Genomic DNA, 57,671 nt, shown 5'->3' with positions numbered 1-57,671 from the left:
GAGAAACCGGATTTACGACAGCGTATATTGGATCGTCAAACATGTCTAATGCTGCGCTTACAAGTGGATTAGAATGGAATGTAAAAGCGGCAGAAAAGGATATGGCTGCAACAATAGAAAAGGTTGCGGCTACATTCGAGAGTTATTGGAATGATAGGGAATTTGTGACTTATGATAAATCACAAAAAGCTAGATTAATCCAAGCATTGAAAAATGAAAAATATATTGGAGAAGGTAAAGAACGAAAATTTGTATTTGATATTCGACCTTACTCATATCAGCAAGAAATTCTAGACAAGCTTGATGCTGAAAGAAAAATTTTGGGCTATACAAGAAACTTGGTAGTTGCTGCAACTGGATGTGGAAAGACAGTTATATCAGCATTTGACTATGCAAGATTTTGCCAGGAAAATTCAGGGAAAAAGAATAGACTTCTTTTTGTCGCACATAGAGAAGAAATTTTGGAGCAAAGTATAGAAACTTTTAGAGGAGTTTTAAAGGATTTAAATTTTGGCGATTTATGGGTTGGAAATCATAAACCTGAAACATTGGATCATTTGTTTGTATCAATACAGACATTAAATTCAAAAAAAATATATGATGAATTGCCTGAAGACTATTTTGATTTTATAGTTGTGGATGAATTTCATCATGCGACAGCCCCTATTTATAAGGAACCATTAGCCAAGTTTAACCCTAAAATTTTATTAGGATTAACTGCAACGCCAGAGAGAATGGACGGTGAAGATATTCTTCAATATTTTAGTGGTCGAATCGCTGCAGAAATACGTTTGCCGGAGGCAATTGATAGAAAATTGTTGTGCCCATTTCATTATTTTGGAGTATCAGATACTGTGGATTTATCTGATGTCAGATGGGTCCGTGGTGGATATGACAGACATGAATTGAGTAACATTCTTTCTATGAGTGGTGCTGTTGCGGCTAAAAGAGCAAAACATGTAATGGAGAACGTTGTGAAATACACAGTGTCGATTGATGAAATGAAAGCATTGGGATTCTGTGTATCGAAAGAACATGCAAAATTCATGGCAAAAAGCTTTAATGATAATGGAATTCCATCTTTAGAGTTAGATTCAGATTCGAGTAAAGAAGATAGAGCTACTGCTAAGAAACGCCTGGAGGAAGGAGAACTAAAGGCTATCTTTGTGGTTGATTTGTACAATGAGGGGGTTGATATTACTTCTGTAAATACTGTCTTATTTTTGCGCCCGACAGAATCTCTTACTATCTTTTTACAGCAATTGGGAAGAGGTTTGCGATTAGATGATAGCAAAGACTGTTTGACAGTTCTTGACTTTGTTGGACAGGCTAATAAAAAATATAATTACGAAGAAAAATTTAATGCATTATTATCAAATACAAAACATAGCGTAGAATATGAATTGAAGAAAGGTTTTGTATCTGTTCCAAAGGGGTGCTATATATATCTAGAAAAGAAGGCAAGAGAATATGTCCTTCAGAATATAAAAAGTTCAATTGAAACAAAGAATGGCATTGTGAGTAAAATAGCTACATTCACTGATGACACTGGAAAGAAACTTACAATGGCAAATTTTCTTAAGCATTATCGAATGGATCCAAGGGCTATATATAAGAAAGATAATTTCTCCAGACTCTGTGTAAACGCAGGTGTGGTGGAGGATTTTAATGAGTCTTTAGAAAAAGATATTACAAAGGCTTTTTCAAGATTAGCATCAATTGATTCAAGACGACTAATTAGATTTATAATTAGGTTGTTGGAAGATATTGATAATGTGGACTTCAGCAAGTTAACGGAAATTGAGAAACGAATGCTACAAATGTTTTATGTAACAATTTGGCTGGATGTAATTGATTTTGTTTCCCCAGAAAAGGCTTACATAAATATTGGAAATCTGGCTTCAAGTCCAGTAATGCTGAAAGAAATGAAAGAACTATTTAACTATCTATATGAGAATATTGGTTTTGTTGATAAAAGTATGGATTTTAGATTTGATTGCCCAATTGATTTGCATTGCACATATTCAAGAGATCAGTTGCTGGTGGCACTTGATTTTATGAAACCAGTGACTGTTAGAGAAGGTGTCAAGTGGATACCTGAAAAGAAAATTGATGTGTTATTTGTCACGTTGAATAAGTCGGATAAGGATTACTCTCCAACAACAATGTACAACGATTATTCCATTAATGAGACAATGTTCCATTGGCAGAGCCAGAGCACTACGAGTGAACATTCGCCTACTGGTCAACGATACATTCATCATAGGACAATGGGAAGCAAAGTCCTTTTATGTGTTAGGGAGGCAAAGAAGGATGCTTGGGGTAATGCTTCATCTTATAGCGTCCTGGGTTTTGTTAATTATGTAAAGCACTCAGGTAGTAACCCTATGAATATTACTTGGAAACTGGACGAAGAGATTCCAGCAAAATATATTAAGCAAACAAAAAAGCTAATTGTAAGCTAGATGGTGTTTTGAATGAAAACAATAAGAGTAGTTGCAGCGGTAATCTGCGATTCGATTGAGAACAAAACAAAGATTTTTTCAACAGCCAGAGGCTATGGGGAGTTTAAAGGCGGCTGGGAATTCCCAGGTGGGAAAATTGAAGCAGGTGAGACTCCGCAAGAAGCGGTGGTACGAGAAATCAGAGAAGAGCTGGAAGCTACTGTTAAGGTTGGAGAATTAATTGATACAATTGAGTACGATTATCCAACATTCCATCTTTCAATGGATTGTTTCTGGTGTGAGGTAGAATCAGGAGAACTTAAGTTATTAGAGGCTGAGGCTGCAAAGTGGCTTTCTAAGGATGAACTGGATTCTGTAGAGTGGTTGCCTGCGGATATTACTTTAATAGATCAGATAAGGCAGGCTATGTAAAAGACGTCGTTGCTGCAGGGCTTTGTGCTTTGCAGCACTTTTATTATAATAGATTCATGAACAGACGAAGACGCAAGGAGTCATTAAAGAATCAAATATGGATGAAGACAGGTGGTGTTTGTGCAAAGTGTGGCAAGGCAGTTGAGCCAGATAAGCGCACCATAGACCACTTCATACCAAAGTATCACGGTGGAACTGATGACATCAGGAACCTTATTCCTATGTGCAAGGCTTGTAACAGGGCCAAAGGTTCACGATTGGTGTCTATAGAGGATTGCTGTCCATATTTGAGTGAAGAATACAGGGCATTGGCTATTAAGTATTCAGGCGAAAGTAAATGATTTGTTAGAGGGGATAGATAATGCGATTTATTGGAAATGTGATATGGATAATCTGTGGTGGCTTACTAAGTGCTCTGGGGTGGTGGATTGCAGGAGCATTATGGTGCATTACAATCATAGGAATTCCATTTGGAAAGCAGTTTTTTAAGATAGCAAAGCTTTCATTGGCTCAATTTGGGCAGAGAGTAGTGAAGGTTAATTAGAGAGGACATATAGATGAATATACAAATCTTTGGCACTAAGAAGTGCAATGATACAAAGAAAGCTGAGCGATTCTTCAAGGAACGCGGCATTAAATATCAGTTCATTGATATGAAGGAAAAAGGCATGAGCAAGGGCGAATTAACAGCTGTAGCTAATGCCAATGGTGGAATAGATGCCATGATTAATCCGGATGCAAAGGATAAGGATGCGCTGGCTTTGATTAAGTATATTGCTGAGGAGGATAAGCTGGAGAAACTGCTTGAGACTCAGCAGGTAATCAAGACACCGGTTGTTAGAAATGGAAAGAAGTCCACATTAGGTTATCAGCCTGATGTGTGGAAGAATTGGGAGTAGTTATGAATAAGAAAGACCAAATAACAGTAGAAAACTTTGTAAGCACAGGAATGGAGCTTGAGACTCTGTACACCTGCTTTCCAGATTTTTCTAAGGAAGAGATTGCAGAGATTTACAATAACTACAAGGATAATCAGCCTGTAGATGTTGATGGGCATACAATGAGCATTAACTGCTCATAGGAATAAAATCGGAGGGGGAAATAAATATGCGCCAACAGTTACTGTTGCCCCGATAACAACCAAGATTCACAAAAATCTTCCTACACATGTATTGATATGCAATATAGGCGGGATAAAAAGAAAGTCTGTGACACTGAAAGAGCTGGGGGTGTTAGATGTAGATGCTTATAAAATAGATGCCATGGTGGAACTTGATATAAATGCTGCTATACCAAAGGTAGGCAGTATATTATATCGCCAGCTTCCAGGTATTGCTAACCTTATTGTCATAGTAAAGCCTAACGCTACGCTCGAGCCCCATAAGGTGGACCCTGCATTCAAAGACATCTGTCTGATTGCTGATAAAGAGACCATCTTGTGTGGTGTAGGAGCCTTTTTTAGGCAAAGGCTTGTAGGATTTTATGGTGTAAGTTTCGTAAATGCCATCTTCATTCTGTAGGCGAAACTTCAGGGGGATGACTGAACCATCAGCCTTAATCTGGCAAATTACATCGATTTTATCAAAAACTCTTTTTAATCCGTTGTACATCAAAATTACTCCTAATCTATTCGAAAATATGTTCTGTTTTTATATAATCACTATACACCCTGAAACTAAAAAATTCAATCGAACATGCGAACAAATTTTCGCTTTTTCTCGAACACGCTGGAAGTGTGGTAAAATCAAGTTGATACTTGTGGAAACTGTGGCTAAAATACAATTAGATTTTAATTACAATTAGCACTTTTGGAGGGGTTGCTATGCAGGAAAAATTGAAAAAGATAAAGATTCTCTTTGGTGATGTGGACAATACATTGTTATGCCTGAAAATGTACAATGAAGAAGGCAAGCGTGTTGTTGGTTTTGAGAGCCCTGAAGACTGGCTTAGATTCAATATCAATAATAATGCGTATATTAAGTGTCAAGCACCTAGGGGAGTAAAGAACCTAATAGATAATTTGCATTTTAATCAGGGGGTGAAGGTCTATGGCCTCACTGAATGTAGTAATTCTTTTGAGTACAATTCAAAGTATAATCGCTTGAGAGAATGTTACCCAGGTGTTTTTGAGCATCATGGAGATTTGATATCTACTGAGAGCCGTCATAAGAAGGTACTTATCATGAAAATGATTGCTGAACGTGATGGCATAAATATGGATGAAATCATGTTTATTGATGACAGTTATACGGAAATCATGGAGGCCTTTGGTGCTGGAATTCTTTCCATGCACACAACAGAGGTTATGGAGCGATTTATGTGAATATGGGGGCTATATAAGAAAGGGAAATGATGCTTAAGAACTACATGAAAGAAGGACAGAAATTATAGTGAGGAGGAATAAATTGTTATGAATTGTCCAAAATGTCAAAAAGAAATGTCTAAAGGTGAGATTGGTGTAAGCGCTGCTTCAAGAGGGATCCCTTCATTATTCTGGGCACCAACTGAAGTTATCAATAAGCATATACCCAGCTTTTTAACTATAAAGAAAGTGGTATCTGAAGGTGGCGTGCAGATAAAGCTTGGCAATGGACTTACTAAAAAGAGAAATACAGGATATGTTTGTAAATCTTGTAATTGTGTTCTTTTAGATTTGGAGTGAATGGGAAACAGAAGAAATTAAGAGTTTAGAGGCGATAAATAAAGTGCTTAAAAGATTTATATATGCTGCACTAGCAGTTCTTTCATTAATATATTCAATTACTGTTTTTCTTGTAGGCAGTGGAACCTTCTCATTTATCATATGGATATTCGTGTCTATCTTCTTCGGATTCCTATGGTTCATGGAGAAAAAGAAGCTCTGGGGAAAGGTACCTACAATTATTAGAAAGATATTTAGAGGACTTGTAGCCTTAGGGCTAGCAGTATTTATTATCTGCCAGGGATGTATTCTCACACAGTTCTTTTCAAAAGGAGACGATGGAGCGGACTACATTATAGTTCTTGGAGCTCAAATGAGAGACTGGGGGCCAAGTGTTGTTTATAAGTATAGATTGGATGCTGCAGTGGAATATCTTAACAATAATCCTGATACAATAGTTATAGTAACTGGAGGTCAGGGAGCAAATGAATTCATCAGCGAAGGTGAAGGTGGAAAAGCGTATCTTATGGAACAGGGGATTTCAGAAGATAGAGTACTTGTAGAAAAAGAATCCCTTGATACCAAGCAAAACATTACTAATGCTTTTGTGATGATAGAAGATGATGAGAACACCAAGATTGGTATCGTAACCAATAACTTCCATCTTTTTAGAGGAATTCTTCTTGCTAAGAGATATACTGATGCTGATATAACGGGCATCGCAGCATTTACAGAATATCAATTCCTACCTAACAACATGGTTCGTGAAACATTTGGAATTTTGAAGGATATATTATAATTTAGCTTATTTATTATCCTGTGACAGGTGTATGGTTTTCAGATGAGGGAATCATTATCGGCGAAGCCGATTCAATAAGGAGAATTATGGATACAAGAATAGAATGGGCTAGAAGCAGGGATGAATTAGTGCAGGCTATAAGGAGTCTGGGATTTCCTGATGAGCTTGGAGTGCAAATTGCAAAGATGCTTGGCAGTCCCAAGGCGATGCAAAGGATGATGGCTTATCTTTATAATGTAAAGCCAAATACAGCTGAGCTTATAGTGGATGAGGCACTTGCTATTTGCAGTGATATAGATAGATGGCGGGAGAAGAAAGCCAGTGAGGCTGCCAATGCGAAGTATAATGAAATGCTTTACTACGGATTAGATGCGGAGGATGAGAAGGCTAAAGGGAATAACTGTAAATATTTTGAGCTGTAAAGGCTGCCAGCAGGAGGTGCCTGAATTAGTCAAGCATATAATTTAGAAAATTTTAAAAAAATTATATGCTCAAATAGGAGAATTCTATGAGGAAAATCTTGTTCTAAGCATATAATAATGCCATTTTTTGAAAAATTATATGCTTGAACAGACAAAAAGCAATGAAAAATGGCTTCACTGAGCATATAATAATGCCATTTTTTCAAAAATTATATGCTTGACCGGCAAATAAGCTATGAAATAAAACCCTACTGAGCATATAAATTCAAGCAAAATGACAAAATTATATGCGCAATCAAGAAAAACAGCGTGGAGAATAAAGGTCATGAAAACAATAAAAGTTGTTGCAGCAGTTATCTGTGATTCAATAGAAGAGAAAAACAAGATTTTCGCAACCGCAAGAGGTTACGGAGATTATAAAGGTGGCTGGGAGTTCCCAGGTGGCAAGGTGGAGGCTGGGGAGACATCTGAGCAGGCTCTTATAAGAGAGATACAAGAGGAACTTGATACTCTTATAGAGGTTGGGCCCTACATAGATACGATAGAATATGATTATCCTACCTTCCACCTGTCGATGGATTGCTTCTATTGTGAGGTGAAGGAAGGACGCCTGGAATTAAAAGAGGCTGAAGCTGCAAAGTGGCTCACAAGAGATACATTAAATGATGTAAACTGGCTGCCAGCTGATATTACACTTATAGATAAGATTAAATCAGACATGCAGCATAGGTCAAACTAAAAAAGAGCATTAATTGTTCCTAGAATGCTAGCTTTTTTCGTGTCAATAATTGAATATAAAAATGTGGAGTGCTATAATTAATTATAAATATTCAGACAATTCTGTCAGAATACTTTATGGGGTTTTTATTAAAAATACGGGGCTTAAAAAAGGAGAAGGGTTATGCTAGCTACATTAGTACCACTATTTTACGAAGACATGTCTGTGGCTTCATACTGCTTGTATGCACAGAAGGAGAACATGTTTGAAAATCCACATTTACTTGCTGCAGGAAAGTACGATGGAGCAGGTTCAATCGTAGGTATCGAGGTATTCGAAAGTATCTCAGAGGACGATTTAGTAGCAAATTGTGACATTATTATTCCTATTAATAACATTTCATTATTTGCTAACATTGAACAGCAGTTGACTGGCTTTGATGGACGTATAGTTCTTCTTATGGACCATTCTATAAAGCCAGAGGATTCTTATAAAAAGCGTTTACATGACTTGAAGAGTAAGGGCTTTAAATTAGGAATAAAAGATCTTCCAATTGCCAGCGTTGACGCTTATAAGGAAATGCTTGACGATTTCGATTTATTCCTTGTTAATGCAGATGAAGGTGATGTTGTAGAACAGGCTCAGGCCTTCAAAAAGGTATTACCAAAGATTACATTCTGCGCTGAGAACCTTCATACAAAGGAAGAGTTCAATAAGGCGAAGGATTCTGGTCTATTCAAGATTTTCGAGGGTACATTCTTTAGAGTTCCTATTAATACTCAGGATACAGAAGTTACTCCTATTAAGATTAACTATATGAAGCTCATGACCGTAATCAATCAGTCTGATTTTGATTTGGAGGAAGTAGCTAATGTTGTAGCACAGGATCCAGCATTATCTATCGAGCTTCTTAAAATTGCCAACAAGCTTACTATTAATTCAAATATAAGATCAATTAACCAGGCAACAGCTCTTTTAGGACAGAAAGAGATCCGTCGCTGGTTAAATACTACATTATTTAATGAGCTTGCTGCTGGTAAGCCAAATGAGATTACAAGACTTTCACTTATCAGAGCTAGATTTGCAGAGAATCTTGCGCCAGCCTTTGATTATGCTATGCGTAAGGACGAGCTTTTCCTTATGGGATTGTTCTCATTGTTAAATCTTATTCTTGATATGCCTATGGAAGATGCGTTAGATCAGGTAGGTGTTAGCGCTGAGATTAAGAAAGCTCTTGTTAATGATGACGGTATTTTCTCACCACAGCTTGAGTTCCTTCTCAGCTATGAAGCTGGTGACTGGCAGGAAGTATCACGTTTGATGGTTCTTCAGGATATCGAGATGCATGTCGTATATGATGCTTATGTAGAAGCCTTGAAGTGGTATGGCGACATGTTTATAGAATAGTTAAATATAATCATAAACGGTCATATATTATTGCGTAACAAGCCTCGGGTATTTATATCCGGGGCTTTGTATTTGATATAGGACAAAAGAATTGATTATTTGTGAGCAAGTTTTACATTGACACAGCCGTGGAAAAATGTTATATAATACTAAGCAATTTTAATTTAGTGTTTGTTTATGTAATAGGAGTTTTTTACAATGTTTAAAATTAGATTAGAAAATACAGCAGATGCAGAGGAATTTGTTAAGGCAGCATCTGAGTGCGGCGGCGATGTTGATTTACACAGCGGCGTTGTTTATATCGATGGAAAGTCACTTTTAGGTGTCATAGCAATGGGCATCAAGAGAGAGATGAGTGTTCATCTTAATAATCCAGAGGATTCATCTTTTAAGAATGCTGTACAAAAGTTCGTTGTTGCATAAAATCGAATAATGTATAATAAAGCCTGTGAAATAATCACAGGCTTTTTTGATGCCTGAAATAAGGAATTATATGAAGGTTGCACGATTAGTTACTCCAGATGGAGAGAAAGCACAAATAAATATCTCTGTAAGAAACCTTGTGGAGTTTTTGCTTAGAGAGGGAGATATAGATGACCGTAAAGGTTCTGTTGATCCTTTCGAGGCGATGCAGGAAGGTAGTAGGATTCATAGAAAGATTCAAAGCTCTATGGGTCCTTTTTATCGTGCAGAGGTTCCTTTGAAATATCAGGTTGAATATGATGATTACATCATTGGGCTTGAGGGAAGAGCCGATGGTGTAGTTTTGGATATGGATGAGGATGGCACAGTCTGGTCAGCTACCGTTGATGAGATAAAGGGAATGTACATGGATGTTATGACCTTTGAAAAGCCAGTCCTTGTACATGAGGCTCAGGCCAAGTGCTATGCCTACATGATAGCCAGCGAGTACAATCTTCCTGAAATAGATGTGCAGATGACCTATGTCAGTCTGGAGACGGAGGAGATAAAGCGATTTAATCAGACCTATTCCTTTGATGAAATAGAAGAATGGTTTCTTACTATTATAAATATATTTAGGAAGTGGGCTGATTTTCAATATTATCACAAGCAGGAGCTTTTGGATTCTGTTCAAGGGCTTCAGTTCCCTTATGAATATCGTGATGGACAGAAGAAGCTTGTGTCTGATGTTTACCGCAGTATATATAGAAGAAAAATTTTATTTATGCAGGCGCCTACGGGTACAGGCAAAACTATTGCAAATGTTTTCCCTGCTGTTATGGCCTTAGGACAGAATCTTGCTGAGAGAGTTTTTTATCTCACAGCAAAGACCGCTACAGCTTTGGCGGCACGAGATGCCTATAGCCTTCTTGTACAAAAGGGGTATGAGGGAAGGACTATTATGCTTACAGCAAAGGAGAAGATGTGTCTTTGCGATGAAGCAGATTGCAATCCTGATAACTGCCCATACGCCAGAGGTCATTTTGACAGGGTAAATGATGTTATCTACGAAATCATTACCAAGGAAACAGTCATTACAAGAGACGTGGTTTTGGGCTATGCAGAGGAATATGTTGTTTGTCCTTTTGAATTGGCTCTTGATGTTAGTACCTGGTGTGAGGGAATCATCTGCGATTACAACTATGTCTTTGACCCTAATGTATATCTGAAGCGATTCTTTGCAGAAGGAAAATCTGGCGAGCACATTTTCCTTATAGATGAGGCTCACAACATGGTAGACCGTGCCAGAGAAATGTATTCAGAGACTCTTATAAAAGAAGAGATTCTTTCTATTAAAAGATATGCAAAGCCAGTCAGCAAAAAGCTGGTGAACGCTCTCGAAAAGTGCAACAGGATTATGCTTGAGTACAAAAGGATGTGCGACAGGGACATCACCGTTTTAGAGGATTTAGATATGCTGCTTAATGCCTGCGATAATTTGCAGATGATTTTGGAGCAGCTCTTCAAAAAAGAAGTAAAGTTTGGAATCTATCAGGACGAGGTTTTGGATTTCTATTTTAGACTTCGCAATTTCACGGCTCTTGCTTATCAGCAGGATGCTGATCACTACAGGATATATTGTGATTTTGATGATGATAAGAATTTCAATCTTCACTTATATTGCATCGACCCATCGGAGCAGCTTCAGCAAAGACTTAATATGGCAAGAGCCACTGTTTATTTCAGCGCAACCCTTTTGCCAATAGATTACTACAAGGATTTGCTCTGCAATATAAGTGACGTATATGCGATATATGTTGATTCAGTTTTTGACCAGCAAAATAGAATATTGCTTCTTGGAACAGATGTTACCAGCAAGTACACCAGACGTGGTGAAGATGAATATCTTAAGTTTGCCAGATACATTCACACTATCGTAAATGCGAAGCAAGGTAACTACATGGTCTTTGGACCTTCCTATAAATTCTTGGAAGACATTCATGAAAAGTATCAGTCCCTGGGTGCAGATGTAGAAATCATTATCCAGCAGCAGAACATGACTGAACAGGAGCGCGAGGACTTCTTATCAGAATTCGAAAAGAAAAGGGACAAATCAATGGTGGCCTTTTGTACCCTTGGAGGAATCTTCTCGGAGGGAGTAGATCTTGTTGGAGGCAAGCTTATTGGTTCTATTATTCTTGGAGCGGGATTACCTCAGGTTGGAAATGAGCGAAAGCTTATGTCGGATTTCTTTGATGACGAGGGAAAGAACGGATTCGAATATGCATATTTGTATCCTGGAATGAATAAAGTAATACAGGCGGCAGGCCGACTGATTCGTACAAAAGATGATGTTGGTGTAATTGCACTATTGGATGAGCGATTCCGCTTTGGAAGCTATAGAAAAACATTTCCACGAGAGTGGAATGATGCCGTGTTTACCACGGTTGATGAGGTTTCGTTAAAATTAACAAATTTCTGGAAGAAAAAAGACTAAAATATTATTAGGAGTTGTGAATTTTTTGTGTTATACTCATTTTAACTGTGAGGCTACCTGCTATTTTTACTAGTTTTTTAGCCCAATTTTCATAGCAGGAGTCTTGTCTCACAGATTTCAAGTTAATATATACGGAGGTGTAATGTGGGCAAAGTAAGAAGAGTTTACGTTGAGAAGAAACCACAATTTGCAGTATCTGCCAAGTCACTGTTTTCCGAAATAGGAAGTTACTTAGGCATCAAGGATGTTACAGGAGTTAGAGTTCTGATTCGTTATGACGTTCAGGATGTATCTGACGACGTTTTCAAGAAAGCAGTTAAGACGGTGTTTTCTGAGCCTCCTGTTGATGATGTTTACGAAGAGACATTTGATTATAATGGTCGTGTCTTCTCTGTTGAGTTTTTGCCAGGTCAGTTCGACCAGCGTGCCGATTCTGCTGAGCAGTGTCTTAAGCTCTTAAATGAAAATGAAGAGCCTACTATCCACACAGCGACTACCTATGTTATTGAGGGTAGCATTACTGACGACGAATTCGATGCTATCAAAAAGCATTGTATTAATCCTGTTGATTCTAGAGAGACTTCTCTTGATAAGCCAGAGTCTCTTTCTAATAATTTCGATGAACCAGCCGACGTCAATACCTTTGACGGTTTCACTTCTATGGCTGAAAAAGATTTACGCACTTTATATGATTCCTTAAATCTTGCTATGACATTTAAGGATTTCCTTCACATTCAGAACTATTTTTCCAATGACGAACATAGAGATCCAACTGTTACGGAAATCAGGGTATTAGATACTTACTGGTCTGATCACTGTAGACATACTACTTTCTCTACAGAACTTAAAAATGTCACTATCGAGGATGGCTATTACAAGGCTCCTATTCAGGATACTTTCAATGACTACCTTGATAATTTCAAGATTCTCTACAAGGATAGAGATGATAAATTCGTATGCCTTATGGACCTTGCACTCCTTGCAATGAAGCGTCTTAAGGCTGATGGTAAGCTTGAGGATCAGGAAGAGTCTGATGAGATTAATGCTTGCTCAATTGTTGTTCCTATCAACGTAGATGGAACAGAAGAAGAGTGGCTTATCAACTTCAAGAATGAGACACACAATCATCCTACAGAAATCGAGCCATTCGGTGGTGCTGCTACATGTCTTGGTGGTGCAATCCGTGATCCACTTTCAGGCCGTACTTATGTATACCAGGCTATGCGTGTTACAGGTGCCGCTGACCCTACAGTTTCTGTAAAGGATACTATCGAAGGAAAGCTTCCACAGAAGAAGCTTGTTCGTGAGGCAGCTCACGGTTACAGCTCATATGGTAACCAGATTGGTCTTGCTACAGGTTATGTAAAAGAAATTTATCATCCAGACTATGTTGCAAAGCGTATGGAGATTGGTGCTGTTATGGGTGCTGCTCCAAGACGTGCTGTTCAGCGTCTCAATTCTGATCCAGGAGATAAGATTATCCTCCTTGGTGGACGTACAGGTCGTGATGGTATCGGTGGTGCTACTGGTTCTTCAAAGGCACACAATACAGAGTCTACAGCAGTTTGTGGTGCTGAGGTTCAGAAGGGTAATCCACCTACAGAAAGAAAGATTCAGAGACTTTTTAGAAGAGAAGAAGTTTCATATATTATTAAGAAGTGTAACGACTTTGGTGCAGGTGGTGTATCTGTTGCTATCGGAGAGCTTGCTCCAGGTCTTACTGTTGATTTGGATAAGGTTCCAAAGAAGTACGCAGGTCTTGATGGAACTGAGCTTGCTATTTCTGAGTCTCAGGAGCGTATGGCAGTTGTTGTTGCTCCAGCAGATGTAAATAAGTTCCTTCAGTATGCAGCTGAGGAAAACTTAGAGGCAATCGAGGTTGCAGTTGTTACTAAGGAGCCACGTCTTGTTCTTAACTGGAGAGGTAAGGAGATTGTTAATCTTTCTCGTGCCTTCCTTGATACAAACGGTGCTCATCAGGAGACAGATGTTTATGTAGAGCTTCCTGACAGCAAGGATAAATACATCGATAAGATTGGTATTGAAAAGGTTGCTGAGGATGTTGCTAAGGGCGACTTCAAGGCAGCATGGCTTGATTCACTTGCTGATCTTAACGAGTGCTCACAGAAGGGTCTTGTTGAAATGTTCGATGGTTCAATCGGCGCAGGCTCAACACTTATGCCTTTCGGTGGAAAGTATCAGCTTACAGAAACACAGGCAATGGTAGCTAAGGTTCCAGTAGCTGATGGAAAGACAGATGCAGTTACAATGATGGCATACGGTTTCAATCCATATGTCAGCTCATGGTCACCATATCACGGTTCACAGCTTGCAGTTTTAGAGTCAGTAGCTCGTATCGTTGCAACTGGTGGTGATTACAAGAAGATTAGATTTACATTCCAGGAGTACTTCCGCAGAATGAGCGAGGATCCAAAGAGATGGAGCCAGCCATTCGCAGCACTTCTTGGTGCATATAAGGCACAGATGGAATTCGGACTTCCTTCAATCGGTGGTAAGGATTCTATGTCAGGAACATTCAATGAAATCGATGTTCCTCCAACACTTGTTTCTTTCGCAGTAGATGTTGCAAAGGAGCAGGACATTGTCACACCAGAGCTTAAGGAAGCTGGAGATAAGCTCTTCCTTCTTAGAATTCTTCGTGACAATTACGATCAGCCAAACTACCAGCAGGCTAAGGCAATCTTCGAGGTAGTAAGACAGATGGTTGAGCTTGGAAATATCAAGGCAGCTTATGCACTTGATGCTTATGGACTTGTACCTGCTGTATCAAAGATGGCATTTGGTAACAAGCTTGGTGTTAAGCTTGCAGATGCATGTCAGTCAGTATTGCTCTTTGGCTGTGTCATCGGCGATATCGTAGTAGAAGTTTCAGAGGATGGCGCACTTGCTATTATTAACGAGCTTGAAAAGCGAGGCCTTACAGATTGTGGCTTCGAGGTAGGTGAAGTTACTGATGATGCTACATTCACATATAAGGATGTAAAGATTCCTGTAGATGAGGCAATCGCAGCATGGACAGGCACACTTGAGAAGGTATTCAAGACACGTAGTCACGAGGATACATCTCTTGTAGACACAGGTCTTTACGAGGAAAAGAACTTCTATATTTGCAAGAATAAGATTGCAAAGCCTAGAGTATTTATTCCAGTATTCCCAGGTACAAACTGTGAGTACGATTCAGCAAGAGCATTTGAAAATGCTGGTGCTATTACAAACGTAAAGGTATTCAAGAACCAGACAGCAGAGGATATCAGAGAATCAGTTGACGAGTTCTCAAGAGCAATCGCTCAGTCACAGATTGTTATGTTCCCAGGTGGTTTCTCAGCAGGTGATGAGCCAGAGGGTTCTGCTAAGTTCTTCGCTACCGCATTTAGAAATGAAAAGATGAAGGAAGCTATCCACGGACTTCTCAACAACAGAGATGGTCTTATGCTTGGTATCTGTAATGGTTTCCAGGCACTTATCAAGCTTGGTCTTGTTCCTTACGGCGAGATTCATACACAGAAAGAGGATGCTCCTACACTTACATACAACACAATCGGACGTCATATTTCAAAAATCGCATATACGAAGGTAGTCAGCAACAAGTCACCATGGCTTGCAGGTGCTCACCTCGGTGAGACATATTGTTCACCAGCTTCTCACGGTGAGGGACGCTTCGTTGCTTCAGAAGAGTGGATTAAGAAGCTTTTCGAGAACGGACAGGTTGCTACACAGTACGTTGATGAAAACGGAAATCCTACAATGGATGAGGAGTGGAACATCAATGGAAGCTACTGCGCTATCGAGGGTATTACCAGCCCTGATGGACGTGTATACGGTAAGATGTGTCATGCAGAGCGTAGAGGTGACGGCGTAGCTCTTAACATCTACGGAAACCAGGACATGAAGCTCTTTGAAGCGGGCGTAGATTACTTCAGATAAAACGTAAATCCAAGGTATGGAACCATACCTTGGATTTTTATAAAAATCAAAAAGGGTAGAAAAGGAGTAAGATGAAAGCATTTTTAATTTTGGAAGATGGTACAGTTTTTGAGGGAACAAGTATTGGTTCCACAAGAGAAGTTGTCAGCGAGATAGTATTCAATACTTCGATGACAGGTTACCTTGAGGTCCTCACAGATCCTTCTTATGCGGGGCAGGCAGTTTGCATGACTTATCCATTGATTGGAAACTATGGAATCACACCAGATATGGAAAGTAGCAGACCATGGCCAGATGGATTTATCGTAAGAGAGCTTAGCCGTATTCCTTCAAACTTCCGTTGCGAAGGTACCATTCAGGATTTCTTAGTTAAGCATGATATTCCAGGTATTGCTGGTATCGATACAAGAGCCCTTACAAAGATTCTTCGTGAAAAGGGCACAATGAACGGAATGATTACCACAAATGAGAATTACAATTTTGAGGAAATCAAGCCAAGACTGGAAGCTTATGCTACAGGTGATGTGGTAACAAAGGTTACATGTGACACAAGTTCAGTGTTAAAGGGCGCAGGAAAGAGAGTTGCACTTTTAGATTTTGGTGCAAAGAAGAATATTGCAAAGTCTCTTAATGACAGAGGCTGTGAGGTTACAATTTACCCTGCTCACACAAAGGCAGAAAAGATCCTTTCATCTAATCCAGACGGAATTATGCTTTCAAACGGCCCTGGAGATCCAAAGGATTGCGGACCTATTATAGATGAGATTAAAAAGCTTTATGACAGCGATGTTCCAATCTTTGCCATCTGCCTTGGACATCAGCTTATGGCACTTGCAACAGGTGCTGATACTCATAAGATGAAGTACGGTCACAGAGGTGGAAATCATCCAGTAAAGGATCTTGAGACTGGACGTGTGTACATTTCATCTCAGAATCACGGCTACGTGGTAGATGTGGACAAGCTTGATCCAAAGGTTGCCACACCAGCCTTCGTAAATGTTAACGACGGCACCAACGAAGGACTTAAATATACAGGAAAGAACATCTTCACTGTTCAGTTTCATCCTGAGGCATGCCCAGGACCACAGGACAGCGGATACTTGTTTGATAGATTTATTAATATGATGGGAGGAGAGCAGTAATGCCAAAGAGAAGTGACATTAAGAAAGTAATGGTGATTGGCTCTGGTCCTATCGTCATCGGACAGGCAGCGGAGTTCGACTATGCTGGAACTCAGGCTTGCCGTTCACTTAAGGAAGAGGGCATGGAGGTATGCTTGGTAAACTCAAACCCAGCTACCATCATGACAGATAAGGAAATTGCAGATCAGGTTTATATCGAGCCTCTTACTGTAGATGTTTTAAAGCAGATTATTATCAAGGAGAAGCCAGATTCACTTCTACCAACACTTGGTGGACAGGCTGGACTTAACCTTGGTATGGAGCTTGCTGAGTCAGGTTTCCTTGAGGAGCAGGGTGTTAAGCTTATTGGTACAACAGCCGAGACAATCTTCAGAGCTGAGGACAGACAGGCTTTCAAGGATACAATGGAAAAGCTTGGCGAGCCAGTGGCAGCTTCACTTGTAGTTAATACAGTAGAAGACGGTATCAAGTTTACAAACACAATTGGCTACCCAGTAGTTTTAAGACCAGCATATACACTTGGTGGTTCAGGCGGTGGTATCGCTCACAATCAGGCAGAGCTCGTTGAGATTCTTACAAACGGTCTTCGTCTTTCACGTGTACACGAGGTACTTGTAGAAAGATGTATTGCAGGCTGGAAGGAAATCGAGTACGAGGTTATGCGAGATGCAGCAGGTAACTGCATCACAGTTTGTAACATGGAAAACATCGACCCAGTTGGTGTACATACAGGTGACTCAATCGTAGTTGCTCCTTCACAGACACTTGGCGACAAGGAGTATCAGATGCTTCGTACCTCTGCACTTCGTATTATCGATGAGCTTGGTATCACAGGTGGATGTAATGTACAGTATGCTCTTCATCCAGAGAGCTTTGAGTACTGCGTAATCGAGGTTAATCCACGAGTATCCCGTTCATCAGCCCTTGCTTCAAAGGCAACAGGTTACCCAATCGCAAAGGTTGCAGCTAAGATTGCCCTTGGCTATACACTTGATGAGATTCCAAACGCCATAACAAAGAAGACCTTCGCCAGCTTTGAGCCTATGCTTGATTACTGCGTAGTTAAGATTCCACGTCTTCCATTTGATAAGTTCATTACAGCTACAAGAAAGCTTACAACTCAGATGAAGGCTACTGGTGAGGTTATGTCTATCTGCAACAACTTCGAGGGTGCCCTTATGAAGGCCATCCGCTCATTGGAGCAGCACGTAGATTCACTTATGAGCTACGATTTCTGTGATATGACTGACGAGGAGCTTGCAGAGGCACTTACAGTTGTAGACGACAGAAGAATCTACTGCATCGCAGAGGCACTTCGCCGCGGTGTTAGCTACGAGAAGATTCATGAAATCACAAAGATTGATGTTTGGTTTATAGATAAGATTAAGATTCTCGTTGAGATGGAGCAGCGTCTTGCAAGCGAGGAGCTTACAGTAGAGCTTCTTAAGGAAGCAAAGAGAATCGAGTTCCCAGATAACGTAATTGCGGAACTCAATGGAAAGGTTACAGAGGAGCAGGTTCGCAAGATGCGTTACGACAATGGCATCGTTGCTGCTTACAAGATGGTTGATACCTGTGCAGCAGAGTTTGATGCCATGACTCCTTACTACTACAGCGTATACGGAAGTGAGAACGAAGCAGTTCAGACAACAGGTCGCAAGAAGGTACTTGTTCTTGGTTCAGGTCCTATCCGTATCGGTCAGGGTGTTGAGTTCGACTACTGTTCAGTTCATGCCACATGGGCATTTGCCAAGGAAGGCTGGGAGACAGTCATTGTAAACAACAACCCAGAGACAGTTTCTACAGATTTTGATATTGCTGACAAGCTTTACTTCGAGCCTCTTACAAATGAGGATGTAGAATCAATCGTAAATCTTGAGAAGCCTGATGGAGCTATCGTACAGTTCGGTGGACAGACAGCTATCAAGCTTACAGAACACCTTATGAAAATCGGTGTGCCAATCCTCGGTACAAAAGCAGAGGATGTTGATGCAGCCGAGGATAGAGAGCTCTTCGATAAGATTCTTGAGCAGACACAGATTCCTCGTGCAGCAGGTGGAACAGTATTTACAGCTGAGGAGGCAAAGGAAGTAGCAAACCGCCTTGGTTATCCAGTTCTTGTACGTCCTTCATACGTACTTGGTGGACAGGGTATGCAGATCGCCTTCAACGATGAAGAAATCGAGAAGTTCATGGATATCATCAACCAGATTGCTCAGGATCACCCAATCCTTGTAGATAAATATTTACAGGGTAAGGAGATTGAGGTCGATGCTATCTGCGATGGTGAGAACATCCTGATTCCTGGTATCATGGAGCATATCGAGCGTACTGGTATCCACTCAGGTGATAGTATCTCAGTATATCCTGCTCACACAATCAGCCAGGATATAAAAGATAAGATTGTAGATTACACAGAGCGACTTGCAAAGGCACTTCACGTACTTGGTATGATTAACATCCAGTTCATCGCCATGGACGGAGAGGTATACGTAATCGAGGTTAACCCTCGAAGCTCTCGTACAGTTCCATACATCAGTAAGGTTACAGGTATTCCAATCGTAGACCTTGCAGCGAAGGCAATTCTTGGTCACAAGATTACTGATATGGGCTATGAGCCAGGACTTCAGCCAGAAGCAGATTACATCGCAATTAAGATGCCAGTATTCTCCTTCGAGAAGCTTCGTGGTGCAGAGATTTCCCTTGGACCTGAGATGAAGTCTACTGGTGAGTGTTTAGGTATCGCAAAGACCTTCGAGGAAGCTCTTTACAAGGCATTCCTTGGTGCGGGAGTTGTTCTTCCAAAGCACAAGCAGATGATTATCACTGTAAAGGATGCTGATAAACCAGAGGCACTTGAGGTAGCAAAGAGATTTGAAAAGCTTGGTTACACAATCTACGCTACACGTTCTACTGCAAAGTACTTACAGGAGGGTGGCGTTGAGGCTCGCTGGGTAAACAAGATTACTCAGGAATCTCCAAACGTAATGGACCTTATCCTTGGACATAAGATTGACCTTGTTATCGACACACCTACTCAGGGACACGGTGACAAGACAAGAGATGGCTTCCTCATCAGAAGAAATGCTATCGAGACAGGTATCAACTGTATCACAGCAATGGATACCGCAGTGGCTCTTGCAACTTCACTTGAAAGTGCTACAACAGAGTACACACTTGTTGATGTAGCAAAGATATAAAATGCTTTTGAAATAATGACCTTTGATGCTATATAATGATAATAGTTTAGATAAATTATAGGAGGGGATATATGGCATCAAAGGTTTATTTTATCAAGGATGTTACAGCTGAGGCTGTAGTAAAAATGTACGACAAACTTGGTGTTACGTTACCAGGTAAGGTTGCTGTAAAGGTTCACTCAGGGGAAGAGGGCAATCAGAATTATTTAAAACCAGCCTTCTGGAAGCCTATGGTGGAGCATGTAAATGGCACAATTGTAGAGTGTAATACAGCTTACGAAGGTGAAAGAAACTACACTGATAAGCACATTAAGCTGTTAAAGCGACATGGCTGGAATGACCTTTTTGATGTGGATTTAATGGATGCTGAAGGGCCAGATATCGAAATTCCTATCAAAAATGGTACTCATCTTAATGCAGATATAATGGGAAAGAATTTCCTCAATTACGACTCTATGTTAGTACTTTCTCATTTTAAGGGACATCCAATGGGTGGATATGGCGGAGCACTAAAGCAGCTTTCTATAGGCTGTGCTTCCTGTGCAGGAAAGGTCCGCATTCATTCTGCAGGCAAATATGACAAAGCCAGCGAACAGGATGTTGTATGGACAGATTTACCAGAGCAGGATGCATTTCTTGAGAGCATGGCTGAGGCAGCATCTGCAGTAGTAGACCACTTTGGTAAAAATATTGCATTTATTAATGTAATGGCAAATATGTCTGTAGATTGTGACTGCTGTGCTGTTGCAGAGGACCCTTGCCTTAAGGATATTGGAATACTTGCCAGTTTAGACCCTGTAGCGATTGATAGAGCATGTCTCGACCTGGTTTACGCCTCAAAGGATGTTGGAAGAGATCACTTCCTAGAGCGTGTAACTTCTAGAAATGGCGAGCATACTCCTGAAACAGCAGCTAAACTTGGAGTAGGTAGTCTTGAATACGAATTAATAGAACTAATCTAGTGATTCTTTATATTCTGCGCCCCATTATATGATAATATATTGAAGTAATAATATAGATTAGAATAGAGGGAGAATTAAGGAGTATCCTATGGCGGGAATATTGTATGGAATAGGTGTAGGACCAGGTGATCCTGAGATGCTTACTCTTAGAGCAGTAAGGGCAATAAAAGAGGCGGATGTTATTTGTCTTCCAAAGGCAGATAAGTATGAGTGCCGTGCTTTTCAGATAGCACTTCCTGCGGTGCCAGAACTTAAATATAAAAAGACCATAAGCTATGATTTTGAGATGACAAGGGATGAAGAGGCTCTTGCTAAAATGCATGCAGAATTTTATGAGAAGTACAGACAGCTTATTATGGATGGCTACAACCTTGCGTTTCTTACCATTGGAGACCCCACAGTTTATTCAACTTTTGGTTATATAATGAAGCTTGCAAAGAAGGATTGCATAGAAGTAGAGATTATTAATGGTATCACTTCTTTCTGTGGGTCTGCTGCAGCAGCAGGAATTCTTCTTAGCGAGAGAGATGAAAACATTCATATTATTTCTGGTCAGGGAAATCTGGAGGAAGAATTAAAGCTTTCAGGCACAAAAATAATTATGAAAAGCGGGCGTAATATTAGCGAGATTAAAGAGCGCCTTTTGCAGCTGGAACAGGCTGATAAAATATCCGTATATGCGGTAATTGACTGTGGCATGGAGACAGAGCAGATATTTAATGGCGCAATGATGATTCCGGATGATTCTAAATATATGATGACAATCATTATTAAGGATAAGGTGTAAAAATTGAAGGAATTCAATAAGGCTCTGGGTAATTTCATAAATGATGCAGCGGCAGGCGGTGCAGTTCGTCATTTGGCAGATTTGGGATATTCCATCAGCAAAATCGAAGAGGAAATCAATTATCCCATTTCCAAGGAAAAGATTGCCAATTATATGTGGGAACACTTTCTTAACATAGGAAAGATTTCATTGGAGGAGCCACAGCCTGTCCATGAAAAAGCATCCTTTGTAAAAGAGCAGGATGAATTCGGAAGAATAAGCTTTAGAAGAGTCACAGAGACAGTGGATAATTCTGATAAAGAGTATGTTCAGTGTGAATTTGGTAAAGAGCTTTACAAGAATACAGAAGACTTTAAGGCATTTCTTGAAAGGCTAGAACCAGGGGACAGAGAGTATATTACTCTTATGCCATGGCCACTTACAACTGTATATCATGAGCTTGATGAGAGAATGAAGCGGATAGTACTTGAAAAAGGACAATCATAAAAAAATAAGTAGTATAATTAAGCAGGGGCTAGGGAGGATAATCTTTAGCCCTAATTTTTTTTGAAGAGGTAGAGCAATGAAGTTTTTAGAACAGTTTTTGATAATTTTAGCGATTTCACTGATTGGTGAAATTCTTAAAAGTGTTTTGCCATTCCCTATTCCAGCAAGTATCTATGGAATGGTGCTTATGTTTATTTTATTACTTACAGGTGTAATTAAGCTTGAGCAGGTTAGAGATGCAGGTAAATTTCTGATTGAAATCATGCCTGTTATGTTTATTCCAGCAGGAGTAGGTCTCATGTCTTCATGGAGCGTTCTCCAGCCGGTACTTTTGCCAGTTTCAGTTATTACCGTAATTACGATATTTACTGTTATGGCATCAACTGGAATTGTTTCCCAGTTCATTATCAAAAAGAGTAAGGGGGAGACAAAGTAATGAGTGAATTTATGCAGACCAGTGCCTATGCAGGTGTTACCATCAGTCTTGTGGCTTACGGCTTAGGCGCAGCGTTAAAGAAAAAATTTGGATTTGGATTATTTAATCCACTTCTTATTTCAATAGTAGTTACAATCCTTTTCCTTGTAGGAGGTCATATTGATTACGAGACCTACAATGAAGGAGCAAAGTATCTTAGCTGGTTTTTAACTCCAGCCACAGTTTGTCTTGCTATTCCTCTTTATGAGGAGTGGGAGTTACTTAAGAACAATGCAAAGGCTGTCATCTTAGGGGTTACTTCAGGTGTTATCACAAGCCTTGTTACAGTATTTGTTCTTTCAAAGCTTATGGGACTTGATCACGAAAATTATGTAACCCTTCTTCCAAAGTCTATCACTACAGCCATTGGAATGGGTGTATCTGAGGAGCTTGGTGGATATGTTACTATCACAGTTGCAGTTATTGTTATTACAGGCGTTCTTGGAAATATTATGGGTGAGTTTATCTGTAAGCTTTTCAGAATTCACGAGCCTATTTTAAAGGGACTTGCATTTGGAACTGCAGCCCATGCCATTGGAACAGCAAAGGCTATGGAGATTGGTGACGTTGAAGGAGCTATGAGTTCTCTGTCAATCGCAGTAGCTGGTATACTAACTGTTCTACTTGCCTCTGTATTTGCAGGATTAATATAAATAATTCTGATTATACTGCTTTTTCTACAAAAAGAAGTAATATTGTAAGTTGACATGGAATTAGTATTAAAATAATAGTAAAATATTGTGGGAGGATTCAGAGATGACTAAACGAAATATTATGTCCGCTGAGGAAATAGTAGAGCGTGTAACAGCTATAGCCCACAAGTATAATGTTAAGAGATTAGATTTATTTGGTTCATTTGCAAGAGGAACACAGACGGAAACTAGTGATATAGATTTTATTATATATGGTTGTGAAGATATAAATGCTTTCGAAGAGGAAGTTGAAAATATTCCTACACTCCGTAAAATAGATATATTCAATTATGATGAAGTGTGTAGCGAATACTTAAGAGAGGATATGGACAAATATGGAAAGCAAATATTTTAATAGATACCAGAGTTTGTGTAAAAGCCTAGCTAATTTAAGAATGTCCAGAGGACAGGATAAAGATGCTCCATTTGTTCTACCAGCTACAGTCCAGAATTTCAATCTTACGTTTGATTTATCCTGGAAGGTAATGAAAGAGCTTGTAACACAGGAATTTGGTTTAACTGATTTTGCTTCAGGCTCACCAAGGGAGACACTTAAGTCTGCATTTTCTGTTGGACTAATAAATGATGACAGATGGATGGATATGTTAAGAGTCAGAAATACATTAGCACATGATTATGATGGCCAGGTTGCTCTTAGGTATTATGATGATATAATTGGAGATTATTATGTGCTTATAGAATCTCTGGTTATGGACATCGAAAAATACTATAAGGAATAAAATGGGAACTCTAGTAATACCTAGAGTTCCATTGTTTAATAGAAAGGATATACTTTAAGTCATATTTAATTAAAGATACAACAAGAGAAGAGAGAGAACAGATTGTAAGGGTTTTACAGTTAACTAGTTTTTGACACTTGAAGGAGAAGGACGTTATGAACAAAAATGAATTCGCAATCACACCACCAATGGGTTGGAACAGCTATGACTACTACGACACCACAGTTAATGAAGACCAGGTTAAAGCCAATGCCGACTACATGGCAAAGCATTTAAAGAAGTTTGGCTATGAATATATCGTGGTAGATATTGAGTGGTATTCAAATGATGCCGGTACCAGAAGAAGCGAGCATCAGTACATTCCATTTGGAGATGATGAGCTGGATGAGTACGGAAGATTTATTCCAAGTCCAATAAGATTTCCATCCTCAAAGAATGGTGCAGGCTTTAAGCCTTTGGCAGATTACTGTCACAGCCTTGGATTGAAGTTTGGAATTCACATTATGCGTGGTATTCCTCGTGCTGCAGCAGAGCGTCACCTTCCAGTATTTGGAACTAATGTGACAGCAGCTGATATTGCAGATCCAGGTAGTATCTGTGGATGGAATCCTGATATGTATGGCGTGAGAAACGTAATGGAAGGTCAGGCTTACTACGATTCCCTTATTCAGATGTATGCTGATTGGGGCGTGGATTTCATTAAGTGTGATGATATTTGTGATTCATGGATGTACAGGGATGAGCACTTCAGCGGCTGGCATGAGACAAGAATGCTTCATGAGGCCATTATGAAGACAGGCAGAAATATAGTTCTTAGCCTTTCACCAGGACCAGCTCATATTGATAAGGCTTTCCATTATTGTGACAACGCAAACATGTGGCGCATCACTGACGATTTCTGGGATAAGTGGGAGCTTCTTAAGAACATGTTCTGGCGTTGTGAAATGTGGCAGGATCATGTGAAGGCAGGTTGCTTTCCAGATTGTGATATGCTTCCAGTAGGTACAGTGGGAGCGGGCTTTGGAAATGAGCGTCAGTCGAATTTCAATTATGATGAGCTTATGACAATGATGACTCTATGGTCTATGTTCCGTTCACCACTTATGATCGGTGGAGAGCTTACAAAGATGACAGAGGGAGATTTATCAGTGCTTGCTAATGAAGATTTACTGGAGCTCATGAAGGATGGCTGGAAATCATCACAGGTTTATCGTGATGACAGGTATGCTATTTGGAAGACCTCCAATAAGGCTCTTGAGAAAACCGTATTTGCGATATTTAATCTTTCTGAAGAGTATAAAGAGTTTGAAGTTGATTTAGGTACTATTTTTGAGGACGGCAAAGAGACTTATCATTTTAAGGATATTTGGTCTAAATCTTATGTAGAGTCTGGACAGACTTTAAAGGTTACAATACCACCACATGGCGTAAGGGCATTTAAATAAGATGATTGATTACAACGTAAATATAAATGGACTTGATGTAAAAGCAAACTACAGCGAAGAGGCTGTAAATAATATTTTTATCCCTCTCCTTAAGAAGCTGAGTCAGTTGCAGCAGGAAAAGGGAAGAAGAATACTTGTGATGCTTGCAGCTCCTCCTGGGGCTGGTAAAAGCACACTTGTTAGTTTCTTAGAAAAACTTTCAGAGGAGACTGCTGGAGTAAAGGCTATTCAGACTATCGGAATGGATGGTTTCCACCGTAGACAAGAATACTTAACCAGTCACACCACAGTAAGAGATGGTGAAGTTATCCCTATGGTAAAGATTAAGGGAGCTCCTGAAACATTCGATTTAGAACTGTTTACGGAGCAGATTAAAAAGTGTCTTAGTGAAAAGGAATGTGGCTGGCCTGTTTATGACAGGACTCTCCACAATCCAGTGGATAACGTAATTACGATAACTAAGGATATTGTTATTTTAGAGGGGAATTATCTCCTTCTAAAGGAGGCAGGCTGGGACAAGCTAAAAGACTTTGCAGATTACACTATCTCTGTTACAGCGGATGAGAACCTGCTTAGAGACAGGCTTATTGCCAGAAAGGCCCTCAGCGGTAATTCTATAGAAGATGCTACTGCTTTTGTGGATTACAGTGATATGGTTAATGTAAAGACCTGCCTTACAAAATCAGCAAAAGCAGATTTAACACTAAAAGTATTAAGTACCTCTGACGGAAGCTGTGATTATGAGGTCGTGAAATAAAAGGATAATCTAATGGAAGTAATTAGAATTGAAGATATAAATGACGAGAGAGTAGAGCTGTTTACCAAATATAATGAGGCGCAGCTCTATCATTATTTTGAACCAAATGGTGGAGTGTTTATAGCAGAGACACCTGAGGTAATAAAGAGAGCTCTGAACAGAGGGGCAGAACCGCTAGCTTTTTTGGTGGAAGAAAAGGCTTTTGAAACTGAAGTTGTGCAACAACTTTTTGAAAATATTGACGATAGCGTGAAAATCTTTGTAGCACCTTTAAAGGTGATTAACAATATCACAGGCTTCAATCTTACAAGAGGTGTCTTGGCAGCCTGCAGAAGACCAGTCCTTCCTGAACCGGCGGAGCTTTTGTCACAGACAAAGAGAGTGGCGATACTTGAGGATGTTATGAATCCAACAAACGTGGGAGCAATTTTCCGTTCTGCTGCAGCCCTAGGCGTGGAAGCAGTATTTCTCACCCATCCAAGCGCAGATCCTTTCTACAGAAGAGCTGCTAGAGTCTCTATGGGAACAGTGTTCCAGGTGCCTTGGACGTACTTTTATAAGGATTCAGATTATATTGAGTCTTTACATCAGGCCGGATTTAAGGTAGTATCCATGGCATTAAAAGAAAATGCTATCCCACTTTCGGCCCCAGAATTGAAGGAGCAGGAGAAGCTTGCCATCATTTTTGGAACAGAAAGTACAGGAATAAAAGACGACACAATTGCGAAATCAGATTATGTTACAATAATCCCAATGTACAATGAGGTGGATTCACTTAATGTGGCAGCAGCCAGTGCCGTAACCTTCTGGGAGCTTTGCAGTAAAAAAATATAGAGGTATTTAGTATGACATATTTCACATGTTTCTTTCTTGATAAGGAAAAGGATATTATTGTAAATCTTTATAAGGATTTGGATAGGATGCTGTATATCCTTAAGACTCCTAATCATGGAACGGGAAATCTGATTAGAAATATAGCGAAGACCTGTCATTTGGAGCTTACCAAGGATGAGGATGGAATGCTTATTATTAAGGGCGAGATTCCATGCTTCATCGATGGCAATAATAAGGAGAGCTATATCTTTAGTCTTAATGACATGGAAATTGCCAGCATCAGCCCTGATGGAACAGTAGAGGTGAAGGCTACTATCCCAGCTATTGCAAAGACTCTTATGAGCCAAACAAAGGATTTTGATTTACCAGTTGGTAAGACTATTTTCAAAACCTTTATAAGAAGAGACTATAAATTCAGAGCAGATTTACATACTCACATGAACGGAAATCTTACAGGAGATGTATTGATTGCGCTTGGTATATCACATCAGATTAGATACCCACTCTATTATGTAAAGAAGCTGGATTTAAAGCTTACGGATGTACAGTGGGCAAAAGCCTTGGAGCAGCGTGAGAAGGTAGCAAGACAGTTTGTATCCTCAGGTCTTCAGGGAAAATACCTTGATAGAAGAATCGATGATAATACCTTTATTAATTTTGCAGATCTGATTCTTAATAATCTGGATAATGCAGAGGATAATATTGTAAAGATTCGTGGCTCTTTGGCTGTTATAAAAGACGGTCAGGCCGTATTTACGAATTTGGAAAAGGTATACCTTTATAGATATGTATTCTGTAAGGGTGTGGAAAGCGAAGACTTAATCAGTCTTTCAAAGGTGGAGATGATTCCTGATGAGGATGTAAAGAATACTCTTCAACAGATGCTTCGTGATAAGGAAAATCCAGTATATTACAATAATACAATTTTCCAGGATAAGCTTCTTTGGATTGCAAGAGGCTATAAGAAGCAGGGTACATATTATGCCGAGATAAGTGATACCACACTGGTTAAGAAATATGAATCTCTTGAAATGCTTCGTCAGGTTCATGAAGTCATGCCAAGCATTTATAAGGAGACTGGTGTAATGATTCGTTTCCTTGCAGCTATGAGACGAATTCCTCTTACCATCATCAAGGATGCAGTTACACCTGAGAATTATCTTGAACAGAACCTTGAGGTGCTTAAGGCTACTGCCCTTGATCCATATGTGGCTGGATGTGATTTCGTAGGTGAAGAGATAAATGATATTATCGAGTTAAAGCCTGCCTTTAAAGAGATTGTAAAGATTGCAGCAAACGATCCAAGCTTTGTCATTCGTGTTCATGCAGGTGAAAATGACAGTCAGAAGGATAACATTGCCCATTCAATTGCATGTGTAAAGGAATCTCTTGCCAAGGGACAGCCTATGCCTAAGATGAGATTAGGTCATGGTCTTTACACTTATAGTTTGAATAGCAAAAAGGGAAAAGAGGCTTTAAAGGAGCTAAAAGAGAATAACGTTGTTCTTGAATTCCAGATTACAAGTAATGTTAGATTGAATAATTTGAATTCCCTTGATAAGCATCCATTGAAGCAGTATTTAAAGCAGGGCATTCGATGTGTTCAGGGAACAGACGGTGCAGCTCTTTATGGAACAGATGCAATAGAAGAAGAGCTTTCCTTAGAGAAGATGCTTGGTCTTTCTGATGCAGAGCTTAAGCTTATGAGAGAGGCTGAGGCTACTATCATAGAAGAGGGCCAAAAGGCGTACTCAGATAAGAAGGCAGCCTTTGCCAAGCTACTTGGAGACCGACCTTTAGAGGATGTGCTTCTGGAGAAGATGCAGACTGTAAAGATTTCTGGAAAGAAAGCGAAAGGCGAGGTTCTCTTAGATGCAAATACAGAATTAAAGGAGCAGATTTCCGAGATTACATGGGACAGATTCCCTGTAGTACTTTTGGGAGGAAGCTTTAATACAGAGAGTCGTTCAACAAAGCTTAGCGCAAATGCTACAAAGCAGATTGATGAGCTGATGGAGTTATTAAATCCAGAGGAAGTATGTTTCGTTATCGGTCACAAGCTTGCAGGATATGAAAAATACCTTATTGAACATAATGACAAGGGATTTAGAATCTATTCCTTTGTACCTGCTGTTATCACAAAGCGTGAGGCAGACAGAATCAAAAAGTCTGGTGTAAAGGTAAGAGTTTCTACTGAGTCACAGGGTATGGGAATATATAAGAGTTTTAACTATGAGATTTTTGAACGCCGTCCATCTATCGTGGTAGCTTTTGATGGAAACAGTGCAGCCACAAATCTTATTCAGGAGGCAAAGAATGGTAAAGGTAAATCAGCCATCTTTGTCTGGGCAAATTCAAAGAATCTTATGCAGAAGGCAAAGTCACTTCATGGATATGTATATTCTTTTGATAGTGATAATAAGCTGGTCGATACTATTAAAGAACTTCAAAGTACCATTGAGCAGAAATAAACTATCAGAATATTCTGTGAATATATCGAAAAAAGTGTGAAAAAAATAAATCGAACCTCAATTAGTTGTAAAATACTTAATGACGTAATGTGTCCACTAATTACTATTGGGGGTTGATAAATATGGCTAAGAATGCAAAAAAGACGAAACGAGTTAAGAAGAGTATCGGTGCTTCATTAATGATTCGTTTAGTACCTATTATTTTGATAGGTACTGTAGGTATCATTCTGTTTATTTCTTTTAATGCACGAAGTATTATTACCGAAATTGCAATGATGGATTTGCAGGCAGAGGGTAATGATAATGCACAGATACTTGGTAGTGGCTTTAAGATGTTGACTGCAAAATTTGGTGAGTATTGTGACACTATGGAACAGCTTCCTATGGAAGACCATAATACATATTTAAAGTACTGTGAACCATCAGTTAACTATCAGCCTGTTCCAAACTCTGGTATTTATGTTGGATTCTCGGATAACTCATATTTCTTTGCAAATGGAACTATACAGGATGCTTCATGGAAGCCAACTGAACGCGGTTGGTATGCTTTGGGAAAAGATAATCAGACATTCGTAGCCACAGAGCCTTATATTGATTCAGGTTCAGGTGAAATGTGCGTTACATATGTTAGAGCAGTTGATTTCTATAATGGTGAATTTGGTGTTGCTGGAGTTGATGTTTTCTTAACACAGCTTCAAGATGAAGTCTCTCAGCTTACTCCTATGAAAACTGGTGGCTCAGTTATTCTTGATAAAGAATATATTGTTTCTTATTTCGAAACAGATAAGAATGGTATGAAAATAGAAGAGTCTGGAAGCCAGTTCTTAATAGATTGTAAGAATTATATAGATAGTGGTTCTACAGAGGTTATTAAGATTAATCAGCCAACAACAGGAATTGATTATTATGTAAGTGCTGCAGCAATTCCTGGTACACCATGGACACTAATTTCTTCTGTTTCAGTGGATGATGTAATGAAGGAAGCAAATAGCTTTATGAGCATTTCGTTGTTTGTAATGGTATTGCTTATACTCCTTATAGTAATCGTAATTCAACTTACAGTTAGCCGAATAATTACTAAGCCTGTAAATAGCCTTTCAGATAGTATTTTAAAGATTTCAGATGGTGATTTTACTGCAAAAATGCCAAGGGATAGAGGCGATGAAATTGGTCTTATCAGTAATGAGATGACTCGTTTCGTTCAAATAATGAACGGAGCCATTAGTTCAATTCAAGGTAAGGCTGAGCAGCTTCAGGAGGATTCGGAAACCTCTAAGAGTGCATCTGGAAAGATGAGTTCTGAGGCATCGGATCAGTCTACATCTATGGGGCAGATTCAGGAGACCATGGATGATATTACAAATGCAGTTGGCGAGCTGGCAGAAAACGCAACGAGTCTTGCTCAAGCGGTTTCTGATTTAACAGATAACGGTAATTCTACTAACACTGTAATGCTTGATTTGGTAGAGCAGGCAAAGATTGGACAGGAAGACATGTCAGCTGTTCAGCAAAACATGGGACGTATTACGGAATCCATGGGTGAGATGAATGAGGTTGTTACAACCGTTGGTGAGTCAGCTAAGCAGATTACTGATATTGTACAAATGATTGATTCTATAGCTGAGCAGACAAATCTTCTTTCACTTAATGCTTCTATTGAAGCTGCCCGTGCTGGTGAGGCTGGTAAGGGCTTTGCAGTTGTTGCTGATGAAATTGGAAAGCTTGCCCAGAATTCACAGGATGCTGCTAAGGAAATTGGAGATATTATTAAGCAGATTACAGGTCTTATCTCTGACCTTGCAGAAAAGTCACAGCGTAATACAGATTCCATTAATGAAAGTGGTGAGGCAGTAGAAAAAGCCGGAACAAGCTTCAATAAGATTTATGATGATTTGAATCAGGCAGCTGAAACTATGGCGCGAATGATTAATATGATGGGTGAGGTAAATGATATAGCTTCATCTGTTGCAGCTATTTCAGAAGAGCAGTCAGCTAGTTCAGAAGAAATTTCAGCTACAATTACTGCCTTAGCTGAAAGTGCAAATCAGATTGCTACTGAGAGCCAAGGTGTAGAAAATGTTGCTAATTCAGTTTCAGATTCAGCACTTGCAATTAATGATGAACTTGCCAAGTTTAAAATTGAGGCAGATTTAACAGAGTAACTCGATTGTAAATAGAATAAAAAAAGCCTATTAAGAGGTGATGGATTTGACATTCCATCACCTCTTTTTTATTTATAATAGGCACTATAAATAAAGTGGTTTTAATATAAAAACTACTGTGCTATACTAGTATACAAGCTAACGATATGGGAGAATGCATGATGAATTTTGAATTATTCAAAAATGGAAAAGCAGCACCTATCCTTTTGGAGGATAATGGGGTATTTGGACTGGAGAAGATGACTGGTATATTCGCAAAGGATATCAAAAGAGTTACTGGAGTTTCTCCAAGACTATTAAAGGAACTTCCAAAGGATGAGATTGTCATATATGTGGGCGTTTGTGAGAGCAAGATGGTATCAGAAAAGTTCGCCGCTCACATCGATCTTTCAAAGATTAAAGGTAAAAGAGAAGTTTATGGTATATACATCTTAGAGGATGCTATCAACCCAGGACAGAAGATTCTTGCAGTTATTGGTAGTGATAAGCGAGGAGCTATCTATGGAATGTTCAGTCTTTCAGAAAAAATGGGCGTATCACCATGGTATTACTGGGCAGATGCAAAGGTGAAAAGACAAAGCCAGGTAGTTTTTGATGAAAGTATCTGCAAGGTTTCAAAGGAACCTTCAGTAAGATATAGAGGCTTTTTTATAAATGATGAGCAGCCATGCTTTGGTAATTGGGCAAGGGAAAAATTTGGAAGTATCAGACCATGTCCTGAATTATATGAGAAGATTTTTGAACTTCTTCTTCGACTTAAGGGAAATTATCTGTGGCCTGCAATGTGGCGTTCTGATTTTACCTTAGATCATATCGAAAACGCTCAGCTTGCCAATGAGATGGGTGTAATCATGGGCGCATCTCACCATGAGCCATGCTGTCGTTCGGGACAGGAGTTCCAGACCTTAAGACGCGACAATCCTCAGTACGGAACAGACTGGAGCTTCCTCTCAAATGCGGAGGGAATTACAGAATTCTGGAAAGATGGTCTTATCAGAAATAAGGATTTTGAGAATCTTATCACAATTGGTATGCGTGGAGAAAACGATTCTTACCTTATGCCAGAGGATGCCACTCTTGAGGACAATATAAATGTTTTGAAAAAGGCAATCACCAAGCAGAAGGAGCTTATCGCTAAGTACGCTCCATCTGAGCATCCACAGCTTCTTGCAATTTACAAAGAGGTAGAGGACTATTACTTTGGTGATGAAAAGACAAAGGGACTGAAGGATTGGGAGGTTCTTGATAATGACATCATGATGCTTTGCGATGACAATTTCGCAAACGTTCGTACCCTTCCAGATGAGGAACTAAGAAAGAAGCCAGGCGGCTTTGGAATGTATTATCATTTCGATTATTTTGGTGAGCCGGTTTCTTATCTTTGGATAAATTCATCTCCACTTACAAAGGTGTGGGAGCAGATGACCATGGCTTATGACTATGGTATCCGTTCTGCATGGATTGTTAATGTTGGAGATATCAAAAATCAGGAGCTTCCACTTAGCTACTTTATCGATTTGGCTTACGATTTTGATAAGTGGGGAACAAAAGCTATCAATAAGACTGATGAGTATACCTTACAGTTTTTCAATAAGCTTGGCTTTACAGGCGAGGTAGCTGAACAGGCAGCAGAGCTTGCAACGGAGTACACAAAATGGAATGGAAGAAGAAGACCAGAGGCTCTTCATCATGATCATTATCATCCAGTTCATGAAAATGAGGCACGCCGTGTGTTGAATCGTATTTACGAAGCAACAGAAAAGGCTGATGATTTGTTTGAAAAAGTAAAGGGATCTGATTTAGAGGAGTGCTTCTTCCAGGAGGTATATTATCCTGTAAACGCAGTTGCTGAAATTAATAAGATGCAAATCTATAGCGGCTTAAATGAGCTTTATGCTAAACAGCATAAGACTAAGGCTAATGAATATGCAAAAATGATTACAGAGTGCATTGAAAGGGAAAGAAGCCTTACCGAGGAATTCCATACTAGAAACAATGGCAAATGGAATCATATGCAGTCGGTTTATCATATTGGATTTACTCATTGGAATGATGAGCAGTGTCAGCTTCCATTGAGTCATTATGTAAATCCTGTAAAGGCTTCTCGACTTATTGTTAGTGTTGCGGATCAGACAGATTATACATGGGCACATAGATGGACCCGACATGTACTTAATATGCCACTTTGTTTCGAATCACATTGTATAGGCGAATTTGAAGTTGCAAATGGTGGCCTTAGCACCCTTGAATATCATATTGATTGGGAGGGTGACTGGATAGAAATAATAGATGTTTCTACCGGTGAAACTCTTAGAAAGAATGAAGCTGGCAGTACCGAAGTTTCAAATAATTTCAAGGTTAAAATCTTAAAGGATAAGTGGGATAAGAACCCAGAGGCTATGATTCGTATTTACGTAGATAATGGAGAAGTAGTAGCAGATGAGTCTGAGAACTGTACAAGTATCCCAATGGTAGAGATTTTAGTTCAGGCTAGCACGCTTGATTTATCTAACGTCAAAGAGAAATGCTTCCTCGAAGCAAATGGAGCTATTTCTATAGAGGCTGCTCATTTTGCAGAAAGCAAAGCTTCAAAGCTTGCAAAATATAAAGAGATAAAGGATTTTGGTCGTACCTTAAGTGGTATGAAGGCTTACCCTCAGAATATCAGATTTGATAAAGAGGATGAGGCACCAGCACTTACATATAAGGTTTTTGCTGCAAGTGAAGGTGAGTATACCTGTCAGATTTATGCTGCAGCATCTAATCCTGTAGTTTACCATGGCAAGCTTTCTGTTGGTGTGTCAGCTAATGGCGCTAAGAGAACTGCTGTAAATACAATTCCAGATAAAGGGTTTGACCCATGGAAGTCTGCCAGCTGGAGAGTAGGTGTTCTTGATAATATTCATATTGGAGAGTGCAAGCTTGCTCTTAAGAAAGGCCTTAATGAAATAACACTTACAGCAATTGATCCAGCTGTAGTAATAGAAAAAATAGTTCTTTGGAACCCTGAAAACCAGGTGCGAGAGTCTTATCTTGGACCAAAAGAAAGCAAATGTTTTTCAGTGTAACAGAAACTAATGATGAGGTTCAAGTTTTTTAATCTACAATATATATTTTGTGGGGGATAATCCTATAGATTATCCCTCCTTTTTTATTATCAGCCCATGTATTATAAAGTTAAGCGCGCGCGGTTTTTACATTAAAAAAAAGGAGAATATATGGGAATGGTAAAAAGAAGACTTTACAGATTCTTGTCAGTCGTTGCTATCTCTGCAATGATGGCCACATCTGTAGTTCCACCATCTGTTCACGCGACAGAAGTTGATGGTGCTACTGAGGCTGTGGAAGATGAGGAATCAGTGACAGAAGAGGGAGCAGATTCTGAGGAAGTTGCCGAAGAAGATGCAATTGAAGAGGACTCTAAAAAAGATGATGCTACAGAGGGATCAAATGGGGTAGAAGATTCTAAAGAAGCAAAGTCTGAGGACGCAGAAGAAGACGACGAAAAAGAAAAGTCTGATGAGACATGTGAAATCACATACAGCCTAGAGGATTTCAATGCTGACTATGGTTTCAGTGGCTCATGGGGTAGCGAAGTTTCATTCAAGAAGGGTGTTTGTACACTTGAGTTCAGCAGCCAGTATGCTGAGAAGATTTTTGGTCTTCCAGAGGGTATCAAGGGTGCTGATGTTGTAAAGGCAACTGTAAAGGTTAAGAAAGGTGATGTCAGCGGCTTCACCGTAAAGCTTAGAAATCAGGGCGAGGAATTAAAAGCTTCATATAGCTCAAACACAATCGAGAATAACGATGGTGTTGAATTTGATGGCTTTGGTTTAATGCGTAACGGAGATGGCGGCGCTACATACAAGCTTAGCGGTATCACACTTACATTAAAGGGTAGTGCTGAGGATTATCCAGAGCCAACACCTGTATCAGAAGAAGAGGATGATGATACACCTACAAGAAATGGTGAAATTGAGTGGGATATTCCTGACTTAAAGGATTATGTTTCTTCAAAGACAGGTCTTGGTGATGACTCATACACTGGTGCTGCTATTATGATCTCAGAGATCACAGATCAGACATTGATGGATCTCGTTGAGAAGCACTTTAATGCAGTAACTTTTGGTAATGAGTTTAAGCCAGATTCACTTTTTGGATACAACAATAACAAGCCAGCAGATGGACAGATCATTACAGAGACATGGACAGATGCAAAGGGTGTTACTCATAAGGACATGGAAGTTCCAAAGATGGACTTCTCTCGTCCAGAGAAAATGCTTAAGGTTCTTAAGGATTGGAATGATGAGCATCCAGATGACCAGATTAAGGTAAGAGGTCATGTACTTACATGGCACTCACAGACTCCTGCATGGTTCTTCAAGGAGAACTATGATCCAAATGGCGAATTCGTTTCACCAGAGGAAATGTCAATCCGTCATGAGTGGTTCATCAAGAGCGTATTCGAGCATGTATTCTCTTCAGAATATAAGGATATGTTCTATGGATGGGATGTTGTAAACGAGGCTTGCTCAGATGGTTCTGGTACATACAGAAGCGCTAGCGAGAACTCAAACTGGGCTAGAATTTATGGTATCGGAAGCTCAGAGGATGCACCAGAGTACATCCTTAACGCCTTCAGATATGCTAACTACTATGCTCACGAGATGGGTCAGGATAGCCTCGAGCTTTACTACAATGATTACAACGAGTGCTCAGGTAACAAGCCAGATGCAATTGCTCAGTTACTTGAAAGTGTAAAGAAGCACGAGAAGGATTCAGTTCTTCCTACACGTATCACAGGTTACGGTATGCAGGGTCACCACAATATGCAGGGTCCTACAAAGCAGCAGATCGTTGACTGTGGTATCCGTTACGGTAAGATTGTTGGAACAATCCAGGTTACAGAGCTTGACTTCAAGTGCAGCTCAGACTTCGATGGTTCTGAGGCTATGCTTTCTTCTGAGTACACAAAGGAAGCTTACAGATACAAGGAAGTATTAGATGCTTATAGAGAAATCGATGCAGAGCCAGGTATTGACGTAAACGGCTTTACTATTTGGGGTGTTATCGATCCTAACTCTTGGCTCCAGACAAGCAGCAGTGTTGGTGGTGGAGCTAATGGTAGACAGAAGCAGGTTCCACTTCTCTTTGACGGACAGTACAAGGCTAAGCCAGCATTCTGGGCACTTGTAGATCCTTCAAAGCTTGAGCCAGCTATCAACAGCATCACAGTTGTTCAGGCAGCTGGTAAGGATCCATTTGCACATGGTAAGCAGATTAAGATTGAAGGAACAGACTACAGCTTCATTCCTGTATGGGATGGAAATAAGGTTTCTGTAAAGGTTAAGGCAGCTGGTGCTAAGTCAGTTAAGCTTTATGTTGACTTTGCACAGGCTATGGCTGATGGCGCTGATGTTCAGGTTGCTGAGTCAGCATTCAATGAGGATGGCGAGTGTGTACTTACACTTGAAGGTCCAAAGGAATTTGAAGCATCAGCAAAATTCGCTCTCGATGTAGTAGTAACTGATGAAGAGGGTGAGCACGCTTTCAACAACACAAGACTTACACAGGCTGAGGGCAGCAAGTACTTTGCTAAGGCTCTTTGCAAGCCATATATGTCAGTTGTTAAGGGTACACCAGAGGTTGATGGTAAGGTTGATAAGGTTTGGGATAACGCTAAGGATGTAGAGCTTACAATCACTGGCGGAACACATCCAAACGCAACTGCATCAGCTAAGGTTCTCTGGGATGAGAAGAACCTCTATGTTCTTATGAACGTAAAGGATGCTGTTCTTGATGCAACAGCTTCAGCTGTTCACGAGAAGGATTCTGTTGAGGTATTCATCGATGAGAATAACCATAAGGCAGACGCATTCGAGGATGACGACAAGCAGTACAGAATTAACTACTTAAATGAGACAAGCTTCAATGGTACAAAGTGCCTTGAGGAAAACTGTGAGCACGCTGTTACATTAACAGATGATGGTTACATGGTTGAGGCAGCTTTTGCTTGGACAGATATTACACCAGAGGTTGGTACAGCAATCGGTCTTGATCTTCAGATCAACGATGGCGAAAACGGTGGACGTATCGGTACAAGAACATGGTACGATGAGACTGGAAACGGATGGAGTGCACCTAGAGTATTTGGCGAGGTAACACTTGCTGATGCAGAGGCTGAGCCAGAGGAGCCAGAGGAGTCAGTACCTACAATCTCACTTGTTGAGGATGCAGTTTACACAGGAAAGGCTATTAAGCCAGAGGTAGTTGTAGTAGTTGGTGACAAGACATTAGTTAAGGGCATTGACTACAAGGTTTCTTACAAGAACAATAAGAACGCAGCTACAAAGGTTAGCACAGGTATGGGTGATGACTTTGATGAGTCACTTCCAACAGTAATTGTTAAGCTTAAGGGTGAGTACGAAGGTGAGCTTAAGGCTAACTTCACAATTTCAGCAGCAGATTTTGCTGGTGATGCTTTTGAGTTCGAAGCACCAAAGAACTTAAAGGAAAAGAAGAGCGCTCAGGCTCCTAACGTAACTGTTAAGTTTAATGGCAAGAAGCTTTCAAAGAGCGAGTACACAGTTACTTACAAGCTTGGTGAGGATGGCAAGGAGATGAAGAAGCTTCCTGCTAAGGCATCAAACGGTGATGGACAGTACTTCGCAGTAGTTAGAGCTGCTGGTTCTAACTTCACAGGTGAGAAGGTGGTTGCACTTGATGTAATCGCTGATGCACAGGTACACATTGCTGACGTTAACGTTAAGGACAGAGTAGTTGAGTGGAACGAGAAGACAAATAGAGTAACACTTAAGATGAGCTACAAGGTTAACGCTAATGATGAGGCTGCTTACTTTGGTGTAAAGAAGGGTACTACTGTTACATTAAAGGAAGGCAAGGATTATGAGGCTGAGATGCTTACATACATTGGTTTCTTTGACAGAGGTTTATGCAAGGTTAAAGGAAATGGTCCTTTCTTCGGATACAGAGTAGTAATCGTTCGTGCAAATTTTAAATAAGATATTTTCCTAAAAAGGGGCTCTATGGAGACATAGGGCTCTTTTGTTGTATAATGAAATAAAAATGAGGGTAATTTATTATGGGGGTAATAAATGGTAAACACAGATAAACTTTTAGTAGCACCTCAGGGAATGAAAATTATAGTGGAGAGACAGCCGGATAAATATCTGTATGTCATTTTGTCCGGAAGAGCCTATATGTATGCTGGCTACGGAACAAAAGAGGAGACTATAATAGACAAGTTTGGCGTGGGTAACTGCTTTGGTGCATATGGAATGCTCACAAAGCGTCCGGATAATTATACTGTTGTAGCCCAGACTGACATGAAGCTCATACGTTTGGAAGAAGCTGATATGGCAGACTTCATCAGCAAGGAAAATGCCAGTACTGTCCTTAGCGTAATGAAGGCCATGGCCAAGGAAATGGTGCGAGTAAAAACAGAGCTTGATACCTTAAATAAAGATATTGCCAAAAGAAAACGAGTGGACGGGGAGGAGTCTTCTGAGCCTGAATCTATCATTCTGAAAGATAACAGTGGAGTACATCGAATTTATAATCCTAAGAATCCCCACTTTGATGCCAAGGGCAAAATGAGATTTCTTGGAAGAGATAAAGAATAATTCGTAAATACGTATAAATAGAATCTACCCTTTTTATTAAAATTGGATATAATTGTCTTATAAACACTTTTTATAAGGAGGGTAATTAATGAAAAAGCGAAATGGTTTAAAGAGGGTAGTTACTTTTGTCCTCGCAGCTGCCATGGTAGTTACCATGGGATTTACTCCAACAAAGGCTTATGCTTATGAGGCTGAGTACAAGATCGTGCCACAGATTGCCAAGGATTTATCTGGCAAGACACTTATCATTCACTCAAACGATGTTCACGGTGCAATGGATAAGTACTCACAGCTTGCAGCTCTTAGAAATGAGCTTAAGGCAAGAGGCGCTGATGTAATTCTTACAGATGCAGGTGATTTCAGCCAGGGTACACCTTATGTTAGTACAACAAAGGGTATGTATGCCATCAACATGATGAATGCTATGGGATACGATGTTGTAACACTTGGAAATCACGAATTTGATTATGGTTATGCTCAGCTTAAGTACAACCTTTCAAATGCTAAGTTCAAGGTAGTTTGCGCAGACGTAGTAGATGCTAAGGGAAAGAATCTTTTTGATGCAAATACTGTTTTCACAACACCTTCTGGATTAAAGATTGGTTTCTTTGGTCTTGAGACACCAGAGACACAGACAAAGGTTAATCCTGCAACAATCAAGGGTGTTAAGTTCCTTTCAAAGAGCGATATTTACACATGCGCTCAGTCACAGGTAGAGGCTCTTAAGGCTCAGGGCGTTGACCTTGTTGTTTGCCTTAGCCACCTTGGTGTTGATGAGGAATCAGCTCCTGATGGACACAGAAGTGTTGATATGCTTGCTAACACAACAGGTATTGATTTAGTAATCGATGGTCATTCACACACACTTATGTCTCTTAAAGATGCAGATCCTAACGAGCCAGGTGATGAGCCAGTTCAGTCTACAGGTACAAAGCTTGAGACAGCTGGTATTGTTGTTATCGATAATGCTTCTAAGAAGATTGAAGATATGTATCTTGTAAAGCTTGATGATGGAATCATCCAGGATACATTTATAGCAGCAGTAGACAAGACAATCGAGGATGCAGTTGATGCTGAGTATGGTGTTGAGCTTGCTAAGTCTGAAATTGATCTTAATGGTAAGAAGGCTCCTGGTGTTCGTACAGAGGAGACAAACCTTGGTGATTTAATTGCTGACGGTCTCAAGTGGAGCGTAACAAAGGAGAAGGGTGCTCTTACTGTTCCTGATGATCATGTTGTTGCTATCACAAATGGTGGTGGTATCCGTGCTTCTATCAACGCAGGTTCTGTAACAAAGAAGGACATCAATACAGTTCTTCCATTTGGAAATACAGTAGCAGTTGTTTATGTAAAGGGTTCTGTTCTTTTAGAGGCTCTTGAGGCCAGCACTTACTGCACACCTGAGGCAGTTGGTGGATTCCCACAGGTTTCTGGAATTAAGTTCACAGTAAACACTGCAGTTCCATTTGCACAGGGTGAGGCTTATCCAGAGTCTACATACTATAAGCCAGCATCTATTAACAGAGTTACAATCGACAGCATTAACGGTAAGCCATTCAAGGCTGATGACACATATGCAGTTGTAACAAACAACTTTGTAGCTGCAGGTGGTGACACATACTATGCATTTGGTAGCGCAACAAACCAGTTTGATACAGGTATCGTAATGGATGAGGCTGTTATGGATTATGTTAACACTCAGCTTGGCGGAAAGATTACTGCTAAGGATTACGGAACAGTAAAGGGAAATATTACTCTTAAATAGTTAATTACCACAAAAGCTGTGAGTACAAAAAGTATTCACAGCTTTTTTTATTTTTGTTATTGCATTTAGCACATAAGACACTTATAATACAAAAAAAAACAAATGCAGAGTAGACTGTAAAGCGTTAAGTGCCAGGTGAACAGGGAGTTGTCATTTGGACGAAGGTTTTATCCGCGGTTTTATGGTCGCATCCCGCTGCTACATATGAGAAGTGCAATATGCACCTCCTAGTGTAGACAAAAGGAACTGCAAAGGAGGTGCATTTTTTATGAAGAAACTTATGGACACAAAGACACTTACTGTTGCAGCCATGCTTACAGCTATTGGAATCGTACTTGGATTTTTCAAGATTCCAATTAATCAGCTATTTGAGATTAGATTTGGCTCATTGCCAATCTGCATGGCAGGAATGCTTTTTGGCCCAGGTGTGGCAGGAGTCGTAGGGGCTCTTGTTGATATCGGTGGATACTTGGTTAAACCAACTGGCCCATTCTTTCCTGGCTTCACTCTTAGCGGTATTGTAGGCGGTATCATTTTTGGTTTGATGCTTCATGGCAAAAAGATTACATTCCTTAGAGTGCTTATTACACAAATCGTACATACGGTAATTGTTGGAGTAATCATGAACAGCTACTGGTTAAGTCTGCTATATTTGCAGGGCGGTTATGTTGCAGCTATAGTATCAAGACTTCCAAAGGAATTAATTATGATTCCTGTTTACACTGTTTTATTCTACAGTGTGCTTAAAGCTTTCGACAAAGTAAAAGTAGGAGCTATGGCTTAAAATGAGAGAATATTCCTATGAAGAAGCGATAGAGTTTTTTAAGAATCTTCCACATTTTGTTCCACCAGCTAATAATGGTGGAGGGATTAAAAATTTCTTGTCCCTTGATGCTGAAAATGCATTGTTGGAAAAGATAGGTAATCCTCAGATGGATTTAAAATATATCCATGTGGCAGGTACAAATGGAAAAGGTTCCACTTCAGCCTTTATCGCGACCATATTACAGGAAGCAAATTACAAGGTGGGGTGTTTTACCTCACCTTTTTTGTATGCTTACAATGAGATGTATAAGGTTAACGGTGAGGATATTTCTGATGAAGATTTCGCCAGAATATTTAATATCGTAAAACCGTATTACGATGAATTGGCAGCGGATGGAATTTATCCAAGTGAGTATGAAATCCTGACAGTAATGTCCTTCTTGTATTTTAAAGATATGGACTGTGATATCGTAGTTATGGAAGTGAGCATGGGTGGAAGAGTGGATACTACAAATGTTATTCCAGCACCACTTGTAAGTGTAATTACTCCAATTAGCTATGATCATATGTCTATTCTCGGAAATACTCTTGCCGAGATTGCCACAGAAAAGGCTGGAATTATAAAGACTGGAACAGTTGTGGTATCTGCAAAACAGGAGCCTGAGGTTATAGAAGTGCTTGCTCAGGTATGCAAAGAAAAGAAGGTGGAGCTTAATTTTGCTACTGAGCCAGTAGTGGTTTCAAGAAACCTTAAGGGACAGGAATTTATGGTTTCTGAATTTGGCAGCAGACTTAGCACACAGCTTCTTGGCACCTATCAGGTGGAAAATGCAGCTCTTGCCATGAGAGCTATAGAGCAGCTTAAAAGACGAGGCTTCGTAATTCCGGATGGAGCATTAAGAGGTGGTCTTAACAAAACAAAATGGTTTGGAAGATTTTCTGTAATCAAGAGTAATCCTCCTGTGATTGTTGACGGTGGTCATAACCGTCAGGGAGCTTCAGTGTTGGCTGATTCCTTAAGGACCTATTTCCCTGAAAAGAAGATAACCTTTGTTCTTGGAATCCTTCAGGATAAGGAAGTGGAAATAATGTTGGATGAGCTTTTGCCGCTGGCAAAGGAAGTTTTTACAGTGGAGGTGCCAAATCCACGTACCATGTCTGCTGATGAGCTGGCAGAAAGAATCATATTACGAGGAGTGAAGGCACAGGCATTTACAGGAGAGGATTTATCAGAGCTGGAGAATGACGCAGATGTGATTTGCATGGCAGGTTCTTTGTATCTGCTAGGCAGCCTTACGGTTGACTGATGTTTGAAATGGCTGTATATTCTTATCATATGAATGGAGGCTATTATTCTAAATGAAGGCATTGATTGCAATGAGTGGCGGCGTAGATAGTAGTGTCGCTGCTCTTTTAATGAAAGAAAAAGAATATGAGTGCGTGGGTTGCACTATGAAATTATATGGCAATGAGGATGTGGATTTATCTGATACCAGCACCTGTTGCTCCTTAGATGATGTTCAGGACGCAAAGGATGTTGCCAGAAAGCTTGGCATGCCTCATTACACCTGGAATTTCAAGGAACAGTTTAGAGAAAAGGTAATCGATAATTTTATAGATTGCTATGAGCACGCAATGACTCCTAATCCTTGCATAGAATGTAATAAGCATCTTAAGTTTTGTGAGCTTTACAGAAGAGCAAAGGAGCTTTCCTGCGATAAGATTGTTACTGGCCATTATGCAAGAGTTCGTAAATGCGATGGTGGTTATCAGCTTTTAAAAGGTAAGGATGCTACAAAGGATCAGTCTTATGTACTTTATTCCATGACACAGGATGAGTTGGCACACACAGAATTTCCTCTTGGAGAATATTCTAAGGACGAAATAAGAAAGATTGCCGAGGCACATGAATTCGTAAATGCAAATAAGCCTGATAGTCAGGATATATGTTTTGTTCCAGATGGGGATTATGTATCGGCTCTTAAGAGATTTACTGGTAAGGAATATGAACCTGGTGATTTCGTGGATATGGAAGGGAATGTACTTGGCAGACACAAGGGCTTGGTTTGCTACACTATTGGTCAGCGAAAGGGACTAGGCATATCTGCAGCATACCCACTTTATGTTGTTAAGCTTGATACTGAAAAGAATCAGGTAGTACTTGGCAAGAATGAAGATTTGTTTTCAAGGGATGTATTTGTAGAAAATATCAACTGGATTGGACCAAAGGACTTGCCAGAGACTTTTAGATGTAAAGCAAAGGTTCGCTACAGAATGACAGAGCAGCCTTGTGAAGTCCAGAGAGTGGGTGCCACATCTGCAAAGATTATATTTGATGAGCCACAGAGAGCCATAACACCTGGTCAGTCAGCAGTATTTTATGATGAAGATGTAGTGCTGGGCGGTGGAATTATAAAGCATTAGAAGAAGAGGGAAACCTCTTCTTTTTTTGTTTATTGATAGGGTTTTTCAATAAGAAAAAAATGTGAAAAAAGTGTTGACATCTAACGCATGGTAGTATAATATAACCGCAGTTAGTAAATACTAACTCAGAAAAAACAAGAGAGAGTGAGCTATGAGCAACGAAGTGTTTGAGATGTTATGCGCCATGGACAGGCGAAAAGTAGAATTACAGATTGTTTTGCAGTGTGCACCTACTATCGCGGGGCTTAAGACTTCAAATCTTCTAATAGTTTCAAGAGATCAGGAAGATAAAGTTAGATTCCTATTAAGACATTCGAAGCTTATGGGATACAGACTAGTTTATGACCGACACAGAGTTATTTTTCTGGTATTCAACAAGGAAATGCTCGTGGATTACTTATCTAGAAATGATGTCAGAGAATTCCTAAAGGGCTACGGTTACAGGACAGATGCTTTTGGATACAGCCTTCGAAATTTTCAGGAGCGCTACGACAGCTATGTTCATAATCGAAAGGATTTTCCACATGAGATAGGTGTTTTCCTCGGATATCCATTATGCGATGTAAAGGGGTTCATCGATAATGGTGGAGAGGATTACAAAATCTCAGGATACTGGAAAGTCTACGAGAACCCAGATGCGACAAAACAGCTTTTCGACAAGTTTGATGACATCAAAGATGAAATGGTTCGAAAGATTTACAAGAAGGAGAGAGTATTAGCATGAGTACAGTTAATGTAGTTTTTTGGTCACAGTCAGGAAACACTGAAGCTATGGCAAATGCTGTTGGTGCAGGTGTTACAGCGGCTGGTGGAGTTGCTAATGTTGTTTACGTTGGCGATGCTTCAATAGATGAACTCAAGAATGCTAAGGCATTTGCTCTTGGCTGCCCTGCAATGGGTGCTGAGGTTCTTGAGGAAGGTGAGATGGAGCCTTTCGTATCAGATTTGGAAGGTTTTGTTTCAGGTAAGACAATTGGTCTTTTCGGTTCTTACGGCTGGGGAGACGGACAGTGGATGAGAGACTGGGTTGATCGTATGACAGCCGCAGGTGCCACTGTTGTAAATGGCGAAGGTGTTATCTGTCAGGATGCTCCAGATGGGACTGCAGAGGCAGAGTGCCAGGAACTTGGCAAAGCCCTCGCAGCAGTTTAATTTTATACTGAGCTTTGCTCAGACATTTCTAACTTAGTTAAATTCCTTTTTCCCAAGTTTCTAACCGGGTTTCTTGGGGAAGTTATTAGACTCCTTTTACAGCCTCCAGGTATGCCAGTGCCTGGAGGTATTTTTTTGTCTAAATAACACCTTTCATTTGAAATATAAAATTTCAAAATCGCTATATCTAAATCATACAATATAATTGTATAATATGCCTAGACAAAAATTGGAGGTTACTCGATGAAGGACAGATTATTTGCAGACAAAGATTTTCTGCGCAGACTCTTTAATTTAACATTGCCAATTGCATTTCAGGCTTTGATGCTTGCTCTTGTTGCTGCCTGCGATGCTGTAATGCTTGGTCGAATCGAGCAGAATTCTATGGCTGCTGTTTCACTTGCTACCCAGGTTCAGTTTATTCAAAATATGATGCTCTGTGCCGTTACAGGTTCCATCTCTATTCTTGGCGCTCAATACTGGGGCAAGGGTGATAAAAAGACTCTTCATAAGATTTTTGGAATGAGTCTCAGAATCGCATTTGTTATTTCTTTGCTTTTCTGTGTTGCCTGTGTTGTTTTCCCAAGACAGCTTATGATGATTTTTGCCAGTGATGAAGCTCTTATATCTATTGGCGCATGTTACCTTAGAATTGCAGGCTGGTCATATCTTCTTACGGGATTTTCTCAGTGCTTCCTTGGTATGATGCGAGTTACCGAACATGCAGATAGATGTGCCATCATTAGTTCGGGTGCTGTAGTTATCAATATCATTCTTAATGGAATTCTTATTTTTGGACTTATGGGACTTCCTGCTCTTGGTGCAGAAGGTGCAGCTATAGCGACACTTATTTCCAGAATTATAGAATTGGTTTGGGCTGTTATTTCATCCTTCCAGAAAGATTTTATACATCCATCATTAAAGGATTTGGTAGTAAGAGACGCTTTGCTTCTCAAAGATTACGTTCGTTGTGGTCTTCCTCTTGCAGGCGCAGCTATGTTCTGGGGCGTTGGATTTACATCATATACTGCTTTTATGGGACATCTTGGCACCGATTCGGCTGCCGCTAATTCTGTTGCTGCAGTTGTCCGAGATCTTATGTGCTGCGTATGTGATGGTGTCAGTGCTGCAGGTGGAATTATTATTGGAAATGAGCTCGGCGCTGGAAATTTGGAAAGAGGAAAGCTATATGGACAGCGTATCTCAAAGATGTCCGTGCTAATAGGATTTTTTTCAACTGTAATCATTTTGCTTGTGACACCTTTAGTAGTTAATTTCATTATCCTTACACCACAGGCAAAGCAATATCTTATTGGAATGATGGTTATCATGGCCTTTTATATGATAGGACGTTGCATTAATACTGTGGTAATCAATGGAGTCTTTGGTGCTGGTGGCGATACGCTTTTCGATATTTACAGTCTTGCAGTTTGCATGTGGTGTATAGCGGTGCCAATCGCTTTCCTTGGTGCATTCGTATTTCATTGGCCAGTACTTGCGGTTTATGCCTGTACTTGTTTGGATGAAGTTGGAAAACTACCTTGGGTTTTCTATCACTATAAAAAATATAAGTGGGTTAAGGATTTAACTCGATAATTATAGGACTGCCTAGTGCAGTCTTTTTTCAACGTTTTGTATGACTTACAGAAGCATGTGATACTTTTGTGATAATTCCTATGATAAATTGTCATCATAGAAAACGTTAATCAAAAGGTTTTGGGGAGGTTTTTAAATGGAGACTATAATTAAGAATAAGAATCAGGTACCAAAATTTTCTACAGAGCAAATTTATGTAAACAATGACGAGACCAAATACAATGAGGTTTATGACAAGGTGGACAAGACTATAGAGCAGCTTCAATTGAGCAAGAAGGATTCCTTACACATGAAGTTACTTTTCGAAGAGTCCATTGGAATGGTAAAGGCTATTACAGGCGATTTTACCGCTATCGTATGGGTGGAAGAGTATGAGGGCGAAAACTGGCTTCGACTTGTTGGAAAGACAAATATGGATATCGACAAAAAGACAGATTTAATATCGGTATCATCCTCTGGAGAAAACGCTCTTGCTGTTGGTTTTATGGGTAAGATAAGAGATTTCGTTGAGACGGGATTACTTAACTATGATGGAGTTATGAAGCTACAGCAAAAATATAGCGGATATGGAATGGGAATTTCAGGTTCGTATTTGGATACCGCCATTGCATCAAATCCTCATGCTTTTACAGGATTTATGTGGACAATGGATGATTATAAGAAATCCCTTAAGGAGGGAAATGGTGAACCTGAGACTACAGCATATTGGGATGAGCTTGAAAAGTCTATCGTAGCAAGCATTGCAAAGGATGTTGTAGTTGGTGTGGAAAAGAATCAGATTGAAATGGCTTTTATCATGGAAATTTAGAAATAAGCGATTTATGAAAAAAATGTGAAACAATCACAATTTATTGAGTATAAAATGTTGTTAGAGTATAATAATTTCAAAATATTAGGCCAAGAATCAAGGTTTTATTGGTATACGAGGAGGAGTATAAGAATATGTTAAATATTAAGGATGAAAAAAATGGTGGAGATTTGATTGTGGAGCTTGAGGGAAGATTAGACACAACCACCTCTCCTCAATTAGAAGAAAAGATTAACGCTGTAATAGATGGTGTTTCAAAGCTTACTTTTGATTTGAAAAATTTGGAATATATTTCAAGTGCAGGCCTTAGAGTTCTTTTATCAGCTCAGAAAATTATGAACAAGCAGGGCCGTATGGTTGTTAACAATCCTACCGAAGAGGTTCAGGAAATTTTCGAGGTTACTGGTTTTTCAGATATTTTTACAATTCAGTAAGATATGTATGAGGGGTGGTTTTTCTACCCCTTATTTTTTGAGGAAGGGTGTAATGTATTATGGGAAAAAGCTTTATTGATAAGAAATTTTATGATGCAATTCTGAATTTTGATGATAGTGATGAGGCACAGGATTATTTCTATACATACATGGAGTCTGCCACTGGTAAGGTTGCCAAGGATGGTCATGAGGAAACAGTGAGGGATAAGATACTTCGTATATACGCAACTCTGTTTTGCGAGGACACAGCTATGAAAAATGCACCTTATGCAGACGTGGATGATGTAGCTGACACAGCAGACCGTCTCTACATTGGTAGCGTAGGCTATGACAGTGAACACTGGTACAGGATGAAGCATCATTTCCCTGTAATTGATGATGATAATTTTGACAGATTTGCGGCCCTGGTTATAGCTGACATGAACATGGGGCCACTTCATGATGCGGCTATGAATGATGGAGATACACTGGTGGTAGGAGAGGCAGATCCTCTTCATATGACAGCCGAGCAGCGTAAGAATCAGAAAACAAAATCAATATCAATAATGTAGGGGAGGGTGCAATATGAATATATTGGCAGTAGATGATGAGCGCACTTCCCTTGATAAACTTACCAAGCTTGTTAAAAAGGTGAAGCCAGACGCTAATATTTTTGCTTATGACAGTTCACTTTCAGCATTAGCTAAAGCGAGAGAAGAGGAAATTGATGTGGCTTTTCTTGATGTGAATATGCCTGAGCTTTCTGGAATTGAACTTGGTAAATATTTGGTGGAGCTTAATCCATACACTAATATTATATTTTACACTGAGCATAAGGAATTTGCATATGAAGCCATGCAGCTTCATGCCAGTGGATACATCTACAAACCAGAGGCTGATAAAAGAGTGCAAAAGGAGCTGGATTCTCTCAGATATCCAGAACTTAGAAAGAAGTATAAGAGAGTATTCGCTCAGACTTTTGGAAACTTTGAGCTTTTTGTGGATGGGGAGCCGGTAACATTTAAATACAATAGAACAAAAGAGATTGTTGCTATTCTGATAAACAATCGCGGGGCTCAAACTACTAATGGAGAATTGATTGCTTCATTGTGGGAAGATGATGGTGATCCGGATAAGAAGCTTTCTTACCTGTGTAATCTTAGACAGGATTTACAGAATACATTTAAGAAGCTGAAGCTGGATGGAGTTATTATCAAGCAGCGAGGCAGCATGGCAATCGCTAAGGATAAAATCGAGTGTGATTTATTTGACTGGCTTGATAAAAAGAAGGACTCAAAATATCAGTATCTCGGTGATTATATGAATCAGTATAGCTGGCCAGAATTCTATCACGCTGAGCTTGATGAGATTAGCTATGCTTTGTATGAGGATGAGGATGCTGTATAAAAATGACTACTACTTAAGGGACGGAAGACATCCGCCCCTTATTTGTTTTTACACGAACTGTGGATAAATAAACAAAGTGTGACAGTTGTGTGATATTATTAATAGTATAATTTGATTCATCAAAGGGGTTTGCGGTTTTTATGAGGGATTTTTACAGGTAGAATATTTATGAAAAGGACTTTTGAGTGCGAGGCAACAATTGAAAACCTGGAAAAGGTAATGGGGTTTGTGGAAGGTGAGCTTGAGGCATTGGAGTGTGATATGGCTCGCATTATGCAGATTTCTCTTGCAGTAGAGGAGGTTTATGTCAATATTGCTCATTATGCTTACAGCAAGCTTGATGAGGAAGGTAAGACTATTCCCGATACCGGGACAGGTCCTATGGAATTAGACCTAGAGGCTGATGAAGGTCAGGTTTTTCTCACTTTTAAGGATGAGGGATTGCCATATAATCCCTTGGAAAGAGAAGATCCCGATACAACACTGTCGGTGGAGGACAGGGAAATCGGAGGTCTTGGAATCTTTATGGTGAAAAAGAGTATGGATGAGGTTTCTTATCGCCATAAAGAAGGAAAAAATATACTTACATTGATGAAGCGCATATAAGGGGAATCAGGGGAGAATGAGAAAAATACTTAAGATAAGAAAGTTTGGTATACATGCCAAAGCACTTGCAGGTATTATTATATTCACATTGCTTGCAATCATCGCAATGTGCATTAGCGGTTCGCTTATTTTTAACAGATCAGTACAAAAACTATATAACGAGCGTGGTTATGTGGTCGCAAATATCATATTAAAGCAGATTGATCACGATAAGATTGCAGAATATTCCAAGACCTGGTATGAGGACGATTACTATCAGGAAATGGTGGAATACCTTAAATATATTCAGGAGGTATCAGATGCCGCCTATATTTATATAGGTGTCCCATATGAGGATAAAACAATAAAGTATATATATGATTCTGGAAGCAATATGGGGTTCCGGGATCCTATTGCTGCGCCTTTTGATGAATTATGGGAGGCCTATACAAAGGGAGTGCAGCCTAAAAGCTATCTGGTACGACATTCTCAGTATGGATATCTTACATCAAGTTGTCTTCCTGTAAAGGACAGCAAAGGAAATGTTGTGGCACTTTTATTTGTAGACACCTATATGAGAGTAGTCCAGTCGACACTTCAAAGATTTATTATAAACATGATAATTATTGCACTGATACTTTTGGGCGCATTTTGTCTTTTGAACTGGCATTACATGAATTCTTATATCATCGACCCACTGATGGTTTTAAGAAGAAATATTAAATGGTTTGCTGAGAATACCACCACGGATGATTCATTAAATTATATTAAAACAGGTGATGAGTTAGAGGAGCTGGCAAAATCTGTTCAAAGCATGGAGCAGAGTATTGTTGAATACATTGACAATATCGAAACTATCACCGCAGAAAAAGAGCGTATCAGTGCAGAGCTAAATGTAGCCACAAAGATTCAGGCTGATATGCTTCCTAGAAAGTTCCCTCCATTTCCGGAGAGGAAAGAATTTGACATCTACGCGACAATGACTCCAGCTAAAGAAGTTGGTGGAGATTTTTATGATTTCTTTTTAATTGATGATGATCATCTGGCACTTGTAATGGCGGACGTTTCAGGAAAGGGAGTGCCAGCAGCCCTTTTCATGGTAAACGCTAAGACTCTTATTAAATATAGAGCATTGATGGATAGAAACTTTTCACCATCAGCTATTTTATATGATGTAAACAATCAGCTGTGCGAAGGAAATGATATGGATTTGTTTATCACAGTGTGGCTGGGCATCATTCAAATCTCCACTGGCAAGATTGTTGCAGCTAATGCAGGTCACGAGCATCCTGCAATCAAAAGAAAAGATGGCCAGTTTGAGCTGGATGTTTATAAGCATTCACCAGCAGTTGCCACAATGGATGGAATAACGTTTAGAGAACATGAATTCCAGCTTAATCCTGGTGATAGCCTATTCGTATATACGGATGGTGTTCCAGAGGCTGCTAATGAGTACAATAGGCTCTATGGTACAAACCGAATGCTGAAGGCTCTTAATAAAAATCCTAAAGCGGATGCAAAAGAGTTACTTGAAACAGTGAAGCGTGATATTGATGGCTTTGTGGAGGATTCTCCTCAGTTTGATGATATTACTATGCTTTGCTTCAAATATTTTTAGAGTTTAATGAAAAAAAGGTAATGGGGAGGCTTGAACTTGAAAAATATTTCGCAGAAGATAAAAGAATATGATTGGTGTGGATGGCTATTTATACTTATCGGAATAGCCATTAATGTTTTGCTTGCGTTTATTTGTTCAATTCTTGGATTGCCTCTTTTTCTAGATACAATAGGTACCATACTTGTTTCATGTATGGGTGGACTTTTGCCAGGAATCTTCACGGCACTTCTTACTAACGCCCTTTGCACTATCTATAACGGGGTTTCCATGTATTTTGCCATTATTAATATTTTTATTGCCATACTTGCAGCAGTCTACGAGTGGAAGTATGCCAATCGCAGTTTCATATATAAGATTCTTTTTGTTCTTTCAGCAGGATTAATGAGTGGAGGCGTTGGTGCATATATTCAGTGGCATTTGTTTCTCGCACCACAAAATCCTTTTATAGCAAATTCTATTGAAGGTTTGATTTCGGCTACAGGTTTCTCTAAAGCCACAACCTTTTTTATTACTAATACAGTTGTTAATATTTTTGATAAGGGTATTTCCATTGGACTTGCCCTAAATATCCAGCATTTTATTCCGGAGAAAATCAAACAAAAGATAAGTATAAGTAGTTGGAAGCAGACGCCACTGACGGAAGATGAGCTTGTTGCTATGAGACAGTGGGGGAAGGCAACAGATTTTTCCATGAGAACCAGACTTGCCCTGCTACTTTTTGGTGTGTCTATTTTGGTTATTGCAATGATGTCAATAATAGAGCTTCGCCTATATTATAAAAAGGATGTGAATGAGAAGGCTGAGATTGCAACATCTGCAGCTACCTTTGCGGCATCCATTGTGGATCCGGAAAAGATAGATGAATATATAACCTATGGTGAGACTTACCCAGGCTATAAAGAAACGGAAGACATTTTATATAAAATTCGAGAGAATGCAGTAGGTGTAGCATATCTTTATCTAGTTAAGATTGAGGGTGAGGATATGGTCTTCATATTTGATCTTGATGCAAGTAGTGATTACGAAGGCTATGGCTATGATGGGGACGCAGAAGGAATTAAGCCAGGAGAGAGAATTCGTTTAGACGAAGAATTCTTATGCTATGTTGATGATTTCCATGAAGGAAAAGTAATCCCACCTACTGAATCAGATAACAGCTGGAGCTGGATTATGACAGCTTTTATACCTGTGTTTGATTCGGAGGGGAATTGTGTATGTTATGCAGGTGCCGATGTTTCCATGTCTTATGTAGCGGAATATGTATTTGACTTTATGTGGCGAATTCTTCTCATTATGGCATCTATTGTTATTGCTATTCTTGGATATGGTATTTGGTCTACTGGTACCTATCTGGTCTATCCAATAAGTAGTATAGGTCTTGGAGTAGAAAGCTTTGTAAAGGCTGGAGACAATCAGGTGGAGATAGACAATGCAGTGCGAAGACTTCGTAAGATAAATATTCATACTAACGATGAGATAGAGAAGCTTTATCATTCTATATGCAACATGGCTCTTAATCAGGCTGAACAGATTCGAAGCATCCGTAATTTTAATGAGAACACTGCAAAGATGCAGGATGGTCTGATTATTACCATGGCAGATTTGGTTGAAAATCGTGATGTAAACAGTGGTTCTCATATTCAAAAAACCGCTGCTTATGTGAAGATTATTGCTGAGGGATTAGAGGAAAAGGGCTATTATCCAGGTAAAGTAACACCGAAGTTTATCTCAGATGTTGTTCGAAGTGCACCTTTACATGATATAGGAAAAATTAATGTTCCAGATTCTATTTTGAATAAGGAAGGGGTTCTAACACCAGAGGAAGAGGAGATAAAAAGAACTCATACTATTGCTGGAAAGAAGATTATGGAAAATGCCATTACAACGGTAGCAGGTGAGAACTACCTGAAGGAGGCAAGAAACATGGCTGCCTATCATCATGAAAATTGGGATGGAACAGGATACCCAGAAGGACTTCATGGTGAAGTTATTCCTCTTTCTGCCAGAATAATGGCGGTGGCAGACACCTTTGATGTAATCACTTCCTCCAAAGTAAAAGGTGTACAGTATTCAGTTGAAGAAGGCATCGAATATATTAAGAAAAATGCCGGAACTAAATTTGATCCTAAGTGTGTGGAGGCTTTTGTAGATTCACTTCCTGAAATACGAGTCGTTTATAGAAAGTATAACAAGAATCATGGTTAATGCCATTCCATAAGGAGACTGTTTTGAAGAAGATAAAACTTATAGCATTACTTGGTCTTATCAGTTTAATCGGACTGAATTTCAAGCTTTACGCTGAAGAAACAGAAGAAGAAAATATTTATCAGGTATATGGCGGAGGTTACGCTGTAACAGAGCAGATACCAGGAGTGGGCTATTCATCAAAGCTTTATGATTCCTCCAACGGTTTGCCTACCTCTGATTCTATGTGTATTTTAGGGGAGTCTGACGGTCATGTGTGGATAGGTGGTTATAGTGGTGTAACGACTTATGACGGAACTAATTTTCAACGCCTCAGCACGGATGAAGGGCTTACTAGTGCCAGAGGAATGCTTGAGGATAGCAAGGGCAGGATATGGGTTGGTACAAATGATAATGGCGTTGTTGTTATAGAAGGAGAAAAGAGAACTCAACTTACATATTTAGATGGACTTCCATCCTCTTCAATAAGATATTTTGTAGAGGATTTTAAAGGGAATATTTTTGTCGGAACAACTGCAGGAGTGTGCTACGTAAATACGGATATGGAAGTATGCCTGCTGGAGGATAAACGCCTTAATGAGGAGCGTGTCTTAAAGCTTGATATTGACAGTGAGGGACGTATTTACGGACAGACCTCGAGCGGAATAATTTTTGCAATTGATAATTGCCAGATTACAGAATTATATAGAAGTGAAGATTTGGGGCTTGATCAGATCACCACAATAATGGCAGATCCTAATGTACCAGGTCATGTTTATTTAGGTACAACTGGCGAGTATGTTTATTATGGAAAGTTTGGGGACAAGCTAAATAGATTTAAGAAAATAGATGTACATCCTGTTACGAATATTCATTGGATTAATTATGATTGTGGCAGAGTATGGATTTCATCTACTAATAAGATTGGCTACCTGGATGAAAACTTTCAGTTTGTATTACTTGATGTAGATATTGAAAGCGGCATAGAGATGTTAACCTCTGATTATCAGGGAAACATCTGGATTTCTTCTTCTACACTGGGTGCTGTTAAAGTCGTTGCTAACAACTACGTGAATCTTTGTGAAAAGGCAGGACTTAATCATGTGGTTACTAACGCTACCTGTGATTATGATGGATATCTTTATCTGGGCACAGATCAGGGAATACAGATTCTTGGAAAAGATGGTGTAGTGACAGAGCATCCTTTAATGGATTACATAGAGGATGCAAGAGTTCGTTGTATAAAGGAAGATGACAAGGGGAATCTTTGGGTAGCCACTTATACAAAAAGTAAGGGACTTGTCTGCATGGACAAGGATGGTAATATCACAAGATATACCACGCAAAATGGATTGCCAAATAATCAGGTGCGTTGTATCGCGTTTGCGAAGGACGGCAGTACACTTGTTGGAACTAATGATGGTTTAACAATTATAAGAGATGGTCAGGTCGTAGAAAATTATGGGGAAAAGCAGGGAATAAAAAATCCTGTATTTCTCTGTGTTGAGGAGATGGAGGATGGCTTTGTATGGTGCGGTTCTGATGGAGACGGAATTTATGCCATCAAGGGAAAAATTGTAAAGCACATAAGCAGAGAAGATGGTCTTACCAGTGATGTAATAATGAAAATAAAAAGGGATGATGCTCATGGCGTCACTTGGTTAATCACCTCCAATTCAATTCAGCTTGTAAAGGATGAGACTATCAGCTCTATTACATCATTTCCTTACAATAATAACTATGATATCTATTTTGATGATCATGGTAATGCTTGGATATTATCCTCTTATGGAGTGTTCTCCGTAAATGCGGAGGATATGCTTAAGGATAAAATAACAGAATATAGACTTGATACTGTTGAAAATGGTTTGCCATTTGCTCTTACCAGTAATCTTTATTGCGATAGTGATGATGAGGGAAATCTTTATATCCCAGGAAGAGATGGCACAATTAAGGTTAATTTCAACAATTATTATACGGCTTTTGGAAAATTTAAAATGATGATTGGTTCAGTTTACTGTGGAGATGAATTAATCAAGCCAGATGACAAGGGCTTATATACTATACCTGCATCAACTGGACGTATTCAGATTAATCCATCTGTAATGGACTATACAACACTGAATCCAACTATAAAAATGTTTCTTGAGGGAGCCAGTGATGAAGGTGTAACTATCCAGAAAAGTAAAATGTCTTCTTTGGAATATACATCTCTTCCATATGGAGATTACACCTTACATTTACAAGTTATAGATCCAACTACAGAGACAGTACTTCAGGATGAAACCTTCAGTATAAAGAAGTCTCCAAGACTTGGAGAACTATGGGCCTTTAGAATATTTATTCTGGCATTAATTGCCATAGCTACAGCTGTTATTGTATGGCGAGTAATGGGTACTACAATTATTCGTCGTCAGTATATAGAAATCAGCAAGGCAAAGGAGGAGGCTGAGAGAGCCAACTTATCAAAATCCCGCTTCCTTGCCAACATGTCCCATGAAATCAGAACTCCTATCAATACAATCATGGGAATGAACGAGATGGTTATGCGTGAAGACGCAAGAGGTGTTCCAAAGGATTATTTCATGTCTATGATGAATTATGCCTTTGATATTAGAAATGCCACAGAGTCTCTTCTTGGACTTATCAATGACCTTCTTGATATTTCTAAGATTGAATCGGGTAAGATGCATCTTGTGGAGCAGGAGTATGATGTTCAGGATATGCTTCGTTCCATTGTTTCAATGATTCGTGTTCGAAGTATTGAAAAGGAGCTTACCTTTGATGTTGTTGTGGATGAGATAATGCCTAAGCGTCTGTATGGAGATATGGGAAAGATTAAGCAAATCGTCCTTAATCTTCTTACCAATGCTGTGAAGTATACGGAAAAGGGTGGTTTTATTTTAAATGTTTCTATGGACGCCCGTGAAAATGAGGTATGTTCACTTCGTATTTCCGTTAAGGATACAGGTATCGGTGTTAAGGATGAGGATATGGAACGACTCTTCACAGCCTACGAACGTCTTGACGAAGAACGAAATGTGGCAATCCAAGGAACAGGCCTTGGCCTTGATATCTCTAGAAGATTTGCTGAGCTGATGAGTGGACAGCTTTGGTGTGAAAGTACTTATGGCGAAGGCTCAGAGTTTATACTGACTTTGAATCAGAAGATTGTAGATGCAACACCAATCGGCTTGTTCCTCGAACATGAGGATACAGGTGCTAAGGGACCTTATGTGCCACAGTTTATTGCACCGGACGCAGATATTCTTGTTGTGGATGACAACCCTATGAACCTTAATGTTATCAAGGGACTTCTTAAAGCTACAAGAGTATTTGTAACTACATCAACAAGTGGTGAGGATGCCATCGATAAAATCAGGGTAAATCACTTTGATATTATCCTTTTAGACCATATGATGCCAGGTATGGATGGAATAGAAACCTTGGA

The 57,671-nt window shown here is 39.6% G+C and carries 48 protein-coding genes and 1 riboswitch (2 of these 49 cut by a window edge); all 48 genes read left to right on the top strand.

The window, feature by feature from the left end:
• A protein-coding gene (locus BLP54_RS05765) for a DEAD/DEAH box helicase (RefSeq protein WP_242870635.1) crosses the window boundary here: on the top strand, positions 1-2,465 show its 3' portion. The gene continues 679 nt to the left of window position 1, outside the view; 2,465 of the gene's 3,144 nt are visible here — the last part of the coding sequence; its start codon lies beyond the left edge, outside the window; the stop codon is at positions 2,463-2,465.
• Positions 2,466-2,477: 12 nt separating this feature from the next.
• Complete coding sequence (mutT, locus tag BLP54_RS05760; protein WP_090167684.1) at positions 2,478-2,876, top strand: 8-oxo-dGTP diphosphatase MutT; 399 nt, start codon at positions 2,478-2,480, stop codon at positions 2,874-2,876.
• Positions 2,877-2,932: 56 nt separating this feature from the next.
• Positions 2,933-3,217, top strand: a complete 285-nt coding sequence (locus tag BLP54_RS05755; RefSeq protein ID WP_143001995.1) for an HNH endonuclease — start codon at positions 2,933-2,935, stop codon at positions 3,215-3,217.
• A gap of 20 nt (positions 3,218-3,237) precedes the next feature.
• On the top strand, positions 3,238-3,420 hold the full coding sequence (locus BLP54_RS05750; RefSeq protein WP_090167680.1) for a YccF domain-containing protein: 183 nt from the start codon (positions 3,238-3,240) through the stop codon (positions 3,418-3,420).
• 13 nt (positions 3,421-3,433) lie between these two features.
• The gene (locus tag BLP54_RS05745) at positions 3,434-3,775 is read left to right on the top strand and encodes an arsenate reductase family protein (protein ID WP_090167678.1); all 342 of its coding nucleotides are present in this window, start codon (positions 3,434-3,436) and stop codon (positions 3,773-3,775) included.
• Positions 3,776-3,777: 2 nt separating this feature from the next.
• Positions 3,778-3,957: a hypothetical protein gene (locus BLP54_RS05740; RefSeq protein ID WP_090167676.1), complete on the top strand. Its 180-nt coding sequence runs from the start codon at positions 3,778-3,780 to the stop codon at positions 3,955-3,957.
• A 127-nt stretch (positions 3,958-4,084) separates the two neighbouring features.
• The gene (locus tag BLP54_RS15790) at positions 4,085-4,396 is read left to right on the top strand and encodes a hypothetical protein (protein WP_176754483.1); all 312 of its coding nucleotides are present in this window, start codon (positions 4,085-4,087) and stop codon (positions 4,394-4,396) included.
• 302 nt (positions 4,397-4,698) lie between these two features.
• Positions 4,699-5,199, top strand: coding sequence for a hypothetical protein (locus BLP54_RS05730; RefSeq protein WP_090167671.1), 501 nt, complete (start codon positions 4,699-4,701; stop codon positions 5,197-5,199).
• 87 nt (positions 5,200-5,286) lie between these two features.
• Positions 5,287-5,538: a PF20097 family protein gene (locus BLP54_RS05725; protein WP_090167669.1), complete on the top strand. Its 252-nt coding sequence runs from the start codon at positions 5,287-5,289 to the stop codon at positions 5,536-5,538.
• Positions 5,539-5,581: 43 nt separating this feature from the next.
• Positions 5,582-6,316, top strand: a complete 735-nt coding sequence (locus BLP54_RS05720; protein ID WP_242870634.1) for a YdcF family protein — start codon at positions 5,582-5,584, stop codon at positions 6,314-6,316.
• 86 nt (positions 6,317-6,402) lie between these two features.
• Positions 6,403-6,738, top strand: coding sequence for a hypothetical protein (locus BLP54_RS05715; RefSeq protein WP_090167820.1), 336 nt, complete (start codon positions 6,403-6,405; stop codon positions 6,736-6,738).
• A gap of 325 nt (positions 6,739-7,063) precedes the next feature.
• Positions 7,064-7,477: a (deoxy)nucleoside triphosphate pyrophosphohydrolase gene (locus BLP54_RS05710; RefSeq protein ID WP_090167666.1), complete on the top strand. Its 414-nt coding sequence runs from the start codon at positions 7,064-7,066 to the stop codon at positions 7,475-7,477.
• A gap of 162 nt (positions 7,478-7,639) precedes the next feature.
• Positions 7,640-8,863 (top strand): EAL and HDOD domain-containing protein, encoded by a 1,224-nt coding sequence (locus tag BLP54_RS05705; protein WP_090167664.1) that lies wholly within the window; start codon positions 7,640-7,642, stop codon positions 8,861-8,863.
• Positions 8,864-9,061: 198 nt separating this feature from the next.
• Positions 9,062-9,286 carry an HPr family phosphocarrier protein gene (locus tag BLP54_RS05700; protein WP_090167662.1) on the top strand — a complete coding sequence of 75 codons (225 nt, stop codon included), beginning with the start codon at positions 9,062-9,064 and terminating at the stop codon, positions 9,284-9,286.
• Between the two features lie 70 nt (positions 9,287-9,356).
• Positions 9,357-11,762, top strand: a complete 2,406-nt coding sequence (locus tag BLP54_RS05695) for an ATP-dependent DNA helicase (RefSeq protein ID WP_090167660.1) — start codon at positions 9,357-9,359, stop codon at positions 11,760-11,762.
• A gap of 144 nt (positions 11,763-11,906) precedes the next feature.
• On the top strand, positions 11,907-15,707 hold the full coding sequence (locus tag BLP54_RS05690) for a phosphoribosylformylglycinamidine synthase (protein ID WP_090167658.1): 3,801 nt from the start codon (positions 11,907-11,909) through the stop codon (positions 15,705-15,707).
• Between the two features lie 71 nt (positions 15,708-15,778).
• Positions 15,779-16,849 (top strand): carbamoyl phosphate synthase small subunit, encoded by a 1,071-nt coding sequence (locus tag BLP54_RS05685; protein WP_090167656.1) that lies wholly within the window; start codon positions 15,779-15,781, stop codon positions 16,847-16,849.
• Positions 16,849-20,049, top strand: coding sequence for a carbamoyl-phosphate synthase large subunit (carB, locus tag BLP54_RS05680; RefSeq protein ID WP_090167654.1), 3,201 nt, complete (start codon positions 16,849-16,851; stop codon positions 20,047-20,049). The genes BLP54_RS05685 and carB overlap by 1 nt, the downstream gene beginning before the upstream one ends.
• 71 nt (positions 20,050-20,120) lie before the next feature.
• Complete coding sequence (locus tag BLP54_RS05675) at positions 20,121-21,011, top strand: DUF362 domain-containing protein (protein ID WP_090167651.1); 891 nt, start codon at positions 20,121-20,123, stop codon at positions 21,009-21,011.
• 88 nt (positions 21,012-21,099) lie between these two features.
• Positions 21,100-21,798, top strand: a complete 699-nt coding sequence (gene cobI / locus BLP54_RS05670; protein ID WP_090167649.1) for a precorrin-2 C(20)-methyltransferase — start codon at positions 21,100-21,102, stop codon at positions 21,796-21,798.
• Positions 21,799-21,801: 3 nt separating this feature from the next.
• The gene (locus tag BLP54_RS05665; protein ID WP_090167647.1) at positions 21,802-22,284 is read left to right on the top strand and encodes a hypothetical protein; all 483 of its coding nucleotides are present in this window, start codon (positions 21,802-21,804) and stop codon (positions 22,282-22,284) included.
• Between the two features lie 76 nt (positions 22,285-22,360).
• On the top strand, positions 22,361-22,720 hold the full coding sequence (locus BLP54_RS05660) for a CidA/LrgA family protein (RefSeq protein WP_090167646.1): 360 nt from the start codon (positions 22,361-22,363) through the stop codon (positions 22,718-22,720).
• Positions 22,720-23,412 carry an LrgB family protein gene (locus tag BLP54_RS05655; RefSeq protein WP_090167644.1) on the top strand — a complete coding sequence of 231 codons (693 nt, stop codon included), beginning with the start codon at positions 22,720-22,722 and terminating at the stop codon, positions 23,410-23,412. The genes BLP54_RS05660 and BLP54_RS05655 overlap by 1 nt, the downstream gene beginning before the upstream one ends.
• Positions 23,413-23,497: 85 nt before the next feature.
• Positions 23,498-23,806: a nucleotidyltransferase family protein gene (locus BLP54_RS05650; RefSeq protein ID WP_408633786.1), complete on the top strand. Its 309-nt coding sequence runs from the start codon at positions 23,498-23,500 to the stop codon at positions 23,804-23,806.
• A complete protein-coding gene (locus BLP54_RS05645) occupies positions 23,787-24,191 on the top strand; it encodes an HI0074 family nucleotidyltransferase substrate-binding subunit (RefSeq protein ID WP_090167643.1) in 405 nt (134 codons plus the stop codon). Before BLP54_RS05650 ends, BLP54_RS05645 begins: the two co-directional genes overlap by 20 nt.
• Before the next feature lie 155 nt (positions 24,192-24,346).
• Positions 24,347-25,636: a glycoside hydrolase family 27 protein gene (locus tag BLP54_RS05640; protein ID WP_090167640.1), complete on the top strand. Its 1,290-nt coding sequence runs from the start codon at positions 24,347-24,349 to the stop codon at positions 25,634-25,636.
• A gap of 1 nt (position 25,637) precedes the next feature.
• Positions 25,638-26,393, top strand: coding sequence for a nucleoside/nucleotide kinase family protein (locus BLP54_RS05635; RefSeq protein ID WP_242870632.1), 756 nt, complete (start codon positions 25,638-25,640; stop codon positions 26,391-26,393).
• A gap of 12 nt (positions 26,394-26,405) precedes the next feature.
• Positions 26,406-27,227, top strand: coding sequence for a TrmH family RNA methyltransferase (locus BLP54_RS05630; RefSeq protein ID WP_090167638.1), 822 nt, complete (start codon positions 26,406-26,408; stop codon positions 27,225-27,227).
• A gap of 11 nt (positions 27,228-27,238) precedes the next feature.
• Positions 27,239-29,698 carry an amidohydrolase family protein gene (locus BLP54_RS05625; RefSeq protein WP_090167636.1) on the top strand — a complete coding sequence of 820 codons (2,460 nt, stop codon included), beginning with the start codon at positions 27,239-27,241 and terminating at the stop codon, positions 29,696-29,698.
• Between the two features lie 122 nt (positions 29,699-29,820).
• On the top strand, positions 29,821-31,860 hold the full coding sequence (locus BLP54_RS05620) for a methyl-accepting chemotaxis protein (RefSeq protein ID WP_090167634.1): 2,040 nt from the start codon (positions 29,821-29,823) through the stop codon (positions 31,858-31,860).
• 158 nt (positions 31,861-32,018) lie between these two features.
• On the top strand, positions 32,019-34,928 hold the full coding sequence (locus BLP54_RS05615) for a glycosyl hydrolase 115 family protein (RefSeq protein WP_176754482.1): 2,910 nt from the start codon (positions 32,019-32,021) through the stop codon (positions 34,926-34,928).
• Positions 34,929-35,078: 150 nt separating this feature from the next.
• Positions 35,079-38,882, top strand: coding sequence for an endo-1,4-beta-xylanase (locus tag BLP54_RS05610; protein WP_090167630.1), 3,804 nt, complete (start codon positions 35,079-35,081; stop codon positions 38,880-38,882).
• Positions 38,883-38,975: 93 nt separating this feature from the next.
• Positions 38,976-39,503, top strand: a complete 528-nt coding sequence (locus tag BLP54_RS05605; protein ID WP_090167627.1) for a Crp/Fnr family transcriptional regulator — start codon at positions 38,976-38,978, stop codon at positions 39,501-39,503.
• An 88-nt stretch (positions 39,504-39,591) separates the two neighbouring features.
• On the top strand, positions 39,592-41,268 hold the full coding sequence (locus BLP54_RS05600) for a bifunctional metallophosphatase/5'-nucleotidase (protein ID WP_090167625.1): 1,677 nt from the start codon (positions 39,592-39,594) through the stop codon (positions 41,266-41,268).
• A gap of 103 nt (positions 41,269-41,371) precedes the next feature.
• A riboswitch (THF riboswitch) is annotated at positions 41,372-41,468 on the top strand.
• Between the two features lie 68 nt (positions 41,469-41,536).
• On the top strand, positions 41,537-42,052 hold the full coding sequence (locus BLP54_RS05595) for a folate family ECF transporter S component (RefSeq protein ID WP_090167624.1): 516 nt from the start codon (positions 41,537-41,539) through the stop codon (positions 42,050-42,052).
• A gap of 1 nt (position 42,053) precedes the next feature.
• Positions 42,054-43,340 carry a bifunctional folylpolyglutamate synthase/dihydrofolate synthase gene (locus tag BLP54_RS05590; protein WP_090167623.1) on the top strand — a complete coding sequence of 429 codons (1,287 nt, stop codon included), beginning with the start codon at positions 42,054-42,056 and terminating at the stop codon, positions 43,338-43,340.
• Between the two features lie 52 nt (positions 43,341-43,392).
• The gene (gene mnmA, locus BLP54_RS05585) at positions 43,393-44,457 is read left to right on the top strand and encodes a tRNA 2-thiouridine(34) synthase MnmA (RefSeq protein WP_090167621.1); all 1,065 of its coding nucleotides are present in this window, start codon (positions 43,393-43,395) and stop codon (positions 44,455-44,457) included.
• 151 nt (positions 44,458-44,608) lie between these two features.
• A complete protein-coding gene (locus tag BLP54_RS05580) occupies positions 44,609-45,181 on the top strand; it encodes a DUF3793 family protein (RefSeq protein ID WP_090167620.1) in 573 nt (190 codons plus the stop codon).
• Complete coding sequence (locus BLP54_RS05575; RefSeq protein WP_090167616.1) at positions 45,178-45,609, top strand: flavodoxin; 432 nt, start codon at positions 45,178-45,180, stop codon at positions 45,607-45,609. The genes BLP54_RS05580 and BLP54_RS05575 overlap by 4 nt, the downstream gene beginning before the upstream one ends.
• 243 nt (positions 45,610-45,852) lie before the next feature.
• Positions 45,853-47,205, top strand: a complete 1,353-nt coding sequence (locus tag BLP54_RS05570; protein WP_090167615.1) for an MATE family efflux transporter — start codon at positions 45,853-45,855, stop codon at positions 47,203-47,205.
• A 136-nt stretch (positions 47,206-47,341) separates the two neighbouring features.
• Positions 47,342-48,013 (top strand): hypothetical protein, encoded by a 672-nt coding sequence (locus BLP54_RS05565; protein WP_090167613.1) that lies wholly within the window; start codon positions 47,342-47,344, stop codon positions 48,011-48,013.
• A 134-nt stretch (positions 48,014-48,147) separates the two neighbouring features.
• Entirely contained in the window at positions 48,148-48,447 is a 300-nt protein-coding gene (locus BLP54_RS05560) for an STAS domain-containing protein (RefSeq protein WP_090167611.1), read from the top strand.
• Between the two features lie 59 nt (positions 48,448-48,506).
• On the top strand, positions 48,507-48,998 hold the full coding sequence (locus tag BLP54_RS05555) for a hypothetical protein (RefSeq protein WP_090167609.1): 492 nt from the start codon (positions 48,507-48,509) through the stop codon (positions 48,996-48,998).
• Between the two features lie 13 nt (positions 48,999-49,011).
• Entirely contained in the window at positions 49,012-49,833 is an 822-nt protein-coding gene (locus BLP54_RS05550; protein ID WP_090167607.1) for a response regulator, read from the top strand.
• A 168-nt stretch (positions 49,834-50,001) separates the two neighbouring features.
• Positions 50,002-50,439, top strand: coding sequence for an ATP-binding protein (locus tag BLP54_RS05545; protein WP_090167604.1), 438 nt, complete (start codon positions 50,002-50,004; stop codon positions 50,437-50,439).
• A 16-nt stretch (positions 50,440-50,455) separates the two neighbouring features.
• Complete coding sequence (locus BLP54_RS05540; RefSeq protein WP_090167601.1) at positions 50,456-52,036, top strand: PP2C family protein-serine/threonine phosphatase; 1,581 nt, start codon at positions 50,456-50,458, stop codon at positions 52,034-52,036.
• Between the two features lie 36 nt (positions 52,037-52,072).
• Positions 52,073-54,241, top strand: a complete 2,169-nt coding sequence (locus BLP54_RS05535; RefSeq protein WP_090167599.1) for an HD-GYP domain-containing protein — start codon at positions 52,073-52,075, stop codon at positions 54,239-54,241.
• Between the two features lie 23 nt (positions 54,242-54,264).
• A protein-coding gene (locus BLP54_RS05530; RefSeq protein WP_176754481.1) for a hybrid sensor histidine kinase/response regulator crosses the window boundary here: on the top strand, positions 54,265-57,671 show its 5' portion. The gene runs 805 nt beyond the window's last position; the window shows 3,407 of its 4,212 coding nt (coding positions 1-3,407); it begins with the start codon at positions 54,265-54,267; the stop codon falls past the right edge of the window.

The sequence above is a fragment of the Pseudobutyrivibrio sp. 49 genome (assembly GCF_900100545.1).
Lineage (GTDB): Bacteria > Bacillota > Clostridia > Lachnospirales > Lachnospiraceae > Pseudobutyrivibrio.
The sequence above is the reverse complement of the archived record's forward strand: the minus strand, read 5'-3'. Positions and strand labels throughout refer to the sequence as shown.

Bases quoted from the DNA above. Each gene is read 5' to 3' on its own strand.
- BLP54_RS05730 (WP_090167671.1), top strand. From the start codon at position 4,699: ATGCAGGAAAAATTGAAAAAGATAAAGATTCTCTTTGGTGATGTGGAC.
- BLP54_RS05590 (WP_090167623.1), top strand. From the start codon at position 42,054: ATGAGAGAATATTCCTATGAAGAAGCGATAGAGTTTTTTAAGAATCTT.
- BLP54_RS05645 (WP_090167643.1), top strand. From the start codon at position 23,787: ATGGAAAGCAAATATTTTAATAGATACCAGAGTTTGTGTAAAAGCCTA.
- BLP54_RS05725 (WP_090167669.1), top strand. From the start codon at position 5,287: ATGAATTGTCCAAAATGTCAAAAAGAAATGTCTAAAGGTGAGATTGGT.
- BLP54_RS05675 (WP_090167651.1), top strand. From the start codon at position 20,121: ATGGCATCAAAGGTTTATTTTATCAAGGATGTTACAGCTGAGGCTGTA.
- BLP54_RS05615 (WP_176754482.1), top strand. From the start codon at position 32,019: ATGATGAATTTTGAATTATTCAAAAATGGAAAAGCAGCACCTATCCTT.
- BLP54_RS05700 (WP_090167662.1), top strand. From the start codon at position 9,062: ATGTTTAAAATTAGATTAGAAAATACAGCAGATGCAGAGGAATTTGTT.
- BLP54_RS05640 (WP_090167640.1), top strand. From the start codon at position 24,347: ATGAACAAAAATGAATTCGCAATCACACCACCAATGGGTTGGAACAGC.
- BLP54_RS05755 (WP_143001995.1), top strand. From the start codon at position 2,933: ATGAACAGACGAAGACGCAAGGAGTCATTAAAGAATCAAATATGGATG.
- BLP54_RS05685 (WP_090167656.1), top strand. From the start codon at position 15,779: ATGAAAGCATTTTTAATTTTGGAAGATGGTACAGTTTTTGAGGGAACA.
- BLP54_RS05715 (WP_090167820.1), top strand. From the start codon at position 6,403: ATGGATACAAGAATAGAATGGGCTAGAAGCAGGGATGAATTAGTGCAG.
- mnmA (WP_090167621.1), top strand. From the start codon at position 43,393: ATGAAGGCATTGATTGCAATGAGTGGCGGCGTAGATAGTAGTGTCGCT.
- BLP54_RS05595 (WP_090167624.1), top strand. From the start codon at position 41,537: ATGAAGAAACTTATGGACACAAAGACACTTACTGTTGCAGCCATGCTT.
- BLP54_RS05705 (WP_090167664.1), top strand. From the start codon at position 7,640: ATGCTAGCTACATTAGTACCACTATTTTACGAAGACATGTCTGTGGCT.
- BLP54_RS05555 (WP_090167609.1), top strand. From the start codon at position 48,507: ATGGGAAAAAGCTTTATTGATAAGAAATTTTATGATGCAATTCTGAAT.
- BLP54_RS05740 (WP_090167676.1), top strand. From the start codon at position 3,778: ATGAATAAGAAAGACCAAATAACAGTAGAAAACTTTGTAAGCACAGGA.
- BLP54_RS05610 (WP_090167630.1), top strand. From the start codon at position 35,079: ATGGGAATGGTAAAAAGAAGACTTTACAGATTCTTGTCAGTCGTTGCT.
- BLP54_RS05545 (WP_090167604.1), top strand. From the start codon at position 50,002: ATGAAAAGGACTTTTGAGTGCGAGGCAACAATTGAAAACCTGGAAAAG.
- BLP54_RS05635 (WP_242870632.1), top strand. From the start codon at position 25,638: ATGATTGATTACAACGTAAATATAAATGGACTTGATGTAAAAGCAAAC.
- BLP54_RS05695 (WP_090167660.1), top strand. From the start codon at position 9,357: ATGAAGGTTGCACGATTAGTTACTCCAGATGGAGAGAAAGCACAAATA.
- BLP54_RS05560 (WP_090167611.1), top strand. From the start codon at position 48,148: ATGTTAAATATTAAGGATGAAAAAAATGGTGGAGATTTGATTGTGGAG.
- cobI (WP_090167649.1), top strand. From the start codon at position 21,100: ATGGCGGGAATATTGTATGGAATAGGTGTAGGACCAGGTGATCCTGAG.
- BLP54_RS05660 (WP_090167646.1), top strand. From the start codon at position 22,361: ATGAAGTTTTTAGAACAGTTTTTGATAATTTTAGCGATTTCACTGATT.
- mutT (WP_090167684.1), top strand. From the start codon at position 2,478: ATGAAAACAATAAGAGTAGTTGCAGCGGTAATCTGCGATTCGATTGAG.
- BLP54_RS05570 (WP_090167615.1), top strand. From the start codon at position 45,853: ATGAAGGACAGATTATTTGCAGACAAAGATTTTCTGCGCAGACTCTTT.
- BLP54_RS05750 (WP_090167680.1), top strand. From the start codon at position 3,238: ATGCGATTTATTGGAAATGTGATATGGATAATCTGTGGTGGCTTACTA.
- BLP54_RS05550 (WP_090167607.1), top strand. From the start codon at position 49,012: ATGAATATATTGGCAGTAGATGATGAGCGCACTTCCCTTGATAAACTT.
- BLP54_RS05630 (WP_090167638.1), top strand. From the start codon at position 26,406: ATGGAAGTAATTAGAATTGAAGATATAAATGACGAGAGAGTAGAGCTG.
- BLP54_RS05565 (WP_090167613.1), top strand. From the start codon at position 47,342: ATGGAGACTATAATTAAGAATAAGAATCAGGTACCAAAATTTTCTACA.
- BLP54_RS05605 (WP_090167627.1), top strand. From the start codon at position 38,976: ATGGTAAACACAGATAAACTTTTAGTAGCACCTCAGGGAATGAAAATT.
- BLP54_RS05575 (WP_090167616.1), top strand. From the start codon at position 45,178: ATGAGTACAGTTAATGTAGTTTTTTGGTCACAGTCAGGAAACACTGAA.
- BLP54_RS05580 (WP_090167620.1), top strand. From the start codon at position 44,609: ATGAGCAACGAAGTGTTTGAGATGTTATGCGCCATGGACAGGCGAAAA.
- BLP54_RS05600 (WP_090167625.1), top strand. From the start codon at position 39,592: ATGAAAAAGCGAAATGGTTTAAAGAGGGTAGTTACTTTTGTCCTCGCA.
- BLP54_RS05620 (WP_090167634.1), top strand. From the start codon at position 29,821: ATGGCTAAGAATGCAAAAAAGACGAAACGAGTTAAGAAGAGTATCGGT.
- BLP54_RS05625 (WP_090167636.1), top strand. From the start codon at position 27,239: ATGACATATTTCACATGTTTCTTTCTTGATAAGGAAAAGGATATTATT.
- carB (WP_090167654.1), top strand. From the start codon at position 16,849: ATGCCAAAGAGAAGTGACATTAAGAAAGTAATGGTGATTGGCTCTGGT.
- BLP54_RS05540 (WP_090167601.1), top strand. From the start codon at position 50,456: ATGAGAAAAATACTTAAGATAAGAAAGTTTGGTATACATGCCAAAGCA.
- BLP54_RS05745 (WP_090167678.1), top strand. From the start codon at position 3,434: ATGAATATACAAATCTTTGGCACTAAGAAGTGCAATGATACAAAGAAA.
- BLP54_RS05655 (WP_090167644.1), top strand. From the start codon at position 22,720: ATGAGTGAATTTATGCAGACCAGTGCCTATGCAGGTGTTACCATCAGT.
- BLP54_RS05710 (WP_090167666.1), top strand. From the start codon at position 7,064: ATGAAAACAATAAAAGTTGTTGCAGCAGTTATCTGTGATTCAATAGAA.